The sequence below is a fragment of the Paracoccus liaowanqingii genome, from assembly GCF_004683865.2.
Classification (GTDB): Bacteria; Pseudomonadota; Alphaproteobacteria; order Rhodobacterales; family Rhodobacteraceae; genus Paracoccus; species Paracoccus liaowanqingii.
The window spans coordinates 837,844-894,228 of sequence record NZ_CP038439.1 but is presented as its reverse complement, the minus strand read 5'-3'; the positions used below and the strand labels follow the sequence as shown (position 1 = coordinate 894,228).

The following is a 56,385-nucleotide window of genomic DNA, read 5'->3' as shown; positions in this document are numbered from 1 at the left end:
GGCGCGCGCGAGACCTACGAGGACGCCGAGGCCAAGATGCTGGAGGCCCAGATGCGCGTGCAGGAGCTGCAGGAACAGATGGGCGTGCTGGATCCCCTGGCCGAAAGCGGCGTGGTCATGGGCCAGGTCTCGGCACTTGAGGCGCAGCTGACTGAGAAGCAGCTGGAACTGGGGCAGCTGCTGGCCAACCCCTCGCCGGTGCAGAGCCGCGTCACCGCCGTGCGCGGCGACATCGAGCGGCTGCGCGAGATCATCGCCGAAACCCGCCTGGACCTGACGACGGGCAGCGACTCGCGCCGCTCGCTGGCCGCCATCGGCGCCGAGATGCGCGTGGCCGAGGCCAACCTGCTGACCCGGCAGGAGATGCTGGCCGCCGCCGCCGGCCAGATGGAGGCCGCCCGGATCGAGGCGAACAAGCAGGTCCGCTACCTGTCGCTGTCCATCGCCCCGATCCCGCCGGACGAGGCGACCTATCCCAAGGCCTTCCAGAACACGCTGGTGGCCTTCCTTGTCTTCGCGGGCATCTATCTGATGCTGTCGCTGACGGCCTCGATCCTGCGCGAGCAGGTGTCGACATGACCGCCGCCCGCCACGTCCCGATTGGCGCGGTCACCTGCGGCAACGACCTGCCGCTGACCGTCATCGCCGGCCCCTGCCAGCTGGAGAGCCTGGACCACGCGATGATGATCGCGGAAACCATGGCAAAGGTCTGCGCCGATGCCGGGGCGTCCTTCGTCTTCAAGGCCAGCTTCGACAAGGCAAACCGCACCTCGCTGTCGGGCAAGCGGGGCCTGGGCATCGACGAGGGCCTGCAGATCCTGGCCACCGTCCGCGAGCGGCTTGGCTGTCCGGTGCTGACCGACATCCATGATGCCGAGCAGGCGGTGCGCGCGGCCGAGGTGGTGGATGTCATCCAGATCCCGGCCTTCCTCTGCCGCCAGACCGACCTGCTGCTGACGGCGGGCCGCACCGGCGCGGTCGTGAACATCAAGAAGGGCCAGTTCCTGGCCCCCTGGGACATGCCCAACGTGGCGCAGAAGGTCGCCTCGACCGGGAACGAGAACATCCTGCTGACCGAGCGGGGGGCCAGCTTCGGCTACAACACGCTGGTGGCCGACATGCGGTCGCTGCCGATCATGGCGCGCACCGGCTATCCGGTGATCATGGACGCCACCCATTCGGTCCAGCAGCCGGGCGGTCAGGGCGGCAGCTCGGGCGGGCAGCGCGAATTCGCGCCGGTCATGGCGCGGGCCGCCGTGGCGCTTGGCGTGGCCGGCGTCTTTATCGAGACGCACGAGGATCCCGACCGTGCCCCCTCGGACGGGCCGAACATGATCCCGCTGGACCGGATGGCGGCGCTGGTCGCCTCGCTGATGGCCTTCGACCGTCTGGCAAAGGCCGACCCGCTGCCCGCATGATCCGCGCGCTTCTGATCCTGTGCCTGCTGGCAGTGGCGGCCCCCGCCGGTGCCCAGGCCCCCGAGGCGCATTCGCCCCAGACCCCGGTGGGCGCGATCTCGACCCGCGACGACCGGGCCACCGATCTGGCGATCCTCACCCGCATCTCCAGCATCCTGGCGCAGGTGCCGCAGTTCGACGGCGTGCGCGTGCAGGTCGATGCGGGCATCGTCACCTTGGACGGCGAGGTGGCCGAACAGCAGACCGTCGACCGGCTGCAGGCGCTGCTGGCCCGCGTCGAGGGCGTCGTCGCGATCGAGAACGGGGTGATCCTGTCCACCGACCTTGGCACGCGGCTGGAGACGGTGCGCGACCGCGCCCAATCGCGCCTGACGCAGCTGGTCGCGGGCCTGCCCTTCATGGCGCTTGGGCTGGGGGTGGGCGCGCTGATCGTCCTGGCCGGGGGCTGGCTGTCGCGGCGCCAGCGCACCCTGTCGGGCATCGCCCCCAATCCCTTCATCGCGGGCTTTCTGGCGCAGACGATCCGGCTGGTGGCCTGGATCGTGGCGCTGGTCGTGGCGCTGGACCTGATGGGCGCGCGGGCGCTGCTGGGCACGCTGCTGGGGGCGGCGGGCATCTTCGGCCTGTCGCTGTCCTTCGCGGCGCGCGACACGATCGAGGGGGTGGTGGCGACCATGCTGCTGTCGCTGCGCCAGCCCTTCAACCCCAACGACCTGATCGAGGTGAACGGGCTGCGCGGCCGGGTGATCCGCCTGACCAGCCGGGGCACGACGCTGCTGACGCTGGACGGCAACCACATCCGCATCCCGAACCAGATCATCTACAAGGCCGTGCTGACCAACTATACCCGCAACCCCGAACGCCGCTTCATGGTCGATCTGACCATCGACCCGACCGCCGATCTGGGCCGGGCGCGCGACGTGGTGCTGAAGTCGCTCAAAGGCATGACCTTCGTCCTCGATCGCCCAGAGCCGGTGGCTTGGCTGGATGCCAGCGGCCCCGAGCATGTGGTGATCCGCGCCGGGGGCTGGGTGTCGCAGGACGGCACCGATTTCGACCTGGCGCGGGGCGAGGCGTTCCGGCTGATGCGCCATGCGCTGGATGCCAAGGGCTATCTGCTGCCCGAGCCCGTCCACCGCATCCGCATCGAGGACAGCCAAGCCGAACAGTCCCGCCCGGCCCCGGCCCGGCCCGCCGACAGCCGCCTGTCCGACGCCGCCTCGGACGCGGCCTTCGAGGAGATGGTCGAACGCGGGCGCATCGATGACGGGCGCGACCTGCTCAGCCCCACCCCGCGCAGCTAGAACGCGGGGCCAAGGGCACGGCGTCTAGGGCGCCCGGGCGGCGGCATCCGCCGAGGCCCAGGCCCATTGGAAATTGTAGCCGCCCAGCCAGCCGGTCACATCCACGCATTCGCCGATGAAGGACAGCCCCGGCACCTCGCGCGCCTGCAGCGTCTTCGCGTCCAGATCGCGCGTGTCCACGCCGCCCAGGGTCACCTCGGCGGTGCGATAGCCCTCGGTCCCCACGGGGCGCACCTGCCAGCGGTTCACGCGCGCGCCAAGCGCCTCCAGCCGGGCATTGGGCTGGTCGGCCAGCCGGGCCTGCGCCAGCCCCGCCTCGGCCACCACCGCCTGCGCCAGGCGCTCGGGCAGCAGCTGCGCCAGCACGGTGGCGACCTGCGCCTTACCGCGGCTGCCGCGCGCGGCCTTGAGGTCGGCGGCGATGTCGCGCCCGGGGGCCAGGTCGATGGTCAGCACCTCTCCGGCCCGCCAGAAGCTGGAGATCTGCAGGATCGCCGGACCGCTGAGGCCCCGATGCGTGAACAGCAGCGCGTCGTGGAAGCCGCCGCCGCCATGCGCGATCCGCGCCTCGACCGACAGGCCCGCCAAGGGACGGCACAGCGCCAGGTCCTGCTCGGCGAAGGTCAGGGGCACCAGCGCCGGGCGCGTCTCGACCATCCGCAGGCCGAATTGCGCGGCCAGGTCATAGGCGAGCCCGGTCGCCCCGATCTTGGGGATCGACTTGCCCCCGGTGGCCACCACCACCCGCGGCGCGGCGATCGCCCCGCCCGGGGTCTTGATGACGAAGCTCTCGGCCTGCCGGTCCACCCGTTCGATTGCAGTGCCAAGGCGCAGCTCGGCGCCGCGCATCCGGTCCAGCAGCATGTCGGTGATCTGCGTGGCCTTGCCGTCGCAGAACAGCTGGCCCTGCGTCTTCTCGTGCCAGGTGATCCCGGCGCGGTCGACCAGATCGACGAAGGCGCCCGGCGCATAGCGCGCCAGCGCGCTGGCCGCGAAGCGCGGGTTGCCCGACAGGAAGCGGTCCGGCCCGGTGGCGAGGTTGGTGAAGTTGCACCGCCCCCCGCCCGAGATCCGGATCTTTTCCGCCGGCACCCGCGCATGGTCCAGCACCAGCACACGCCGCCCCTGCGCCAGGGCCGATCCCGCGCAGAACAACCCGGCCGCCCCGGCCCCCAGAATGACAAGATCCGCATGTTCCATGGGGGCGGGATAGCGAAGCGCGCCGCCCAGGGCAAGATTTCTGCATTTTCCGCCTTGCACCCGTCTGCACCCTTGGGTAATCACCCCCACAGTTGGGGCGTGGCCAAGTGGTAAGGCATCGGTTTTTGGTACCGTGTACCGTAGGTTCGAATCCTACCGCCCCAGCCAATTTCTTCCAGAGCATTGATCCGGAACGCCAATCGCTCTTTCGGGGCAATTGGTGCATATGTCGCCCTGCTGCGACATATCGGCGATGCCCGGAACTGCGGGATCGCGGCCCGGCTTGGGTCTGGACAGCGCGGCGCACTGCCGGACCAGCTGCCCGAGGACCGGAGGAAAGAATGTTCGACATCCATACCGAAGCCTATCTTCGCCGTACCCAAGCCGTCGCCCGACCTGCGCAAAGCGACCACAGGCTGCCCGTGGCCATCGCCAGCGGCATGGCGCCGTGCCTTGCGCTGCTGCTGGCCCTGACCTGACGTAAGCTGACCTGACCTGACCGGCATCGACCGGGCGCCGTGACACGAAAAAGGGCGGACCGTGCGGTCCGCCCTTTGGCATTGTCAGCCGTGACCGGCGGCCTTATGGGCACCTCGAAGAATTGCCTGACCCGTCTTGCTGCGGTATGAGTGAGGGTGATCGGCGGCTTGGATTTTGACGATGGCGCAGTTGGGATTCTTTGATCTTTTGGACCGCTACGCGAGCCTGGACGCCAAGAGGGACCCACTGGTCGAGATCGACGTTGTCGTGCCGTGGGATGAGTTCCGCCCGACGCTGGAGCGTGTCTGGCGCAAGCCGGATGCAGAGCGCAAGTCACGTGCCGGGCGCAAACCCATGGATGCCGTGCTGATGTTCAAGACACTGGTGCTGGGCGCGCTTTACAACCTGTCCGACGACCAGATCGAGTATCAGGTGCGCGACCGTCTGTCGGCCAGGACGGTTTCTGGGCCTGGAGCTCGAGGACCGGGTGCCCGATGCCAAGACGGTCTGGCTCTATCGCGAGGCGTTGGCGCAGGCAGGCCTGGTGGAGACGCTGTTCAAGCAGTTCGACAGCTATCTGGCGCGACAGGGTTACATCGCGCGGGGCGGGCAGATCCTCGATGCCTCTATTGTCCCGGTGCCGCGCAACCATAATGCGCGTGATGAAAACAAGGCGATCAAGAACGGTGAGGTGCCCGAAGACTGGGCCGACAAGCCCGCCAAGCGGTCACAGAAGGACGTTGATGCGCGTTGGACCAAGAAGCACGGGAAATCCCATTACGGCTACAAGAACCATGTGAACATGGACAGCAAGCACAAGCTGGTGCGGCGTTACCATGTCAGCGATGCGGCCCTGCACGATAGCCAGGCGGTGGACCACCTGCTGATGCGGGGCAATACCGGCGCGGGGGTCTGGGCTGATCCCGCCTATCGGTCCGAGGAGATGGAGGCCAGGCTGCGCGCCTTGAAGCTGAAGAGCCACATCCACCGCAAGGGCATGCGCGGCAAGCCGTTGACCGAACAGGCTAAGGGGAGCAATCGGACCAAATCCTCGGTGCGTGCGCGGGTCGAGCATATCTTTGGCGCGCAAGCCAACGACATGGGCGGCACGCTGGTGCGCACGATCGGCATGGTGCGGGCAAAGGCCAAGATCGGGATGAAGAACATGGCTTACAACATGCGGCGCCTTGGTCAGCTGCGCCGCCTGAACCCGTGCCCGGCCTGACCCCGGGGCACGGCAATCAGGCCAAGAGGCAGGAAACGCCGCGCGTGGCAGGCGCAGCACCGAAGACCACACAGCACGCAAGGACGCCGACGGGTGACATCATCCCTGCCTCAAGCCGCCCAACCTGTTATTCGAGGCCGGAAAGCGCAAAAATCGAGGTGCCCTTTAGTCTGCCTGACCGCGCGACAGGGTGGCGGGCGTCACCATCTTGCGCTGCCACAAGAACAGCCCCACGGCGACCGACAGGCCGATGATGTCGCTGACCCAGCCCACCGAGATCATCGACAGCGCCGCGCCGATCAGCACGATCCGCATCACCACCCCGGCATGGCCGAAGAAGTAGCCGATGACCCCCGCCGACAGCAGGAACATCCCCAGAAGCGCCGTCGCGGTGGCATGGATGATGTCCACCGTCTCGCCCTGCATCAGCAGCTCGTGCGAGCCGAAGAACATGAAGGGCACGATGAAGGCGGCCAGGCCCAGCTTGAAGGCCTCGACGCTGGTCTTCATCGGGTCCGACCCCGACAGAGCCGCCCCCGCATAGGCGGCCAGCGCCACCGGCGGCGTGATGGCCGACATCACCGCATAGTAGAAGACGAAGAAATGCGCGACCAGCACCGGCACCCCGAGCGAGATCAGCCCCGGGGCCACGACCGCCGCCGCCACCGCATAGGCCGCCGTGGTGGGCATGCCCATGCCGAGGATGATCGAGATGCACATGGCGAAGAACATCGCCAGGTACTGGTTCTGGTCCGCGATGGTCAGCAGCAGCGACGAGAAGCGCGCGCCCACCCCGGTCAGGGCGATGACGCCCACGATGATGCCCGCCGCCGCACAGACGGCGACCAGCTGGATGGACATCTTGGCGCCCATCTCCAGCGCCTGGAAGATGCGCTTGGGGCCCATGCGGTGCGGCGTCAGCCAGCTGACCATCATCGCCGAGACCATGCCCATCGCACCCGCCCGGATCACCGAATAGCCCGCGAACAGGGTGTAGATCAGGATGATGATCGGCAGGAACAGGTAGACCTGCTTGATCAGGTCGCCAAAGCGGGGCAGTTCGGACCGGGGCAGGCCCTTCATGTCCAGCTTGAGCGCTTGCAGGTCGACCATGAAATAGACCGACACGAAGTACAGAAGCGCCGGGATGATCGCGGCCACGACGATGTCGGTATAGGGGATGCCCGTCACCTCGGCCATGATGAAGGCGCCCGCGCCCATGATCGGCGGCAGGATCTGCCCGCCCGACGATGCCGTGGCCTCGATCGCGGCCGAGGATTTGGGCGAATAGCCCACTTTCTTCATCAGCGGGATGGTCAGCGACCCGGTGGAGACGACATTGCCCGCCGAGGTGCCGTTGATCATGCCCATCAGGCCCGAGGCAAAGACCGCCACCTTGGCAGGTCCCCCCCGCGCCTGACCGGCGCAGGCAAAGGCGAAGTTGACGAAATAGTCGCCCACCTTCGACGCCTGCAGGAAGGCCGCGAAGACGATGAACAGGATGATATAGGTCGAGCTGACCGCGATCGGATCGCCCAGCACGCCCTGGTCGGTGAAGATGTAGGTGAAGAACCGCGTGGCGGTGTAGCCGCGATGGTTCAGGAAGCCCGGCAGCCACGGCCCGAGGAAGCTGTAGGCGATGAAGACGCCGACGATCACCACCAGCGCCAGGCCCGTCAGGCGGCGCGTCAGCTCCAGGATCAGCAGGATGCCGGTCAGCGCGGCCCACAGGTCGCCCGGCTGCGCCATGCCCGTGCCGGCCCGCATCCTGAGCGCGCCCACCACGAACAGGATGTAGCCCAGCACCGCGATGGCCGAGAGGCACAAGAGCAGGTCGGCGGGATAGATCCGCGCCCGGTCGCGCGACGAATGGCGCCAGGCGGCGACGATGGCGGCCACCGTGCCGATGACCAGAGGCAAGCCGTAGGTGCGGAACCCGAAGGCCGGCGGCAGCGCCACGCCCGCCAGCCACCAGGCGCCCCAGGCATAGGCGATGATGACGAAGCCGTAGCCGATGCCGATCGCGGCCACCCCCAGCAGCGCCAGCTCGGCCGGGCCGCGCCGTTCCTCGGCCGGGGCATCGCTGGTCTGGCTGAGCGCCGAATAGGTCAGGAAGCCGATCACCAGACCCCCGCAGAGGTGGATCATCCGATAAGCCCAGGTTTCAAGCGGATAGAGGACCATGACCACCAGGTGAAAGATGGTGTAGGCGGCGCAGAGGACCGCGATCAGCAGCCCGGTGCGGGCGCGGGGATCGCGCTGGTTGGAGGCCATCGGTTCGTCGTCGACGCCTTGCGCCAGGACGGGGCCGGTGCCTGCCGCGGATGCAGCATCAACAGACATGGGGAATTCTCCGTCGGCGGGGCTGGCGCTGCCGAAGGACAGGCGCCCGGGTCGACCGTGAGGGGACAGGGAAAAGGGGTCCGGGGGCCGCGCGGGGCCCCCGGGGATCGCGGATCAGCCGCGCAGGTCGGCGGGGATCTCGATGCCCGCCTCGTCGAAATAGCGCAGGGCGCCGGGATGGTAGGGCAGGAAGGTGTTCTTGTCGGCGTTCTCCGGGATGGTCTCGGCCGAGGTGGCGTGGATGGTCATCATCGCCTCGTTGTTCTCCATCACCATCTTGGTGATCTCGTAGGCGAGGCTTTCGGGCATGTCCTGATGCGCGACCGCAAAGTTCCACATGGCGACGGTGCCGTGGCCCTCGGGGAAGCCCTGATACATGCCGCCCGGCACCTCGAAGGCCGCCACTTCGGGCATCGCCTCCAGGATCTGGGCGCGCTGTTCCTCGGTGAAGCCGAAGATGTTGACGGGGTTTTCCGCCGCGATCTGCGCGAAGGCCGAGATCGGCACGCCCGCCGCGAAGGCGAAAGCGTCGATCAGGCCGTCCTTGACCTGGCCCGTCGCGTCATTGGCGCCCGAATAGCTGATCGTCGCCTCGATCCCCAGGGTCTCGAAGAAGCGCGGCCAGTAGGTCGCCGCCGTGCCGCCCGCCGGGCCGACCGAGACGCGCTTGCCGGCCATGTCGGTCACGTCCGCGATGCCCGAGGATTGCAGCGCGACCGCCTCGAACGGGGTCTGGTACATCGGGAACAGCGCGCGCAGCGCGGCATGCTCGACGCCCGGCGCCAGTTCGCTGTTGCCGGTCCAGGCCTCGTAGGCGGGGCCCATGGTGACGAGGCCCACCTGGTGGTCGCCGGTCTCGACCAGGGTGGCGTTCTGCACCGGGCCGCCGGTGACCTCGGCCGAGGCGTTCACGCCCAGGTTCTGGTTGATCAGGCCGGCAAGGCCGGTGCCGTAGATGAAATAGGTGCCGCCCTGGCTGGCGGTGCCGATGGTTAGGCTGGACGGCCAGTCGGCGCGGTCCTCTTGCGCAAGGGCGGGGGTCAGGGTGAAGGCGGTGGCGGCCGCGACGGTGGCGACGGTCAGGAAACGCATCGAAATCCTCCCAGATTTGAGCCGGCGCCGCAGGGTCCGGGACCCCGGGCTGCCGGATGGCGTGCCTTGTCCTTAGGCGCCGCCATGCTTGCCGCGCAATGCCGCCATGCACCTCGCGCGCCGGAAAAACGCGTCGGCCGCGGTCGGATGGGTGGATTCGGTAACATCGGCGGAATGGGATGGGTGGATTTCCGCCCATCACGGGTCGGCCTCGTCCCCCGCATCGCTGTAGAGCGACTTGTCGATCCGGTATTTCTGCATCTTTTCATAGAGCGACTTCCGCGACAGGCCCAGCTGTTCGTAGACGGGCTTCAGCCGCCCGCCCTGCGCGGCCAGCGTCGCCACGATCACGTCGCGCTCGAACCCCGCGACCCGGTGGGCCAGGCGCATCTGGTCGGGGCCGCGATCCTCGGCGGGTTGCAGGGCGATGCCAAGCGCGTGGCGGTCGGCGGCGTTGCGCAATTCGCGCACATTTCCGGGCCATGCGCGCTCCACGATTTCGGCCAGAAGCTGCGGGGGGATGGCCACGGCGGCGCGGCGGTGGCGGGCGGCGGCCTCCTGCACCAGCTTGATGAACAGCAGCTGGATGTCCTCGCGCCGCGCCGACAGGGGCGGCACGGTCAGCGTCACCACGTTCAGCCGATAGAGAAGGTCGGCCCGGAACCGGCCCGCCGCCACCTCGTCCTCCAGCGGCTGGCGCGAGGTCGCGAGGAACCGCACGTCCAGCACCCGGTCCTCGTTCGACCCGAGCGGCGAGATCACCCGGTCCTGCACCACGCGCAAGAGCTTGCCCTGCACGTCCCAGGGCATGGACCCGATCTCGTCCAGAAGGATGGTGCCGCCGCGGGCATGTTCGAACTTGCCATAGCGGGGGCGCAGCGCGCCGGGAAAGGCGCCCGCCTCGTGGCCGAACAGTTCCGATTCGATCAGGGCGGCGGGCAGGGCCGCGCAGTCGATGGCGACGAAGGGACGGCGCGCGCGGGGCGACAGGTCGTGCAGCGCGCGGGCCACGATCTCCTTGCCGGTGCCGGTCTCGCCCACGATCAGCACGTCGGCTTCGGTCGGGCCGATGGTGCGCAGACGGCGGCGCAGGTCGATCATCACGTTCGACCGCCCGACCAGCCGCGTCTCCAGATCGTCGGCCTGCCCCGCCGCCGCCCGCAGCACGCGGTTTTCCAGCACGATCCGGCGATACTCCATCGCGCGGGCGGCGATCTCGGCCAGCTGCTGCCCGTCGAAGGGCTTTTCGACGAAGTCATAGGCGCCCTGCCGCATGGCGCGCACCGCCAGCTGGATGTCGCCATGCCCGGTCACCAGGATCACCGGGATGTCGGCGTCGATCTCGTGGATGCGGCTCATCAGGGTCATGCCGTCCATGCCGGGCATCCGGATGTCGGTCACGACGATCCCGTCGAAGCCGAAGCCCACCCGTTCCAGCGCGGACTGGGCATCCGCCATGTCGTCGACCTCGAACCCCTCCAGATCCAGCCCCTGCGCGGTCGACAGGCGCATGTCGGCCTCGTCGTCGACCAGCACGATCCGCCCCGCGCTCATGACGACACCTCGGCGCGCGGCAGGTCGATCTGGAAGGCCGCGCCCCCGGGCTGGCGCAGCAGGCGCAGCTCGCCGCCGAAATCCTTGACGATGTTGAACGAGATCGACAGCCCCAGCCCCAGCCCGGCCCCCACCCCCTTGGTCGAGAAGAACGGATCGAAGATCCGGTCGTCCAGCCCCTCGGGGATGCCCGGCCCATTGTCCGAGACGGTCAGCACGACCCGCCCCGGCCCGGCCTCGGCGCGCAGGCGGATGACGGCGTCCTCCTGCCCCTCCAGCGCATCCAGCGCGTTGGACAGCAGGTTGACGATCACCTGCTGGAACCGCACCGGGCCCGCCCGCACCAGCAGGGGGCCGGGCGGCAGGTCGACGTCCAGCGTCACCGGGCGCTTGCCGATGCGCCAGGCGATCACCTCCAGCGCGTCGCGCAGCACATCGTGCAGGTCCACGTCGGACAGGGCGGCATTGGGCTTGCGGGCGAAGTTGCGCAGGGTGCGGCCGATCTCGGTCATGCGGTCGGTCAGGGACAGGATGCGGGTGACGTTCTGGCGCGCGTCCGGCACCCGGTCGCGGTCCAGATAGGTCAGCGCATTGGCCGCGAAGTTGCGCACCGCCCCCAAGGGCTGGCTGAGTTCGTGCGACAGCGCCGCCGACATCTGGCCGAGCGCCGCCAGCTTGGCCGATTGCACCAGATGGCGCTGCGTGCGGCGCAGCTCGGCCTCGGTCGCGCGGCGTTCCTCGACCTCGGCGCCAAGGCGGGCGTTGACCTCGGCCAGTTCGGCGGTGCGGGCGGCGACGCGCCCCTCCAGCTGGGCCTGCGCCTCGGCCTGGATCGACAGGCGTTCGCGCAGACGCGCCCGGCGCTGCGCCCAGGCCATCAGCCCCGCAGGACCCGCCCAGAGGATCAGCATTCCCGCGACCGAGGCCATCAGCGCCTGCCGCCGCGCGGGCGCCGTGTCCAGCAGCACCTGCACCGTCCAGCCCGCCTCGGGCATCGCCTCGGCCACGGTCACGAACTCGCGCCGCGCACCGGGGCGGTCCAGACGCAGCATCCGGTGCCCGCCCACCTCGCCCGCCGGCTGCAGGGGCAGCATGTCCAGCGGCTCGTCGTCATAGCGGCGGGTCGCGGCGATGCGGGCGCGGGCCGCGTCCGTCAGCGGCGCCAGGGACCGGAACTGCCAGTCGCGACGGCTGGCCAGAAAGACGATCCCCTCGCTGTCGGTCACGATCATCTCGTATTCGGCGGCCCGCCAGCTGTCCTCGATGGCGTCCACGTCGACCTTCAGCGCCAGCACGCCCAGCACCCGCCCCCGGTCCCGCACCGCCGCCCCGAAGTAGTAGCCCCGCTTGCCCGAGGTGGTGCCAAGCGCGAAGAACCGCCCCTGCCCGCCCGCCAGCGCATCCGCGAAATAGGGCCGGTAATCAAACACCTCGCCCACGAAGCTGAGCGACTGGTCGAAATTGCTGGCCGCCACCGTGCGCCCGTCCGGCGTCATGATATAGGCGTCCGACAGGCCCATCAGCTGGGCCACATGGCGCAGATACAGGTTGGCGGCGGCGATGTCGGCGCGGCCCGGATCGGGGCGCAGCGCCGCCGTCAGGACGGGCGCGCGCGACATCAGGTCGGGCAGGCGTTCGTGGCGCGCAAGCTCGCCGCGCAGGCCCGAGACGGCGAGGCGCAGGATGTTCTCGCCCTGCGGGACCGTGGCGATGATCGACCGCGTGGCCAGCCAGCCATTCGCCTGCACCAGCATCGCCCATCCGATGACCGCCAGGAAGGCGATGGCCGCCGCCCGCCGCCGGTGCCGCGCCAAGGGCCTGCCGAAGCCCGCGGCCCAGGGGCGCTGCCGCAGGTCGCGGTCCGTGCCCCGCCGGGGGCCGATCGACTCTGTCGCCTGCTCCACGCGGGGCCTCCTGTCCTGCCGGTCGGCATCTTCCCCCGGTGCGGGCGCCGGGGCAAGCCCGCCCGTGCCTCTTGCCGCAGCGGGGCGGGCATGGGACTGATTGGCGGGACCGGGGGACCGAAGGGGGCAAGACCATGAGCGAGAAGACGGATCTGCCGCAGCTGGCAGCGCGGTTGCGGGATCTGGCACGGGGCCCCGCGCGGCGGATGGTGGCGCTGGCCGGCCCCCCGGGCGCGGGCAAGAGCCACGTGACCGAGGCGCTGCTGCGCGAGGTTCCAGGCGCGGCGCTGCTGCCGATGGACGGCTATCACCTGGATGACGGGCTTCTGTCGGCGCGGGGCGATCTGGCGCGCAAGGGGGCGCCGCAGACCTTCGATCTGGACGGCTTCGCCGCGATGCTGAACCGGCTGGCGCGCGACGACGGCCGCACCGTGCTGGTCCCCGTCTTCGACCGCAACCTTGAGATCAGCCGCGCCGCCGCGCGCGAGATCCCCCCGCAGGCGCGGCTGATCCTGGTCGAGGGGAACTATCTTCTGCTGGACCGCCCCGGCTGGCGCGATCTGGCGCCGCATTTCGCGCTGACGGTCATGCTGCAGGTCGCCCGCCCGGTGCTGGAGGCGCGGCTGACCGCCCGCTGGCGCGCCCTGCCCGCCGATCAGGCGCAGGCCAAGGTGATGCAGAACGACCTGCCCAATGTCGATCTGGTGCTGGGCGCCAGCCGCGCGGCCGACCTGATCCTGCCCAACGGCTAGGCCGCCTTGCGGCGCCGCGCGATCTCGTAGGCGATGGCGCCGATGACGGTGGCGACGATGATGATCAGCGCCAGCGCGTTCACCGCCGGCGTCAGGCCGGTGCGGACCTTGGTGGCGATGAAGACGGTCAGGGGCGTCTCGAACCCGCGCACGAAGAGGGTCGTGTTGTAGTTCTCGATCGATTGCAGCACCGCAAGGCCGCCAGATGCCAGCAGCGCGGGGCGCAGAAAGGGCAGCAGCACCCGGCGGAACACCATCATGCGCGAGGCGCCCAGGCCCAGGGCGGCCTCCTCCTGCGTGCGGTCGAAGCGTTGCAGCCGCGCCATCACCATCAGCATCACATAGCTGATGATGAAGGTCGATTGCGCCAGCACGATCAGGAAGATCCCGCCGCCCACGCCCAGCTGCCGCCACAGGATCAGGGTGGAAATGCCGATCACCACCCCCGGCGTCAGCAGCGGCGAGACCATGACCGCATAAGCCACGCCGCGCGCCCGGGCATGCAGCGAGGTCAGGACCAGCGCCGCCGCCGTGCCCACCGGCACCACGATCGCCACCACCGCCACCGCGATCAGCACCGAGGTCCACAGCGACCGCCACATGGCTGCGTCCGCCCACATGGCCGAGAACCATTCCAGCGTGGTGCCCTGCCACGGGATCACGGTCGGAAAGCGGCTTTCGTTGAAGGCCGCCGCCCCCATGATGACCAGCGGCGCGAACAGGTACAGCACGAAGACGCCCAGATAGAGGGCCATCATCGCGCGCAGGATGCTTTCGGCCCTCATTTCGCCACATCCGTCAGGTTGACACGCACCAGCTTCAGCGTGACCAGCACGACGGCCAGGCACAGGACCAGCAGCACCAGCGCATAGGCCGCGCCGCGGTTCCAGTCGCCGCCCTCGAAGAACCAGTTGTAGATGATCTCGGTGAACCAGCGGCTGCCGGGGCTGCCCAGCAGCGCGGGCGCGACATAGGATCCCGCCGCCAGCATGAAGGTGAAGACGAAGCCCGTGGCGATGCCCGCCTTCGCATGGGGGATCACCACCCGGGCATGGATGCGCCAGGTGGGCGCGCCCAGGTCGCGCGCGGCCTCGATCTGCGCCTTCTCCAGGCTTTCGATGGCATTGTAGATCGGCAGCAGCATGAACAGGATATAGGCATAGACCATCGCCGCCAGCACGCCGCCGTCGCCCTGCCAGCGGATCGGCGCGTCGATCAGGCCGATGTTCATCAGCACGGCGTTCAGCGGGCCGCGATAGGCCAGGATGATGAACCAGGCCAGCGTGCGCAGCACCTCGTTGATGAAGAAGGGGATGATGATCAGCAGCATCGCCACCGCCAGCTGCCCCGTCGTGGCGCGCTGCGCCAGCCAGAAGGCGATGGGATAGCAGACGAGGAAGGTCACCCCGGCCACCAGCGCGCTGGCCCAGATGGTCTTGAAGAAGATCGCCCGGTGCGTCGGCTCTCCGGCCAGATAGAGGATGTTGGACAGCGAGTAGACATCGTCCGGCCCGCCGAGCGCCTGCGGCGGCAGGTTCGGGCGCAGGGCATAGTCGATCATCATCAGGTTCGGGGCCAGCACCATGCCCGCCAGCCAGAAGACCACCAGCGTCACGAAGATCGTCGACAGCCCCGGCCCGAAGCGGTTCTTCAGGTCACCCATCGCCCAGCACCACCGCATGCCCGGGCGCAAAGCCGAAGGTGGCGCGGCTGCCGGGTTCGGGCGCCTCGGCCAGACGGGTGCTGGGGACCGAAGCCGCCAGCGCCTCGCCGCCGTCGAAGCGGCCGTGGACGAGGGCGAAGGAGCCCTCGAAATCCACCCGCTCGATCCCGGCGGTCAGGCTGTTTTCCGTGCCGCCGGGCATCAGCGCCTCGGGGCGGATATAGATGGTGCCGGGCTGGCCCGGCAGCGCGCCCTGCCCCGCGCGCCCGGTCAGGGACCCGAGCGCCGTGTCGATGCGCGCATGGCCGTCCTGCACCTGGGCGATGCGGCCCGGGATGGCGTTCGTCTCGCCCACGAAGCGGGCGACGAAGGGGGTGGCGGGGTTGTCGTAGAGCGCGCGCGGGCTGGCGACCTGCTGCAGCAGCCCGTTCGACATGACGGCCACGCGGTCGGACATGGCCAGCGCCTCGGACTGGTCGTGGGTGATGTAGATGAAGGTGACGCCGGTGCGCTTCTGCAGGGCGCGCAGCTCGGCCCGCATGTGCTGGCGCAGCTTCAGGTCCAGCGCCGATAGGGGCTCGTCCAGCAGCAGGACGCCGGGTTCCACCGCCAGCGCGCGGGCGATGGCCACGCGCTGGCGCTGGCCGCCCGACAATTCGCCCGGCATCCGGTCGCCATAGCCCTCCAGCGCGATCAAGCGCAGCAGGTCGTCGGCCTTGGCGCGGCGTTCGGGGCGCGACATGCCCCGCGCCTCGAGGCCGAAGGCGATGTTGTCGCGCACCGACATCAGCGGGAACAGCGCCAGCGACTGGAAGATCATCGCGGTCGGGCGCTGGTCGGGGCCCAGGCCCGCCATGTCCCGCTCGCCGATCAGCACGTGACCCTCGGTCGGTTCGATGAAGCCCGCGATCATGCGCAGGATCGTGGTCTTGCCGCAACCCGAGGGGCCGAGGATCGAGAAGAACTCTCCGGCCGCGACCTTGAAGGTCACGTCGCTGACGGCGCGGGTGGTGCCGAAGGTCATGCCGATCCCGGCCAGTTCCACGGAATGGGACATCGTCTCTCCAAAGACAAGGGGGCGCCCGTCGGGGGCGCCCCGCCAAGGGGTCAGGCCGACAGGAAGCGGTCCTGATATTCGTTGCGCTTGGTCACATACCAGCTTTCCTGGATCGGCCACCACCACAGCTTGTCCAGGGCATCCTCCGGATAGGCGGCGGCGAAGAAGGCCCGCGCCTCGTCCGAGATCAGCTGGTCCGACCCCACCGCGGTCGAGTTGATCGAGGTCGCGTTGGTGTACATCGCGCCCGCCTCGGGGGTCAGGAACCAGTTGATGAAGGCATAGGCCTCGTCCAGGTTCTCGGCGCCCGTGGGGATCGACAGGCCCTCCATCCAGGCCAGCGCGCCCTCGCGCGGCGCGATGAAGCCGATGGGCAGCCCCTCGCGCGCCAGCGTCGCTGCGGTCGAATCCCAGGTCTGGCCGACATTGGCTCCATTGACGCGGAAGGCGCCCTGCGCCTCGTTCTCGTTGTTCCAGAACTGGATGACGTTGCCCTTGCGTTCGACGGCCTCGGCCAGGATCACGTCGAAGATCTCGGTCTGCGCCTCGGGCGAGGTGAAGGCGTCCAGCAGCGGGCGCGGCAGACGGCCCTCGGCCTCCAGCCACAGGCCTAGGCCGATCAGCGCGGAATGGGCGCGCACGGTGGCCTGCGCCCCGTCATTCCAGATGTCGCCATAGGAGGCCGTGCCATAGTCCAGCGGGCGCTGGTCGCGGTCGAAGGCCACCGCCTCGGTGCCCCAGTCGGTCGGCACCTGATAGCGGGCCCCGTCCACCACGGCGCCCAGGTTGACCGAGTTCTCCCACGCGCTCGGCAGCACGCGGGCGACCTCGACGCGGGCCTCGTCGATGGGCTGGACCAGCCCGAACTCGACATAGTTCGGCACGCGGTCCACGGTCGGCCAGATCAGGTCGAAGCCCGCGCCGTTGTTGGCGCGCAGCTGGTTGAGCAGCTCGTCATTGGTGCCGTAGGGGGTGAAGTTCGGGGTGATCCCGGTGGCCTCGGTGAAGGCGGCCAGGATCTCGTCGTTCAGGTAACCGGCCCAGGCAAAGATGTTCACCGTGCCCGCACCCTGCGCCATCGCGCGCCGGGCGAGGTAGGGCGAGGCCAGCGTCACCCCGGCGGTGGCCGCAGCCCCGCGCAGCAGGCCGCGTCGGTCGATCCGTGTCATCTTGGTGATCCTCCATGTTCATGTCGTCAGCCGCAATCCGGTAACCGATTGCCGTGTCAGTGAAATGACAGCGCCGCCGGTGCGGTCCCGCGCGGCAGGTTAGACCGCAGGGGCGATTTCGCAAAGTCTCTTTCTGGCCGGTCCCGTCCCGGGCGGCGCGCCCGACATGCCAAGGGCCGCCCCGGTCGGGACGGCCCTGCTTCAGGATGCGCGGATCGGGGATCAGCGCGCGGTTTCGCGCAGGACCTCGCCCTCGGGGTCCAGTTCCAGCGTGACCGCCTCGCCCTGCGGGTTGGTGGCGTCCAGCATCACGCGGGGGCCGTGCTGACGCAACAGGCCGAAGGCCGAATATCCGGCCTGGGTCAGGCTGGCATTCACGGCCACCGTGTCGAACTCCAGCGCCGGCGCCTGACCGCGCGCGTCGCCGCGGGGGCCGTCGCCGCGCATCATGTCACCCCGGGGACCGTCACCGCGCGGGCCGCGGTCGTGATCGCCGCGCCCGTGATCGCCCCGCTCGTGGCGCGGGCCGCGCCCCTCGCGATTACCGTCGCGCTCTCCATCGCGGGCAAAGCGCAGCACGTTGCCCGCCTCGTCGAACTGCGCGCGCATGTCCTCGCCCTGGGCATCCTCGCCCTTGACCTCGAAGCGTCCGTATTCCGCCTTGATCTCCTCGATCATCCCGAACTGCGAGATGATCTCGTTGGAGCGGACGGCCTGCGGCAGGATCGTGTCGATCATCGCCTGCGGCATGGCCATGTCGTCGGTCTCGATCTCGATCAGGCTGTTGTCGGGGGCGAACTTGACCTCGACCTCATCGCCCGCCTCGCTGTGGCCCTTGATCTCCAGATGGCGGGGGTGGGTCTTGATCTCCTCGAAGGTGGCGAACAGCGACAGCGCCTCGTGGCCGCGCAGCGCGGCCGGCAAGGCGGCATCGACGACCGGGGCGGGCAGGATGCCGTCATCGGCCTCGACCTTGATCAGGTTGCCGGCCATGTCGAACTCGGCCTCGATCTCGGTGCCGTCGGGCAGGGTGCCCTCGTATTCGCGCTGGCCGTCGCGCTTGGTCTCGACGCTGACGCGGCCCAGGTCCAGACCCTGCAGCAGGGCGGGCAGCTCTACGCCGCCGGTCGTCGAGGCAGTGGCGGGCGCCGGGGGGGCGGTCTGGGCGACCACGGGAGCCGTGCCTGTGACAAGGGCGATCAGCGCGGCGGTCGAGGCGAGATGGGTGAGGGTCATGGGGTCTTCTCCTGTAACGTTCTGGCGTGGCCGTCGATGGTGGCCCGCGACGAATCACATCTACCCCAAGGCGCCCGAACGAAGCGCCAATGCGGCATTTGGTTTTCATTGGGGTTGGCATGGCCATAATGCCCCCATGAGACGCCCCGCCCCCCTTGCGATTCTGATGGTCCTGCTGCTGGCCCCGCCCGTGGCGGCGCAGCCCGCGCCGCCGCCCGATGCGGTCGACCCTTGGGCCACCAGCTTTCGCCCCATGCCCTTCCACCAGATCGCCGAGGCCGTCACCACCCGCTATGCCGGGCGGCTGCTGGCCGCCGAGACCCGGCCCCCCTCGCCGCAGGAACGCGCGATGGGCGCCGAGCTGGTCTATGAATTTCGCCTGCTGACGTCCGAGCGCAATCGCCTCAACATCCGCGTCGATGCCCGCACGGGGCGGTTCCTGGAGGTGGCCGGGCGCGGCCAGCTGCAGGCCCGCCGCCCTGCCCCGTCCCAACCCCAGGACTGACCCCATGCGCGCCTTGATCGTCGAGGACGACCCCCTTCTGGCCGACCAGCTGTCCCAGGCCATGATCCAGGCCGGCTTCGTGACCGACCATGCCGCCGACGGCACCCAAGGAGAGTTTCTGGGCGCCACCGAAAGCTATGACGTGGCGATCCTGGATCTGGGCCTGCCCGGCCTGTCGGGGATCGAGGTGCTGACCCGCTGGCGCGATCAGGGCATCGCCCTGCCGGTGCTGATCCTGACCGCGCGGGGCGACTGGACCGACAAGGTGGCGGGCTTTCGCGCGGGCGCCGACGACTATGCCGTCAAGCCCTTCCGCCTGGACGAGGTCGTGCTGCGGGCCCAGACCCTGATCCGCCGCGCGGCGGGCCATGCGCGACCCCAGATCCAGGCGGGGCGGCTGCAGCTGGACGGGCAGCTGGGCGTCATCACCCGCGACGGCGTGGCGCTGAAGCTGACCGGTTTCGAATCGCGCATCCTGACCTATCTGATCCATCACCAGGACCGCGTGGTCAGCCGGACCGAGCTGTCCGAGCACCTCTACGAGGCCGAGACCGACCGCGACTTCAAGTCGATCGAGGTCGTCATCGGCCGCCTGCGCCGCAAGGTCGGCGAGGGCGTGATCGAGACCCGGCGCGGCGAGGGCTATGTCCTGAGGGTCGCGTGACGCGGTCCATCCGGGGCCGGCTGCTGCTGCTGGCGGCGGTCTGGCTGTCGGCGGCGCTGCTGGCGGCCTTCCTGCTGATCGCGCATCTGCTGAAGGATTTCGTGACCGACCGCTTCGATGCGGAAACGCTGGCCATCGCCGACAGCCTGATCGGCCAGCTGGAGGTCGAGGGCGACGACGATCGCATTGAGCTGGACGACACGCCGCTGGACGTGCGCTTCACCCTCCCGCTGTCGGGCTGGTACTGGCAGGTGGCGGCGGACGGGGCGGCGGTGGCGCGGTCGGGATCGCTGCTGGACGGGCAGCTGTCGGGGCCGGGGGGCGATCTGACCGGCGCTGCGGGCCGCGACACCGACGGCGCGGGCCTGCGCGTGCTGCGGCGCGAGCTGACCATCCCCGACAGCGACGCCCTGGTCGCCGTCACCGTCACCGCCCCCCTGTCCGAGATCGAGGCGAGCCTGGCGCAGATCATCCGCCCTCTGGCCGTGGCGCTGGCGGTTCTGGGGCTGGGGCTGGCGGCTGCCAGCGTCATCCAGGTGACGATGGGGCTGCGCAGCCTCGACCGGCTGCGCGCCGATCTGGCGCGGGTGCGCGCGGGGGGCGTCGACCGGCTGGCCCGCCCCGACGTGTCCGAACTGCGCCCCCTGACCGACGAGATCAACGCGGCGCTGGACCAGAACGCCACCCTGCTGGCCCGCTCGCGCCAGCATCTGGGCAATCTGGCCCATTCGCTGAAGACGCCCCTGTCGGCCTTGTCCAACGAATTGCCCTCGGATCATGCGGGTCAGGCGCTGATCACCCGCATGGACCGGCTGATCGGCTGGCACCTGCGCCGCGCGCGTCAGGCCGGGCCCCGCCTGCTGGGTCAGCGGACCCCCATCGCCCCGGTGATCGACGATATCCTTCTGGTCCTGCGCTGGCCCCTCTCCGACAAGGGCATGCAGGTCGAGGTCCACTGCCCCCCGGACGCCGCCTTCCCCGGCGAACGTCAGGATCTGGAGGAGATGATCGGCAACCTCTCCGAGAATTCCGTGAAATGGGGCCGCACCCGCCTGCGCCTGACCGTGACGCCGTCCCCTGACCGCCTGATCCTGCGCATTGACGATGACGGCCCGGGCCTGGATGCGACGCAGGCCCCCCGCGCGCTGATCCGGGGCGCCCGGCTGGACGAGCTGGGCCCCCCCGGCGCCGGGCTGGGACTGGCCATCGTGGCCGATCTGGCCGCGTTGCATGGCGGCGAGTTGCGTCTGGAACGCTCGGATCTGGGCGGTCTGGCGGCGATCCTCGATCTGCCTGCCTGAAATTTCCGCAAAGCTTCGCGGCCCATATTTTACCATTTGATAAAAAAACGGACCTGTGCCAGCCTGAAACGACCAACAGGTGAGCCAGGAGACGGAAATGTCCCAAGCGATACAGACCCCCCCACGATTGACCCCGGGCGTCGTTCCGGGCCGACTGACCCCAGACCAGCTGGCGGAGAATTTCGTCGATGTCGCCCCGCCGCTGGACCGCCACGAGGCGCGCATCGCCGCCGACCGCTGCTATTTCTGCCATGACGCACCCTGCATCACGGCCTGTCCCACCAGCATCGACATCCCGCTGTTCATCCGCCAGATCTCGACCGGCACGCCGGACGCGGCGGCGATGACCATTTTTCACGCCAACATCCTGGGCGGCATGTGCGCCCGCGTCTGCCCGACCGAGCAGCTCTGCGAAGGCGCCTGCGTGCGGATGGAGGCCGAGGGCCAGCCCGTCGAGATCGGCGCCCTGCAGCGCTATGCCACCGACGGGCTGATGGCCCAGGATGCGCATCCCTTCAAGCGCGCTGTCGCTACCGGCAAGCGCGTGGCGGTCGTGGGCGCAGGCCCCGCCGGTCTGGCCGCCGCCCATCGGCTGGCCGCCAAGGGCCACGAGGTCACCATCTTCGAGGCCCGTCCCAAGCCCGGCGGGCTGAACGAATACGGCATCGCCAGCTACAAGGCCGTGGACGGCTTCGCCCAGGCCGAGGTTGACTGGCTGATGGGCATCGGCGGCATCACCCTGCGCCACGATCAGTCCCTGGGCCGCGACATCACGCTGGAGGCGCTGCAGGCGGACTACGACGCGGTGTTCCTCGGGATGGGTCTGGGCGGCGTGAACGCCCTGCGCGCGACGGGCGAGGACCGGACCCATGTCCTGGACGCGGTCAGCTTCATCCGCGACCTGCGGCAGGCCTCGGATCTGGGCACCCTGCCGGTGGGCCGCGACGTGGTGGTGATCGGCGGCGGCATGACGGCCGTGGACGCCGCCGTGCAGGCCCGGCTGCTGGGCGCGGAAAACGTCAGCATCGTCTATCGCCGGGGTCAGGACCGCATGGGCGCCAGCCGTCATGAGCAGGACCACGCCACCGCCAGCGGCGTGCGCCTCATCTGCAACGCCGCCCCCGTCGCCGTCCACGGCAACGGCGCCGTGACCGAGGTCGAGTTCGCCTATAGCGTCGACGGCCCCGGGGGCCTGACCCTGACCGAGGACCGCTTCCGCCTGAAGGCCGATCAGGTCTTCCGCGCCATCGGCCAGCGGCTGGACGGCGCGCCCGAGGGGCTGGCGCTGGAGGGCGGCAAGATCGCCGTCACCGGGCCGGGCCGCACCAGCCTCGACGGGGTCTGGGCGGGCGGCGATTGCGCGGCGGGCGGGGACGACCTGACCGTCACCGCCGTGGCCGAAGGCCGCGACGCGGCAGAAGACATCGACGCCCGGCTGACCGGACGTCCCGTCGAAATCCCCGGCTGAGGACGCACCCCATGGCAGACCTGCGCAGCACTTTCATCGGCATCAAGTCCCCCAACCCCTTCTGGCTGGCCTCGGCCCCCCCAACGGATAAGGAATACAACGTCCGCCGCGCCTTTCAGGCCGGATGGGGCGGCGTCGTGTGGAAGACCTTGGGCTCCGAAGGCCCCCCCGTCGTCAACGTCAACGGCCCCCGCTATGGCGTGATCCATGGCCCCGACCGGCGCGTCTTGGGCATCAACAATATCGAGCTGATCACCGACCGCCCGCTGGAGGTGAACCTGCGCGAGATCAAGTCGGTCAAACGCGACTATCCCGACCGCGCGCTGATCATCAGCCTGATGGTGCCCTGCGACGAGGACAGCTGGCGCGACATCCTGGCCCGCATCGAGGACACCGAGGCCGACGGGGTCGAGCTGAACTTCGGCTGCCCGCACGGCATGGCCGAACGCGGCATGGGATCGGCCGTGGGCCAGGTGCCGGAATATATCGAGATGGTCACGCGGTGGGTGAAGACGCACTCGCGCATGCCCTGCATCGTCAAGCTGACCCCGAACATCAGCGACGTGAGGAAACCTGCCGAGGCCGCCAAGCGCGGCGGCGCGGATGCGGTCAGCCTGATCAACACGATCAACTCGATCACCTCGGTCGATCTGGACCTGTTCGCGCCGCAGCCCACCATCGACGGCAAGGGCAGCCATGGTGGCTATTGCGGCCCGGCGGTCAAGCCCATCGCGCTGAACATGGTGGCCGAGATCGCGCGCCACCCCGAGACGGCGGGCCTGCCCATCAGCGGCATCGGCGGCATCACCACCTGGCGCGACGCTGCCGAGTTCATGGCCCTTGGCGCGGGCAACGTTCAGGTCTGCACGGCGGCGATGACCTATGGCTTCAAGGTCGTGCAGGAGATGATCACCGGCCTGCACGACTATCTGGACAGCCACGAGATGGAACTGTCGGACCTGATCGGCCGCGCCACCCCCAATGTCACCGACTGGCAGCACCTGAACCTGAACTATGTCACCAAGGCGGTGATCGACCAGGACGCCTGCATCAGCTGCGGCCGCTGCTATGCCGCCTGCGAGGACACGAGCCACCAAGCCATCGCCATGAAGCCGGGCCGGGTCTTCGAGGTGATCGAGGAGGAATGCGTGGCCTGCAACCTCTGCGTCGATGTGTGCCCGGTCGAGGACTGCATCACCATGCGCGAGCTGGAACTGGGCGAGATCGACAAGCGCACCGGACAGGCCCGCGCGGGCTATGCCAACTGGACCCAGCATCCGAACAACCCGATGGCACGGGCGGCGGAATAGGCGATGCTCTTGCGTCCCGCCATGCCGGGGGGCCAGCCCCCCGGACCCCCCGGGATATTTTCACCAAGATGAAAGAGTGAAACGCGCCGCTTTCATCTTGGCTTAAATATCCACTCTTTGCTCACAACGCGTAGATCCGCCCGAATTTCTCCTCGAGGTAATCCAGAAGCGGCTCCGGGCCGACGGGGCCGCCCGAGGCGGTCTCGATGACCTCGGTCGGGGTCATCAGGCCGCCATGGCGCTGCAGGTTCTCGCGCAGCCATTCCGTGCCGGGGGTGGCGTCGCCGCGGGCGAGCGCCTCGTCCAGGTCGGGCAAGTCGGCGCGCAAAGCCTGGTTGAGGCAGCCCGCATAGACATTGCCAAGCGCATAGGTCGGGAAATAGCCGAAGAGGCCCACCGCCCAGTGCACGTCCTGCAGCAGGCCGTTCGCGGGACGGTCCACCGCCACGCCGAAATCCTTCAGGAAGCGCGCGTTCCAGGCCTCGACCAGATCGCGCGTGTCGAGGCGGCCCGAGATCAGGTCGCGCTCCAGATCGAAGCGCAGCATGACGTGCAGGTTGTACTGCACCTCGTCGGATTCGGTGCGGATATAGCCCGGGGTCACGCGGTTCACGGTGGCATAGAAGGCGTCCGGGTCGGTGATGTTCAGCCCGTCGAAGGCCTCGGACATCCGCTCGAACAGCCAGCCGGTGAAGGCGCGGCCCCGGCCCATCTGGTTCTCGTAGATGCGGCTCTGGCTTTCGTGGACCCCCATCGACACGCCGCGCCCCAGGGGCGTGAAGGCATAGTCGGGGTCGATGCCCAGCTCGTAGCTGGAATGGCCGACCTCGTGGATCGTCGAATAGATGCAGTTGAAGGGATCGGTCTCGACCACCCGCGTGGTGATGCGGCTGTCCTGCCAGCGGCCCGAGCTGAAGGGATGCACGGCCAGATCGATCCGCCCCCGCGTCCAGTCATAGCCGAAGGCCGTGGCGCAGCTGCGCGCCAAACGCAGCTGGGTTTCCTGCGGGAAATGCCCCGACAGCGGCTGCGGCTGTCGATCCGCCCCCAGCACGTCGTCGCGCAGCGTCACCAGACGCGGGCGCATCGCATCGAAGAGCGAGGCCAGGCGCGCGCCGGTCATGCCGGGCTCGTAATCCTCCAAGAGCGCATCGTACAGATCGCCGCCATCGGCCAGGGCGGCGGCTTCCTCGCGCTTCAGCATCAGGACCTGATCAAGGGTCGGCAGGAAATCCTCGGGCGCGTCCTTGGCGCGGGCCTCGGCCCAGATGCCTTGCGCCAGCGAGGTCAGCCGCGCCAGTTCGGAGGCCAGACGCGCGGGCACGCGGCTGGTGCGGGCGAAGTCGCGGGCGATCAGGTCGACGGCGCGGCGGTCGGCATCGGTCTGCGGATCGGCATCGTCCAGCCATTCGCCCAAGCGCGGATCGGTGCGGCGTTCGTGCAGCACCTCCTCCATGGCGCCCATCTCCTCGGCGCGCTGTTCGGTGGCGCCGCGCGGCATCACCGTCTCCTGGTCCCAGCCAAGGCGCTCGGCCACCGACGACAGGGCTTCGGTCTGGCGCTGAAAGGCCAGCAGGTCGGTCAGGGCGCTCATCGGGTCACTCCTCGGATCGAGGTTTCATGGGGATAGCGGGCGTGATGGCGGGCCCGCAGCAGGCAGGCGAACAGGATCACCGCGCCCAGCTGGTGCGTCAACGCCAGATGCAAGGGCGAGGCATGGATCACGTTGGCGATGCCCAAGGCGATCTGCACCGCCATGGCGGCGATCATCACCGTGAAAGCCTGCCGCGTGACCGGATGGGGCGAGCGGCGCGCGCGCAGCCAGACCACCACCGCGAAGGCCGCCAGCAGATAGCCGGTCATGCGGTGGATGAACTGCACCAGCGCCGGGTTCTCGAAGAAGTTGCGCCAGCCCATCGTGCCGTCCCAGATGGCGGCGGGGATCCATTCGCCGCCCATCGTGGGCCAGCCGGTATAGGTGCGGCCCGCGTCGATGCCCGCGACCAGCGCGCCCAGCAGGATCTGCAGGAAGGTCAGGTGCATGAGGCCCGTGGACATGGAGAACAGCTTGGCCTCGCCCGCGCGACGGGAGCGCATCAGCTCGGCCTCGGACCGCGACAGGTGCAGCACGTACCAGGTGATCAACCCGAGGATCACGAAGGCGATGCCCAGATGGGTGGCAAGGCGATAGGAGGCCACGCGGACCATCCCCTCGGTCAGGCCGGAACTGACCATCCACCAGCCGATCGCGCCCTGCAGCCCGCCCAGTGCACCAAGGCCCAGCAGGCGCGGCGTCCAGCCGGCGGGGATGCGGGACGTGGCCCAGAAGAAGGCAAAGCCAAGCGCCCAGACCAGCCCGACCGCGCGGCCCAGCAGCCGGTGGCCCCATTCCCACCAGTAGATGTACTGGAACTCGGACAGGGACATGCCGCGGTTGACCTCGAGATATTGCGGGATCTGGCGATAGGCATCGAATTCGCGTTGCCAGTCGGCGGCGCTCAGGGGCGGGATCGTGCCGGTGACGGGCGCCCATTCGGTGATCGACAGGCCCGATCCGGTCAGGCGCGTGGCGCCGCCCACCACGATCATCGCCAGCACCATCGCGAACAGCACCATCAGCCAGGCCCGGATCGCGCGGCGCGCGCCCTTGGGCCGGGCGTCGATCATGCCGGTGGTCTGGACGGGGCGGCTGGTGGCTGTGGGGTCCGAGACGTCCTGAAACACGGGGCGCTTGGCCATCGGGTTCTCCTTGTTGGCAGCGTAGGTCGGGGCGGTCAGCGGCGGGTCAGCTGGCGCAGGATACCGTGCAGGATGCGCACGTCCCCCTGCGTCAGCGCCAGACGCGACCACATGTTGCGCAGGTTCAGCCGCATCGAGGCGGCCTTCGTTTCGGGAAAGAAGAACCCCGCCTGCGTCAGCTGGTCGTCATAGTGATCGCCCAGACGCTCGATCTCGATGCGGTCGGCGGGGGTCTCGGCGATGCCGCGGCGCAGATGGGGGGCGGGCTCGGGCGGCAGGATGTCGCGGCCGTATTCGTATCCCATCAGCAGCACCGCCTGCGCGAGGTTCAGGGACGGAAAGTCGGGGTTCACCGGCACCGTCACGATGGCGCTGGCGCGGGCGATGTCGTCATTCTCCAGCCCCGTGCGTTCGGGGCCGAAGATGATGGCGCTGCGGCCCTCGCGCGCACGGGCATCGCGCATGGCGGCCTCGGGCGTCAGGACGGGCTTGGTCAGCTCGCGCCCCCGGGCGGTGGTGGCATAGGCGTATTCGATGCCCTCCATCGCGTCGGCCAACGTCGGATAGACCCGGGCATGATCCAGCACGCGGCCCGCGGCGCCCGAGGCCATGGCGACCGCCTTGGGGTTGGGCCAGCCGTCGCGGGGATCGACCAGCCGCATCTCGGTCAGGCCGAAATTCAGCATGGCGCGGGCGGCGGCGCCGATATTCTCGCCCATCTGCGGACGGACCAGAATGATGACGGGGGATCGTTCGATTTGCATGGTCCGGCATCTAGTGCGTCTGGCGGCGACGGGCAAGCTGCGCTATCTGCGACATGAAGGAGATCCTGCATGAGTGACGACACGCCACAACTGTATCTGATGACGCCCGCCGGGGCGCAGGCCTCGGCCCTGGGTCCGCTGCTGGCCGAGGTGATGGACCGCATCGCCCCCGCCTGCCTGCGCATCCGCGGCGGCGCCGAAGAGGACGAGCTGGGCCGTCTGGCCGATCTGGCGCGCGAGATCGGGCATGCCCGCGACGTGGCCGTGGTGATCGACGACCATGTCAAACTGGCGCTGCGGCATGGCCTTGACGGCGTGCATCTGACCGACGGGGCGCGCAGCGTGCGCTATGCCCGCAAGGAACTGGGCGATGACGCCATCGTCGGCGCCTTCTGCGGCAATTCGCGCCACGAGGGGCTGTCGGCGGCCGAACACGGCGCCGATTACGTGGCCTTCGGTCCCATCACCGAAAGCGCGCTCTACAAGGGCGAGCCGGTCGAGCTGGAGCTGTTCCAGTGGTGGTCCGAGATGATCGAGGTGCCGGTCGTGGCCGAGGGTGCGATCACCCGCGACCTGATCGCGCAGCTGTCGCCGATGACCGATTTCATCGCGCTTGGCGCAGAGATCTGGACGCAGGACGATCCGGTCGCGGCCCTCGTCCAGCTGTGGACCTGAGCTAGATCATCACCGGCGTCCGGTCGCCCACAGTAAACCGCCGCAGCACCGCCGGATAAAGGCGATGCTCCTGCACCAGCACCCTTGCGGCCAGCGCATCGGCATCGTCGCCGGGCAGGACCGCCACCCGCGCCTGACCCAGCAGCGGCCCGGCATCCAGTTCCGGCGTGACCAGATGCACGGTGCAGCCCGCCTGCGCATCGCCCGCCGCGATCGCCCGGGCATGGGTGTGCAGGCCGGGATATTTCGGCAGCAACGAGGGATGGATATTGATCATCCGCCCTGCAAAGCGCTGCACGAAACCCGGCGTCAGGATGCGCATGAAGCCCGCCAGGCAGATGATGTCGGGCCGCGCCGCCAGCAGCGGCTGCAGCAGGGCCGCCTCGAACCCCTCGCGGTCGCGGGGGAAGTCGCGGTGATCGACGGCCGCCGTGGGCACGCCCAGTTCGGCTGCCCGCACCAGTCCCCCGGCCCCGGGATCGTTCGAGGCGACCAGCACCGGACGCGCCGGATGATCGCCCGTCATGTCCTCAACCAGCCGGACCATGTTCGATCCGCCGCCCGAGATCAGGATCGCGACGCGTGTCACGCAAGCGTGCCGGAATAGCGGATGCCCGCGCCTTCCGTGACGGTACCCATGCGATGCACGGTTTCGCCCTGCCCTGCCAACTGATCGGCCAGCGTGTCGGCCCGGTCGGCGGCCACGACCAGGATCATGCCGATGCCGCTGTTGAAGGTCTTGAGCATCTCGTCCTGCGCGATTCCGCCCGCATCGGCCAGCCAGCCGAAGACCGGCGGCAGCGGCCATGCGGTCAGGTCGATATCCGCCCCCAGATCCTTGGGCAGGACGCGGGGCAGGTTCTCGGTCAGCCCGCCGCCGGTGATATGGGCCAGCGCATGCACGCCCCCCGCCCGGATCGCCGCCAGCGCGGGCTTGACGTAGAGCCGCGTGGGGGTCAGCAGCGCCTCGCCCAAGGTGGTGTCGGCAAAGGGCGCGGGGTCCGCCCAGGCAAGTCCCGCATGCTCGGCCACCTTGCGCACCAGCGAATAGCCGTTGGAATGCACCCCGTCAGATGCCAGCCCCAGCAGCACATCGCCCGCCGCCACGCCCGAGGGCAGCGCCGTGCCGCGCTGCATCGCGCCCACGGCAAAGCCCGCCAGATCGAAATCGCCGTCGTGATACATGCCCGGCATCTCGGCCGTCTCTCCGCCGATCAGGGCGCAGCCTGCCGCCTGACAGCCGCGCGCGATCCCCTCGACCACCCGGGCGCCCTCGTCGATCGACAGCTTGCCGGTGGCGAAATAGTCGAGGAAGAACAAGGGTTCCGCACCTTGGCAGACCAGATCGTTCACGCACATGGCGACCAGATCCTGCCCCAGCCCGTCCAGATGCCCGGTGTCGATGCCGATGCGCAGCTTGGTGCCCACCCCGTCGGTGGCCGCGACCAGCACCGGATCGTCATAGCCCGCGGCCTTCAGATCGAACAGCGCGCCAAAGCCGCCAAGCGCATCCATGACGCCCGGCCGCGCGGTGGCGGCGGCGGCGGGCTTGATGCGCTCGACCAGAGCGTTGCCCGCGTCGATGTCGACGCCCGCGTCGCGATAGCTGATCCCGTTCTTCGTCATGGCGGCCCCCGGCTGATGTCGGCCCCCCGATAGCCGAACCCCGCCCCCGGGGCAACGCCCAAGCTTGACCTGCGCGCGGGCTGAGGTTAGGCAGATCCCCGCTGCGGGGGCCTGTAGCTCAACTGGTCAGAGCAGGGCGCTCATAACGCCTTGGTTGCGGGTTCAAGTCCTGCCGGGCCTACCAACCCCCCTTTCGAGTCCTTGGCTTCACGTGTTGATAGTCCGACTTGCGGATTCTCCAGGCGCTAGATGCAGCGAAAGGCGCCGTTTCCCGTTTGAGGGATGGTCATGACGCTTGCGGGACCCGCGAGGGCCTCATCGACCCTCCGCGCCCCGCTCCGGCAGCCCGCTCCAAAGTAAACGCACTGCCTGCTGGACGTCTCATACCAGAAGTCCCGCTGCCAGACCGATGCCCAGGCCAAAGGTCACCCCGACCGAGATGCCCCTGAAGAACAGGCAGCAGGGGCAGGAGGTGTGAAGATAGTCCTTGAAGCGAGAGGTCCAGTGCTCCGGGGTGTCGCACCAGGAAGGAAGAAAGAGCCGGCTTCCCCAGGCCATGGAATTGGAAAGCCAGTTGTCTTCCCAATCCCCCGTGCCGCCGTCGAGTTCTTCGGCTTCGGGCTCTTGCGCGGTGTCCGGGGTTTCCGGTCGGAACCGGAACGGATTGATGGCCATCGGTTACCTCACTGCCTGAACGCATGGCAAAGGTCCTGCCGGGCGCTCGAGGACGAGGCGACGGGTCTTCGCGGCATTCTTGCCGTCCCGACGCGCGGGCACCCTGGCACCGTCCGCGGCCTCTCGCTGCCCGACGAGGGCAGCGGCCGTGAGGGAGGGAGGGGCCGAAGCCATGGCTTCGCCTATCATCAGATTTCGGCAGGTCATCGGATTTCTCCTCACGATGGGGCGCGGTGAACCTGACGTGGCCGCGGATGTTCCCGCCGGGACCCACATGGAATGCCCAGGATGCTGATGTGCTGCATTCCCTTGCATCGACGGAGCGCCATTGCCGACCGTCCGGGACGGTTTCACAATCAAATGGGCTTTCCCGCCCCCGACGACCCGCCAGCATGCGGGACCGCCGGGGGCGGGGCCACAAGGGCACGCCCGGGACCGGACGCCTGTGGCACCACTCCGTGCACCGGGATCCGGGGCGGCCTAGATCCTGCCCTCCTCGACCGCGTGGCAGGCGGCGGCCTGCGCGCCGCGACGGGTCAGGCGGGGAACCTCGATCCGGCAGCGGTCATTGGCGAAGGGACAGCGTGGATGGAAGGGGCAGCCGGGGGGCGGGTCGATCGGCGAGGGGATCTCGCCCTCGACCTTCTTGCGGCGGCGGCCGGTCATCTCGATGTCGGGCACGGCGTCCAGCAGCATCCGCGTATAGGGATGCTGGGGCGTGGCGAACAGCGCCTCGGCCCCGCCCACCTCGGCCAGGCGGCCCAGATAGAGGACGCCGATCTCGGTCGCCATGTGCCGCACGACCTGCAGGTTGTGCGAGATGAAGACATAGGTCAGCCCGAATTCATCCTGCAGGTCCTTCATCAGGTTCAGGATCTGCGCCTGCACCGACACGTCCAGCGCCGAGGTCGGCTCGTCGCAGACGATGAATTCGGGATTGGCAGCCAAGGCGCGCGCGATGGCGATGCGCTGGCGCTGCCCACCCGAGAACTGGTGCGGGAACTTCAGCCCGTCCTCGGGCGAGAGGCCGACCAAGGTCAGCAATTCGCCCACGCGCATCCGGCGGGCGCGGTCGTTCATCGAGCGTTCGAACACGCGCAGCGGCTCGGCGATGATGTCGGTCACGCGCCAGCGCGGGTTCAGGCTGGCCAGCGGGTCCTGAAAGATCATCTGGAACCGGCGCCGCAGACGCCGCGCCTCGGCACCCTTCAACCCGTGCGCCAGCGAGGTGCCATCGAAGACGATCTCGCCCTCGGTGGGCTCCAGCAGGCCCACGATCAGCCGGGCGATCGTGGATTTGCCCGATCCGCTCTCGCCGACTAGTGCGAAGGTCTGGCCATTGGCCACGGTGAAGCTGACATCCTTGACGGCGTTCACATAGGTCTTGTCCAGCCCTTCCAGCTTGCGGTTGAGCCAGGGGGCCGAGACGTCGAAGCGCCGCGACAGGTGGCGGACGTCCAGAAGGGTGTCGCTCATGCTTCGGTGACCTCGGGATAGAGCCAGCAGGCCGCGCGCCGGCCGGGCTCGATCTCGGACGCGGCGGGGCGGTGGGTGCGGCATTTCTCAAAGACCTGCGGGCAGCGCGGATTGAAGGCGCAGCCCTGCGGGATCGCGTTCAGGCGCGGCATCGCGCCGGGGATATGGACCAGCCGGTCCAGGTTCTCGCCCAGCTTGGGGATCGCGCCCATCAGGCCCTGCGAATAGGGGTGCTTGGCGTCCTTGATGACGGAGGCGACGGGGCCGATCTCGGCCAGCCGGCCCGCATACATCACCGCCACGCGGTCGGCGGTTTCGGCGATCACGCCCATGTCATGGGTCACCAGCATGATGGCCGCGCCCCGTTCGGCGCAGATCTCTTTCATAACGTCGATGATCTGGGCCTGCACGGACACGTCCAGCGCGGTCGTCGGCTCGTCCGCGATGACCACCTCGGGATCGGCGCACAGCGCCAGCGCGATAACCACGCGCTGGCGCATCCCGCCCGAGAACTGGTGCGGATAGTCGTCGATCCGGCGGGCCGCATCGGGGATGCCCACGTCGTCCAGCAGCCTGACCGCGCGTTTACGGGCCTCGGCCTGCGACAGCGGCAGGTGGGTGCGGATCGTCTCGATCAGCTGGCGCGAGATGCGATAGAGCGGATTGAGCGAGGTCAGCGGGTCTTGAAAGATCATGGCGATCCGGCGGCCGCGGATCTTGCGCATCTGATCGGGGGGCAGGTTGTCGATGCGCCTGTCGCCCAGCCAGATCTCGCCCTGGGCGATGCGGCCGGGCGGGTCGATCAGGCCGATGATCGCGGCCCCGGTCATCGACTTGCCCGCGCCGCTTTCGCCGACCACGCCCAGCACCTCGCCGGGCATGATGTCGAAGGTGATGTCCTGCACGGCGGTCAGGATGCCGTGTCGCGTCGGAAATTCGACCGTCAGGTTGCGGACGGAGAGAACGGGTTGTGTCATCTTTTCCTCAGCGCAGCTTGGGGTTCAGCGCGTCGCGCAGCCAGTCGCCCAGCAGGTTCACCGACAGGGCCAGCAGGATCAGCGTCACCGCCGGGAACAGCAGGATCCACCACTCGCCCGAGAACAGGAACTGTTGCCCGATCCGGATCAGCGTGCCAAGCGAGGGCTGGGTCGGGGGCACGCCCACGCCCAGGAAGGACAGCGTCGCCTCCTCGATGATCGCCAGGGCCAGGCCGATCGTGCCGATCACCAGGACCGGGCCCAGCACGTTGGGCAGGACGTGGCGCAGCAGGATCAGGAAGGGATGCACGCCCATGATCTGCGCGGCCGAGACATAATCCTTCTGCCGCTCGACCATCGTGGCGCCGCGCACGGTGCGGGCGAACTGCGCCCAGTTCGACAGGCCGATCGCGACGATCAGGACCCAGATCGCCATGCTCTCCTGCTGGTTGGCGGGGATCACGCCGCGCGCGATGCCGAAGATCAAGAGCGCGATGAGGATGCCGGGGAAGGACAGCTGGATGTCGGCGATGCGCATGATGATGCCGTCGATCATGCCGCCATTGTAGCCCGCCACCAGCCCCAGAGACACGCCGAGCGTGATCGCGAAGGCCGTGGCCATGGCGCCGACGAACAGGCTGATGCGGCTGCCGTACATGATGGATGACAGCATGTCCCGGCCCTGGTTGTCGGTGCCCAGGGGATAGCTGTTTCCGGTGAACTGGTTTTCCGTCATCGGCGGGGTGAAGCCGTCCATCAGGTTCAGGCTGGCCGGGTCGAACGGGTTGTGGGGCGCGATTAAGGGGGCCAGGATCGCCATCAGGATCAGCGCCAGCGCCACCACCGTCGCCACGATCGTGACGGGCGAGCGGCGCCAGGAATAGAAGATGTCGCTGTCCAGCGCCGCTTTCAGCCTGCCTTGGGGCTTGGGCGGCACGATGGGGGCCGCATTGCCTTGGGTGGGGTTTTTCATGGGTTACTTTCCGCTTCCGCCGCCATCCACGCGCAGGCGCGGGTCCACGACGTAATAAAGGATATCGACGATCAGGTTGATCAGCACGAAGACCAGCGCGATGAACATCAGATAGGCCGCCATCACGGGCACGTCGACGACCTGCACCGAGACGATGAACAGCGATCCGACGCCCGGCCACTGAAAGACCGTCTCGGTCACGATGGCGAAGGCGATCACGGATCCCAGCTGAAGCCCGGTGATGGTCAGGACCGGCACCAGCGTGTTCTTCAGCGCATGGCCGAAATGAACCGCCCGCTGCGACAGCCCGCGCGCGCGGGCAAAGCGGATGTATTCGGTGCGCAGGACCTCCAGCATCTCAGCGCGCACAAGGCGCATGATCAGCGTCAGCTGGAACAGCGACAGCGTGATCGCGGGCAGCACCAGGGATCGCAGCCCGCTTTCGGTCAGCAGACCGGTGCGCCAGCCGCCCAGATCGACGGTGTCGCCGCGCCCGAAGGAGGGGAACCAGCCCAGCTCGACCGCGAAGATGTAGATCAGCCCGATCCCGATCAGGAAGGTGGGCAGCGAGACGCCGATCAGCGAAATGGCCATGATGAGGCCGGTGGCGAAGCCGCGCGGCTTCAGGGCGGTGAAGACCCCCAGCACCAGCCCGAAGACCAGCGCGATGGTGGCCGAGGCGAAGGCCAGTTCCAGCGTGGCGGGAAGGCGGGACAGGATCAGTTCCGTCACCGGCTGCTGCAGGCGGTACGAGATCCCGAACTCTCCCTGCAGGGCGTTGCCGATGAAGCGCAGGAACTGCAGGATGACCGGGTCGTTCAGGCCCAGCCTGTCGCGCATGATCTCCTGATCGGCCAGACGCGTCTCGACCCCGACCATGCTGGCGATGGGGTCGCCCACATAGCGGAAGACGACGAACGCGATCAGCGCCACGAACAGCATGACCAGCACCGATTGGGCCAGACGCCGGATGATGAAGGCCAACATGATGCGCCTTGTCCTTTCGAATGGGAAACCGCCGCGCCGGGGCGAACCCGAACGCGGCGGTCTGTCACGTCGTCACGTCACTCGGCGAAGGTCAGCGAGGTCAGCAGCGGCTGGTTCTCGGGGTGCACGGGCAGCGTGATGTCGTCGCGCATCGCATACGCCAGCACCTGATTGTGGATCGGCAGCAGCACGCGCTCCGCCTTCACCTCGGCCCAGATCTCGGCCACGGTGGCGTCGCGGACCTCCATGTCGGTCTCGGTGCCCAAGGACTGGATCTTGGCGTCCAGCTCGGGGTTCGAATAGAGGCCGCCATTGTAGGCGCCGTAGCTGCCTTCCTTGGTATGGACCAGGTCGTTGAAGACATAGGCCGAATCGAAGGTCGGAACGCCCCAGCCCAGCAGGTAGAAATCGGTCTGGTTGTTGGTGACCAGCGGCGAGTGCTGCGCGACCGGGCGCGAGGCCAGCGTCACGGTGATGCCGATGCGGCCCAGCATGCCGACGACGGCCTGGCTGATCGCCTCGTCGTTCACATAGCGGTTGTTCGGCGTGTCCAGCGTGACGGTGAAGCCGTCCTCGTATCCGGCCTCGGCCATCAGTTCCTGCGCGCGCTCGAGGTTGACGGCGGGATAGGCGTCCAGCTCCTCGGTCCAGCCGGCGACGAAGGGCGGGTTCGCGACGCCCGTGGGGATCGCCTGACCGCGCATCACCACCTGCGCGATGGCATCGCGGTCCACGGCCAGCTCCATCGCCTCGCGCACGAGGGGATCGTTGAAGGGGTTGGCGTCGGTGACGTTGGACGAGGCCAGCGGCTCCTCGTCGAAGCGATAGCCGAAATAGATCACCCGGTTTTCCGGCCCGGTCTCGATCTTGATGCCGCCGGTGCCCTGCAGCCGGTCGATGTCCTGCACGGGCACGTCCTGCACCAGATCGACCTCGCCCGACAGCAGCGCCGCGATCCGGGTCGCGTTGTCGGCGATGGGCAGATAGATGATCTCGGTCACGGCCGGCGTGTCCTCGGCCCAGTGGGTCTCGTTGATCGTCAGGACCGAGCGGACATCCACCTCGCGCGACTGCAGGACATAGGGGCCGGTGCCGTTGGTGTTGCGGACGGCAAAGTTGTCCTCGCCCGCGGCATAGTCCTGCACCTCGACCACGTCGTTGGCCTCGGACCAGTCCTTGTCCATGATGAAGGTATTCGTGAGGTTGTTGGGATAGAGCGGCGAGGGGCCGGTGGTCTGGACCTCGACGGTATAGTCGTCGATCGCGCGAACCTCGGCCACGTCGACATGCAGCTGGCGCATGTTCGAGGCCTCGGACCGGGCGCGGTCCAGCGAGAAGACGACGTCCTCGGCGGTGAACGCGGCGCCGTCATGGAAGGTGACGCCCTCGCGCAGGCGGAACACCCACACGGTCGGATCGCCCTCCTTGAGGGACCATTCGGTCGCCAGCCGCGGCTGCAGCGTGCCCTCGTCGTCGCGGTCGACGAGCGTCTCGTAGATGTGGTGCGCGAAGTTGTGGGTCACGCCCTGGTTCTGCGAATGCGGATCCAGCGTCAGCGCATCCGAGGCCCGGGCCCACCGGATCGTCTCGGCCGAGGCGGCCCCCGCGATCATCGTCGAGGACAGCAGCGCAAGCCCGAGGTGTGTCATCACCTTCTTCATGGTCTTCTCCCTGGTTCTGGAACAGGCCGCCTCTGGGACGACCGCTTGCAGCAGACAACCCGTTTCAGCGTCCCGATACAATTGCAATCTAGGTGATCGGGCAGATCCGAAGCGTCCCGTCCACGGGTCGCGTCGGCTGCGGAGGCCGGATCGCGGCCCGGATCAGGTGCCCGTCTTTTCCGATGGTAGACCGGCGAGGCCGCAGGCCTGCCCTCGGCACGAGCACGCCGTGCGGCTGTCCCAGCTGCCCCCGCCGGTCGCCGGTCGCTTGCCAGGGTCACCCGGACCGGTGGCGTTCCTGTGGCGCGATGGCGACGGCTCACCGGCAAGTCCAGCGCAGGCTTGAGCAAGAGACGGTCATTGAGCAAGACCGGCCGCGTCCGGCGTCGACGAAAGCCCGCGCCAAGGCGCGGGCTTTGTCATGCAGTGGTCGTAAGGCCTTCAGGTCAGACCAGCTGCTTGCGATGCTGGATGTGGCGGGACACCAGCTTGCGCGCCATCCGGCCCGAGGGCAGCATGCGCGCGCCCTGCGGCGCATAGTCCTTGTCAGCAAGATGGGGGAACAGGGCGAAGATCTCCGCGCGCGCCGCGCGACCGACCGACTTCAGGGCCTGCGGACCGGTGAACATCGACTCGGTTTCCGCTCCGTTCGCGATCACCACTTGATGCTGATCGAACATGAAGTGGACATACACCACGCTGGCCAGGTCGGTGGCGATGTCGATCCCGTCGAGCTGAAGCAGCTGCTTTGCCGCGACAAGGACCTCGTTCGTGCCGAACATCTTTTGCGCCACGGCCGAACGCACCAGAACCCTGTGCTGGGGCGAGACGACCAGATCGGAACTGGGCAGCCCCGACCCCAAGGCGCCGGCCGCGATGCGGATGGGACGCAGGCCAGGATACTCGGCAAGCGTCGCGGCGCTGACAGCGCGGGACCCGATCCACGAGATCGGAGCGTCCCCGTTGTCCTTCGTGCAGACAAGGTCGCCCGCCTTCAGGTTCTCTACCGCCTGGTAGCCCCCGGGGGTCAGGATCATCGATCCCGTCGCAAAGCAGACCAGCGCGTTGATATCATCGCCCGGGACGGTGAGATTGACATCGGTATTGACGTCGACAGACGTGGCCACGGTGTTCAGCAGGTTCTGCGTGAGCGAGCCAGTGTCGTCGATCAGGTCATCCAGCAGGCCACCAACCCCAGGCACCCCAGAGATCGCTTCGTTGAGGTTTGCCAGCGTGGTGCCTTCCGGCAAAGGCAGGGGAAGGCCAGACAAAGAAACGCTTCCCGTCACGCCCAGACTGTTTGCGTCAAGCGCTTGTTCGGTGATCGCGTAGATCTTGCCATCTGCCTGAAAATAGTCTGCAGACACGCCATTGAGGGTGAGATTGACTCTCAGTAACTCAATACCGGAGATTGGCAGCGGGTCGGTGCCGATCGAGAGGGAACCATTTCCAAAGGTGCCGCTTCCGACGAAGGTTCCGGGAAAGGGAGTGTCGACCGGCTGCCCATTAACCTGCTCGGTAAAGACGGGCGCGATGAAATCACCGGGGGCCGTCTGGTTGGGCGTGGAGTCCTTGAGCACGTTGTAGTCGTCGAACTGACGGGATTCTCCGAAAGAGTTGAGCACTCCGGTTTCGGGGAAGGTCACGACAGGGGTGTCGGCTTCCACTGAAATAGTGGCGCCTTGGAGTTCTGTCAAAAAGGGCATAGCGCGTCCTCATTTTCGCCGACGCACGTCGCCTTCCAGCGCGTACGAAAGCAGGCGTGAACATGTGACCGGTCGATGCCGACAAGCGGAGGATCTACCGATGGGACCGAAATAACCTCAACCTGAGGTTGCCTCTTGGATACCTCTCCAGGTTGATTCGAACAAGACAGTTCAACTTGATAAATGTCTGCGGGCCGGTGGCGCGCGATGGAACGAAAACCTGCAAGGGTTTCGTTTTACAATGTTTTCCCGACATCCGGAGAACCTGCTTCCCTTCCGCCTGAACCACGCCGGGTTTGCCGGCATTTGCCTCCAGGCTGGCCGAACCCGGGATGCACGTTCCGCCGGCGATCATGTTGTCAGTACGCTAAACAGCGCCCTGCCCATCTCGGTAAAGGCGCCGACCGGCTGTTTCTCCTTGTCCTGCAGCACAGAGAAAACCGTCAGCCGCCTAGCGGCCCGGTGCGGGAGTCCAGATGGCACGCCAGAGGCTGTGGGGCGATGGAGCGCCAAGCGCGCGGATCACTACCCTTTTGGCAAATGGTTTCCGGCAGATCGCGTGCAGGCTGGTCACAGCCGCTGCCTCGACCAGCGGTCGATGCGCTGCCACGGTTGGGGCGATGGCGCGCCAGGCATGCAGCTGGTTCCGGGCGAAAGTCCCGCAGCCGATCAGGCGCGCCTCAAGGTGTCACGCCCCCGCCCCGGCCTGCAACGCCACGCGGGCCTGCAACGCCACGCGGGCCTGCAGCTTTTGCTGCGCCTGATCGACCACCACCGCGGCGATGATCACCAGGCCCTTGATGACCGTCTGCCAGAACGACGACACGCCCATCATCACCAGCCCGTCCGACAGCACGCCGATCACGAAGGCGCCCACGATCGTGCCGCCGATCCGGCCGCGTCCGCCGGACATCGATGTGCCGCCCAGGACCGCCGCCGCGATCGCGTTCAGCTCGAACGACTGGCCCGTGGCAGGATGCGCCGCCACCAGCTGCGAGCTGATGATCAGCCCGACCAGCGCCGCGCACAACCCGCTGAACATGTAGACGAACAGCTTGATCCGGTCGACCTTGACGCCCGAGAGGGCCGCGCCGCGCTCGTTGCCGCCGACGGCGTAGATATAGCGCCCCAGGGGCGTGCGCCCGGCGATGTAGGCGGCCAGCATGGCCACCGCGATCAGCATCCAGATGGTGACGGGCAGCCCCGCCCAGGTCCCTGCCCCGATCAGCCGAAACGTGTCCGACCCGTAGTCCGCCGATCCCGTCAGGTTCGGAAAGGTCCGCCCGTCGGAGAACGGCATCGCCGCCCCGCGGCAGATGTAGAGCGTCCCCAGGGTGGCGATGAAGGGCGCGACGTTCAGCCGGGTGATCAGGACCCCGTTCACCGCGCCGATGGCCACCCCCACCGCCATGACGATCAGGCAGATCTCGACCGTGTTGAAGTGCATCGTCCAGCCGAGCCCCACGTCGATCCCGTTCAGGATCAGGTATCCGGCGGCCATGCCGCACAGCCCCACGATGGAACCGACCGACAGGTCGATCCCGCCCGAGATGATGACGAACGTCATGCCGATCGCCAGAAACGCGTTCAACGCCACATGCTTGGACATGATGACCATGTTGGCGGTGGAGAAGAAGTTCGGGGCCGCGACGGCGAAGAAGGCGAAGACCAGGATCAGCGCGATGAAGGTACGCGCCTTCAGCGCCACCAGCAGCATCTGGGTGGTCTGCGGCGGGCGGCGCGGGGCGGTTGCGATCTCGCTCATGCGGCGGGTTCCCTGAGGCTGTGACCCTTGGCCGAGGCGGCGACGAGGGCGGTTTCGGTGGCGTCGCGGCGGTCGAAGCGGCCCGTGACACGGCCGTTCGACATGACGACGATGCGGTCCGACAGGGCCATCAGCTCTTCCAGATCCGACGTGACGAAGACGATCCCCAAGCCCTGCGCCGCCAGCTCGCGCATTGTGCGGAACACCTCGGCCTTGGCGCCGATGTCGATGCCGCGCGACGGCTCGTCCATCAGAAGGACCTTGGGCCGGGTCATCAGCGCCTTGCCGATCACGACCTTCTGCTGGTTGCCGCCCGACAGCGACGAGACCGGGTTGTCCATCGAGGCGATCTTGACGACCAGCCGCTTGATGAACGCGCCCACGCGGCGCCGTTCCGCACCCAGGTTCATGTGCACGCCGGCCGTCGTGACCTGTCCCAGGCTGGACAGCGTCATGTTCTCGCGGATCGACAGGATCTGGACCAGACCGTCGTTCTTGCGGTCCTCGGGGATCAGGGCGATCCCTTGGGCGATGCGCCCCGCGATGCTGCGCGCGGTCAGCGGGCGGCCTTGGATGAACAGGCGCCCGGTCGCATGACGGTGCCGCCCGATGACGCATTCCAGAAACTCGCTGCGCCCCGCGCCCATCAGGCCGTAGACGCCCAGGATCTCGCCCTCGCGCACCGAGAGGCTGACATGATCAACGGCCATGCCGCCCGGGCGGGTCAGGCAGACATCCTCGGCGCGAAAGACCTCGGGCCCGAAGGGGTGGTCGGTGGCCTTGGCATAGTCCTTGCTGGCTCCACCGATCATGGCGCGCACGATCCAGTCCAGATCGACGCCCTGCATCGACCGCGCCCCGGTGATGCGCCCCTCGCGCAGGACGGTGATGTGGTCGCCGATCCGCAGCAGTTCCCCCAGCCGGTGCGAGATGTAGACGATGCCCACGCCCTGGCGGCGCAGGTCGCCGATGACGCGGAACAGGATCTCGACCTCGGTGGCCGACAGCGCACTGGTCGGTTCGTCCAGGATCAGGATGCGGGCGTCGCGGGCGAGGCTCTTGGCGATCTCGACGATCTGCTGCTGGCCCACGCGCAGATCGCCCAGCAGGGTGTCGGGGTGGATGTCCTGTTCCAGCCGCGCCATCAGCGCCCGCGTGCGCGCCCGCTGTTCGCCACGGTCGATGTCGATGCCCGCGCGGGTGCATTCCCGGCCCATGAAGATGTTCTCGGCCACGGTCAGGTTGGGAAACAGGTTCAGTTCCTGGAACACGATGCCGATGCCGTGGCGGCGGGCCGCATCGGGACTGTCAAGCCGCACCGGATGGCCGTCGATCAGGATCTGGCCCTCGGTCAGGTGCTCGACCCCGGCGATGACCTTCATCATCGTCGATTTCCCGGTGCCGGTCTCGCCGACCAGCACGTTGACGGCGCCCAGATGCAAGTCGAAATCCACGCCCTGCAGCGCCTTGGTGCCGGGATAGACCTTGGTGCCGCCACGGATCTGCAGACCCACGGTCATGGCGCGGCCAGGGCGGTCGGCACCACGACCCAAGCGGCGTCGGCGGCGGGCAGGGTCATCGCGCCCCGGACGGACAGGCGCTGCCCGGTCAGATCGCCCTCGGGCAGGGTCAGCCGCCGATGGGCCTGATCGTTCAGGGCGCGGGCCAGCTTGGCGAATTCGATCTGGTCGCGGAATTCGGTGAAGACCAGGAAGTCCAGCGCGTCGCGCAGCGCGGTGCCCCGGATGACCGGGCCCAGTTGCACGGTCAGGTCCCCCTGCCCGTCCGCATCGGTATCCAGCATCACCTTGGCGGCGCGGGAGTCGCGATCGGCCTCCACCACCACGCCCTCGGCCTGCAGGATGAAGTTCCACGGGCTGCCTTCGGATGCCGGGCGGATCCCATGGGCGGTGCCCGCCGCGTCCAGTCCCTGCGCAAGCGCGGCGCGCAGATCGGGGGCGGTGACGGCGCGGTCCTGAACATAGGCCGGCAGTTCCTCGTCGAAGATCTGCGTGGCCCGCCCCGCCATGTGCTGGTCGTCGGCCATCGGCACCTCGGCGGATGCGGGGTCGGGGTTCGCCACGATCTTGCAGCCGGGCAGCAGGACAAGCGCGCCGACCCTGAGGACGGTCCATGCAGGAGTCATCGGCGGATCCTATGGGGATGGGGCGGGTCCGGCGCGCGACCGGACCCGCGGGGCCTCATTCGGCCAGCGCGAAGGTTTCCAGCTGATCGGCATTGTCTGCGGTGATCAGGACGCAATCCATCAGCTACTTCTCGTCCAGGCCCGTCGTGCCGGTGCGCAGAGACGCGTCGGCCTGCTCGACCGCCAGCTGCGCCTGGCGGAAGGCCGGCTGCAGCACCGTCGCCTTGATGCCCCCCGCCTTGATGGAGTCGCGCACGTCGTTCGAGCCGTCGAAGCCCACCACGATCACGTCGGTCCGCCCCGCCGCCTCCAGCGCGGCCCAGGCTCCCATCGCCATCGTGTCGTTGCCCGAGATCACGCCCTTGATGTCGGGATGGGCCTGCAGCATCGTCTCCATCACCGTGAAGGCCTCGGTCTGCGACCAGTTGGCAGTCTGCTGGGCGACCATCTCCAGATCCGGATACTGGTCGATGATGTCGTGATAGCCCGACGACCGGATGCCGGCGTTGGTGTCGGCCTCGCGGCCCAGCAGTTCGGCATACTGCCCTTCCTCGCCCATCAGGCGGACGAACTCCTCGGCCCCCAGCTGCGCGCCCTGATAGTTGTTGGACACGATCTGGCTGACGGCGATGCCGCTTTCCTTAATCTCGCGGTCGATCAGGAAGGACGGAATGCCCGCATCCTTGGCCGATTGAACGGCGGCGACCGTGGCGTCGGCCCCGGCATTGTCCAGGATGATCGCCTTGGCCCCACGGGCGATGGCGGTGTTGAACAGCTATGATGAGATGGTCTTATGTGATTCTGTGGATGCTGGCCTCGATCTCGTCCCATTCGAGGACGCGTTTCCAGTCGTCGCGCATCAGCATCGGCTTGCCGAACTCGATGGCCTTGTTGCAGGCGTCCGAGAAGGCGCCCTGGCGTTCCTCGAAGATCACCGCGCCCAGGATGTTCATGTGGCCCAGCAGGAAGTCGCGGGCGCAGTCGTGGCTGACGCCGCTGCGGGCCACGCATTCGTCCATCGCCTCGCGCATCACCGACAGCAGGGACGCGCAGACGGTTTCCGACAGGCCCGGCTCCAGCATGGCCATCTGCCGCACGGTGGCGCGGTGGCTGCGGGCGACCGGGGCATAGATGGCCCGCGCGATGCGGTCGCCCAGGGCATAGTGATCCTCGGGGCCCTGCATCAGCGCGTTCACGACGCCCTGCTGCGCCGCGACGCCGCCGAAATGGTCGGCCCGGCCCTCGGGCGTGGATTCGTCGTTGAAGATCGGCGGGTGGCAGGGATGGGTGACGAAATAGGTCACGTCCGCGCGGTCGGGCAGATGGCCTGCGAAAGGCGCGGCGGCGTCCAGCACGACGACCATGGTGCCCGGCGCCAGCGTCGGCACGATCTGGGCGGCCACCGCGCGGATCACCGTGTCGGGCACGGCCAGGATGACCACCCCTGCCCCCTGCAGCGCCGCGTCGCGGTCGATGCAGTCGATGCCGAGCTCGGCCTTGAGGCGCGCGCGCCCGGCCTCGCCGATCTCGACATGGGCCACCTCGAAGTCGGAGCGGGCCAGGTTGGTCGCCAGCCGCACCCCCATCTTGCCCCCTGCCCCCAGCAGCGCCACCTTGGTCATCCGTCCCCCCGCCGCGCCGGAATCAACTTGCCTAACTGGTATGATGACATGATAAACACAAGGCCATGTCAAGCGCGGAGGAGGGGGCGGATGACGGATCGCCGGAACGGGCTGCGCATCGCCTGGCTGGGGGACGACTTCACCGGCTCGGCGGCGGTGATGGAGGTGCTGGCCTTCGCGGGCCTGCCCTCGGTCCTGTTCACCCAAGTCCCCGGGCCGGACCTGCGGGCGCGCTTCGCCGATGTCGCGGGCTTGGGGATCGCCACCACGGCGCGGGCCGAGGGGCCGGACTGGATGGCCGCGCATCTGCCCGGGCTGTTTCGCGCGCTGGACGCGCTGGACCCGGCGCTGATCCATTACAAGATCTGCTCGACCTTCGATTCCGCGCCGCATGCGGGCTCGATCGGGGCGGCGATCGCGGCGGGGCTGGCGGTGCGCCCCGCAAAGGCGGTGGCCCTGCTGACCGCGGCGCCCGCGATGCGGCGCTATCAGGCCTTCGGGCATCTGTTCGCGGGCGCGCCGGGCGGGGTGTTCCGGCTGGACCGACATCCGGTGATGGCCCACCACCCGGTCACGCCGATGGCTGAATCGGACCTGCTGGCGCATCTAGCGGCGCAGACCGACCTGCCCGGCGCGCTGATCGACCTGGAGGCGCTGGCCACGGATCCCCAGGCCCGGCTGGAGGCCGCGCTGGCGGACGGCGCGCGCATCCTGTCGATCGACAGCATGGAGCCCGGCAGCGAGGCCGCGGCGGGCGCGCTGATCTGGCACAACCGTGCCCGGATGGGGCTGGTCGCGGGCAGCCAGGGCGTCGAATACGCGTTGGTGCGGCACTGGCAGCGGACGGGCCAGATCCCGGCCGCCCCGCCGCCCGGATCGGCGGGGGCGGTGGACCGCATCGCGGTGGTGTCGGGCTCGGTCTCGCCGGTGACGGCGGCGCAGCTGGACTGGGCGGGGGGCCGGGGCTTCTCGCTGCTGCCCTTCGACGCCCGCACGGCCTGCGGCAGCGAGGCCGCGCTGGAGGCCGAGGTCGCGCGCCTGACCCGCGCCGGGCTGGCGGCGGCCGAGGCGGGGCAGAGCCCGCTGATCCATTCCGCCGCCGGGCATCGGGGCGACCAGGTGGCGGCGTTCCGCCATGCGCTGGCCGCCAGCGGCATGGCGCCCGACGTCGCGAACCGCCGCATCGGCGAGGCCCTGGGCCGGATCCTGGACCGGGTGCTGCGCGGGTCGCACATCCGGCGGGCGGTGATCTCGGGCGGGGACACCTCGGGGCATGCGATGCGGCAGTTGGGGCTGCAGGCGCTGACGGCGCTGGCCCCCACGATCCCGGGCGCGGCCCTGTGCCGGGCCTTTGGCGACGGCCCGCATGACGGGCTGGAGATCGCCTTGAAGGGCGGCCAGATGGGGTCGCAGGATTATTTCGGCTGGATCCGCGACGGCGGCGGCCCCCGCAGAGGAACCCCGGCATGAGCCAATCGATGATCCGCGTCACCTACCGCATCGAGACCCCCGGCGATCCGCGAGCCCTTGCCGCCAAGATCGCCGCCGACCAGTCCACCGGCACCTTCACCGAGCTGCCCGGAGAGACGGACGCCCTGCGCGCCCGCCATGCCGCCCGGGTCGAGGCGGTGACGATGCTGGAGCCCCTGCCCGCCCCCTCGCTGCCCGAGACGCAGGGCCATCCCGGCCCCTTCCGCCGCGCCAAGGCGGTGATCGCCTATCCGCTGGACAGCATCGGCACCGACCTGGCGGCGCTGATGACGGTGACGCTTGGCGGGGTCTTCGCGGCGCGCGGGCTGACCGGCATCCGCATCCTGGACCTGGACCTGCCGTCCGACTTCGCCTGCCATCCGGGGCCGCAGTTCGGGATCGAAGGCTCGCGCCGCCTGACAGGGGTGGCCGAGGGTCCGATCATCGCCTCGATCATCAAGCCGTCGCTTGGGCTGATCCCGGAGGAGACGGCAGGGGTCGTGCGGACGCTCTGCGACGCGGGCGTCGACTTCATCAAGGACGACGAGAAGATGATGAACCCCGCCTATGCGCCGCTCGACGCGCGGGTCGCGGCGATCATGCCGGTGATCCGCGACCACGAACAAAGGACGGGCAAGCGGGTGATGTATGCCTTTGGCATCTCGGCCGCCGATCCCGACGTGATGATGCGCCACCACGATCATGTTGTGGCTCAGGGCGGCACCGCGGCGGTGATCAACATCAACTCGATCGGGGCGGGAGGGATGGCCTTCCTGCGCAAGCGGTCGGCCTTGTGCCTGCACGCCCATCGCAACGGGTGGGACCTGCTGACCCGGCATCCGGGCTTCGGCTACGATTTCCGCCCCTATCAGAAGATCTGGCGCCTGCTGGGCGTGGACCAGTTCCAGATCAACGGCATCGCCGCGAAATACTGGGAGGGCGACGACAGCTTCGTGCGCTCGTTTGCCGACGTGACGACGCCGATCTTCTCGGAGGCCGACCGGGCGCTGCCGGTGGTCTGCTCGGGCCAATGGGGCGGGCAGGCCTTCGAGACCTGGCGCCGCACGGGGCAGACGCTGGACCTGATGTATCTGGGCGGCGGCGGCATCCACGGCCATCCCGGCGGCCCCGCCGCAGGGGTCCGCGCCATCCGCGCCGCATGGGCGGCGGCCAGCGAGGGCCTCACCCCCGATCAGGCCACCGCCCGGGATCCGGATCTGAAGGCGGCCTATGACCTGTGGGGCGGCTGAAACCTTGCTCCCGCTGGACAGCGTCGCGCGTTTCGAGGACTGTCAGGCGACCATGCGTGACATCAACATCAAGGCCATCGAGTGTTTCGAGACCGTCGCCCGGCAAGGGTCCGTCGGCGGGGCGGCGACGGAGCTGGGGGTGACGCCCTCGGCGGTCAGCCAGCAGATCCGCCTGCTGGAGGCGCAGTTCGGCGTCCGCCTGTTCCGGCGAGAGCGGCGCAAGCTGATCCTGACCCATGACGGCGACATCCTGTTCCAGACGGCCACCCATGCCTTCGGCTCGATCCGCAACGCCCGCAGCGCCATCATCCGGCAGCGCGACCTGCGCAACCTGATCCTGCGCGTCAGCCCCAGCTTCGGCGTGCGCTGGCTGGGGCCGCGCATCGGCGCCTTCCTGACCGCCAATCCGGAATGGGCGATCCGGGTCGACGCCACGCAGGACTTCACCTCGTTCGAGACCGAGATCGCGGATTTCGACCTGCGCTATGGACACGGGCAATGGGCGGGGCTGTCGGTCATGGGGGTGATGCACGATCTGGTCATGCCGATGTGCAGCCCCGACTATCGCGACCGGCTGCAGGGGATCTCGGACGACCCGGCCGAACAGCTGCGCCACGCGGTGCTGATCGACAGCGTCAAGACGATGTTCCGGTGGGACCTGTGGCTGTCGCTGAACGGGGTGGACCTGCCCGACCTGACCTATCCGATGGCCTTCGACCGATCCTCGATGTCGCTGGAGCTGGCGCGGCAGGGCATGGGCGTGGCGCTGGACAGCGTGAACCTGTGCCTGGCCGATGTGCAGCGCGGCGATCTGGTGCCCCTGTCGTTGGACTTTCCGGTGATCGACTTTCCCGCCTACTGGATGGTCTGCCCGTCGCGCCACCTGAACCGGCGGATCGTGGCGCGGTTCGCCGACTGGATCGCGGCGGCGGCCGAGGTCCACGAGGCCGAGGCAAGGGCCTGCCTGACGCAGCTGGGATGCCGCTTCAGGCAGGCCGAGCCCCCGGGCGCCGCTCAGTAGATGGTCAGCGCCGGCACATACGAGATCAGCATCAGCACGAACAGCGCCACCAGATAGAAGGGCACCAGCGCGCGCACGGTCTCTCCGATCCCCACCTTGGCGATGCCCGCCGAGATGAACAGCGTCGTGCCCACAGGCGGGGTGTAGAGCCCGATCGACAGGTTGACGACCATCATCAGGCCCAGCTGCACCGGGTCCATCCCGATCGCCTGCCCGATGCCCACGAACAGCGGCCCCAGCAGCAGGACCGCCGCCGGCAGGTCCAGGAACGCCCCCACGACCAGCATCACCAGGTTCAGCGCCAGGATGATCATCCACGGCTCGGACAGGGTGCCCGTGACCCACAGGGCCAGGTTCTGGGGCACCTGTTCGGCCGTCAGCAGCCACTGGATGGTGGAGGACGCCATGATGATCAGCATCACCGCGCCGGTCATCATCGCCGTTTCCACCGAGGCGTTCCACGCGCCGCGCCATGTCAGGTCGCGATAGATCAGCCCGCAGACGACCAGCGCATAGGCCACGGCCATGACGCTGACCTCGGTCGGGGTGGCCACGCCGAAGCGCAGCGTGCCGATGATGAAGACCGGCATCAGCAGCGCGGGAATGGCCATCAGCAACTGGCTGCGGAAGGCGCGGAACCCGCCGGGCAGCGGCGAGCGGGGCAGATCCTTGCGCCGCGCGACCCACCAGACGCAGGCGAACATGCCCAGTCCCAGCATCACGCCGGGCAGGATGCCCGCCACGAACAGGTCGATGATCGACACGTTCGCCACCAGCCCGTACAGGATCAGCGGGATCGAGGGCGGGATCAGCACCGAGATGGTCGAGGACGAGGCATTGACCGCCGCCGCGAAGCCGCCGGGATAGCCCGCCTTCTTCTGCACAGGGATCAGCGCGTTGCCCATCGCGGTGGCATCCGCCACGGCCGACCCCGACACGCCCCCGAACATCACCGAGCCGATGACCGAGACCTGCCCCAGCCCGCCCCGCAGGTTGCCCACGAAGAGCCGCGCGATATTGACCAAGTATTCGCCGAAACGTCCCTGCATCATCAGGCTGCCCGCCAGGATGAAGAACGGCACCGCCAGCATCGGGAAACTTTGCGTCGGCGAATAGAGGCGCTGCGCGATGACGGCCATCGGCCGCCCCTCCATCCACAGCGCGAAGGCGGTGCCGCCCAGCATGGCATGCGCCACCGGCACGGCCAGCGCCATCAGCGCGAAGAAGACGGCGATCATTGTGCTTGTCATGATGGTTCCCCCCTCAGCTCAGGCTGTTCGAGGCGGGATCGCGGTCCCAGGTCTGGCCGCCCCAGATCACCCGCAGGATGTCGATGCCCGCCAGCAGCGCCATGCCGCCGAAGGCATAGACGAGACTGGCATAGCCCCAGACCTGCGTGATCCCCAAGGTGGACAGGCGCTGGTATTGCGAGGCGACCAGGATCGGCCGGCTGCTGACCAGCACCGAGACCGAGATGATCACGATCAGCGCCTGCACGACGATCAGCAGGATCTGCGCGCCCCGCTCGCCCAGCATGCCGGGCAGCAGGGTGATGGCGATGTTGGCGCCGTTGGCCGCCGCGATCACGACGCCGCCCGCCACCAGCCAGGGCATCAGCAGCGCATGGATCTCGTAGGCCCAGGGAATGCCCCCCGCGAAGAAGTACCGCAGGATGACATTGACCAGCAGCGCCACGAACATGAAGGCCAGGCAGGACACGGCGATGACCTTGCCGCTGGCCTCGACGGCGCTGGCCACGCCGCCTGCGGCCCGCAGGACCGGGGGGGACGCGCCCCCCGGCCCCGGTTGCGGGGATTGCGGCTCCATCACTGGCCCGCCGCTTCGCGCAGGGCCGCGACCAGCTCGGGATAGCTGGCCGCATAGCTGTCATAGACCGAGGCGGTGGCGGCGATATAGGCGTCGCGATCGGCCTCGACGATGGTCACGCCCTCCGCCTCCATCGTGGCGCGCAGGGATTGCTCGGCCTCCAGCGACAGCTGGCGCTGCGTCTCGCCCGCCAGGCGCGTGGCCTCCAGCGCGCAGGTCTGCGTGGCCTCGTCCAGGCTCATCCACCAGCCCAGGCCGGCGACGACCGGGGTGGATTCGTACTTGTGCCCGGTCAGGGTGATGAACTTGGTGATGTCGTGGATCTGCGAGGAATAGATGTTCGTCAGCGGGTTCTCCTGCCCGTCGAAGACCCCCGATTGCAGCGCGGTCGGCAGTTCCGAGAAGGCCAGCGGCGCGGGCGAGGCGCCAAGCGCGCTGAAGATGTCTATGGTCATCTGGTCGGGGGGCGTGCGGATGTTCATGCCGGCCAGATCGGCGGGATCCTCGACGGTCTTGGTCATGTGGCTGACATGGCGGATGCCGTTGTCCCAGAAGCCCAGGATCTTCAGCCCCGCGTTCTGCGCGGCCGCGTCCAGCGTCTGGCCGACCTCGCCGTCCATCACCTCCCACGCGGTGGGCAGGTCGGGGAACAGGAAGGGCAGGCCCAGCAGCCCGATCTCGGGGACGATCTGGGACATGGCGCCCTGGCTGTTGGCGGTCACCTGGATGATGCCCGCGCTGGCCGAGGTCAGCATCTCGACATCGTCACCCATCGTGGCGGCGCCCGCCACGTTGACGGTGGTGCCTGGGGCGCAGGCGGCGAAGGCCTCGGCCCATGCGGTGGCCGCCACGTCGCGGGGATTGCCCGGCGCGGCGCCGTGGGCAAGGATCACCTGCTGGGCGCCGGCGGTGCCCGCCAGGGCCACGGACAGGGTCAGTGCGGTCAGGATTGTCTTGGTCATCGGTAGGTCCTCCCATTTGATGCATGTGTCACCCGCCGGCCCCTCCATTGGCCAGCGGCTTCGTTCTCAGTGGATCAGCGAGCCGCCGTTCACGTCGACCTCGGTGCCGGTGCAATAGGCCGACAGGTCGGAGGCCAGGAACAGCGCGCAGCCCGCGACATCCCTGGCCTCGCCCGCCCGGCCCATCGGGATGCCGGTCAGGATCGTCTCCATCATCTCGGGCGTCAGCTTGCCCGCGGTGATGTCGGTGGCGATGAAGCCGGGGCAGATCGCGTTGATGCGGATCTGGTCGGGCGCGAATTCCCGCGCCATCGCCTTGGTCAGGCCCAGCACGCCCGCCTTGGCCGCCGAGTAATGCGGCCCGCCGAAGATGCCGCCGCCGCGCTGCGCGCTGACCGAGGACATGTTGACGATGCTGCCCCCGCCCGCCTTCTGCATGACCGGCACCACGGCCTGCGTCATGTAGAGCGTGCCGCGCAGGTTCACGTCCAGCACCGCGTCGTAATGCGCCGCCTCGATCTGCAGCGATTTCAGCGGCTGCGTGATGCCCGCGTTGTTCACCAGGATGTCGATCCGGTCCCAGGCCAGCGTCAGCCGCTCGATGACGGCCTGACAGGCCGCCTTGTCTGTCACGTCGCAGGCCAGGCCCAGATGGCCCGCGCCCAGATCATCGGCCGCGGCCTGCGCCGCACCCTCGTTCAGGTCCAGGATCGCCACCGTCGCGCCGTGATCGGCGAACAGCTGCGCCGTGGCCTTGCCCAGGCCCCGGGCCGAGGCGGCGCCGGTGATGATCGCGTATTTTCCGTCCAGAAGTCCCATGAGTGTCTCCTCCCTTTCTGGCTTACAGCCAGCCCTTGATCTGTTCGGCCACCCGGTCGACGGACAGCCCGTACATGTCGTGCAAGGTCGGCAGCGCGCCGGCCTCGAGAAATTCGTCCGGCAGGCCGATCATCCGGAACTGCGGAGCGACGCCCTCCAGCATCAGCGTGGTGGCCACGGCCTCGCCCAGGCCGCCGATCACCGTGTGGTTCTCGGCGGTGACGACCAGACGGCCGCCCTTGCGCGCCTCGGCCAGGATCGTGGCGCGGTCCAGCGGCTTGATCGTCGGGACGTGCAGCACGGCCACCCCGATCCCGTCCGCCTCCAGCCGGACGGCGGCATCCAGCGCCCGCATCGTCATGATCCCGGTCGAGACGACCAGCACGTCGCCCCCCTCGCGGATCATCTGCGCGCGGCCCAGCTCGAACCTGTAGTCGGGCTTGTGGCGCCGCAGCACGTCGGGGACCTTGCCGCGCAGAAGCCGCGCATAGACCGGGCCGGGATGGGCCGCCATCGCCGGGACCATGCCTTGGATATCGGCCGCGTCGCAGGGATCGATGATCGTCATGTTGGGCAACCCGCGAAAGATCGCCAGATCCTCGGTCGCCTGATGGCTGGGGCCGTAGCCGGTGGTCAGGCCCGGCAGCGCGCAGCAGATCTTGACCGGCAGGTTCTCCTCGGCGATGGCCATGGCGATGAAGTCATAGGCGCGCCTGCTGGCAAAGACCGCATAGGTCGTGGCGAAGGGCAGGAACCCCTCGCGCGCCATCCCGGCAGCGGCAGACATCAGCAGCTGCTCGGCCATGCCCATCTGGTAGAACCGTTCCGGCATCGCCTGCGCCAGGATGTGCATGTCGGTATACTTGGCCAGATCGGCGGACAGGCCGACCACCCGGTCATCGGATTTCGCCAGCTCGACCAGCGCCTGCCCAAAGGGGGCGGCGACGGCGTCATAGCCTTCGGCGGCCAGCGAGGCGATCATCGCGGACGTGGCGGCCCGGGGGCCCTCGGGGGCGTGGCGGGCCTCGTACTTGCGGGCCTGGCTTGCATGGGTCATTGCGGTTGTCCTTCGTCCAGGATGGCCAGCGCGCGGTCCCATTCCTCGGCCTCGACGCGCACGAAGTGGTTGACTTCGCGGGCCTCCAGGAACGGCACGCCCTTGCACATGGTGGTGTCGAAGACGATCACCCGGGGCTGGGGGCCGTCATGGTTGCGCGCCGCGTCGAAGGCATCGCGCACCGCCTCGATGTCGTTGCCGTCCACCCGCTGCGTGTGCCAGCCGAAGGCGCGCCACTTGTCGGCGACGGGTTCGGCGGACAGGACCTGCGTGGAGGGGCCGTCGGCCTGCTGGTCGTTGAAATCGACGATGCAGATCAGGTTCGACAGGCTCTGCGCGCCCGCCGACATCGCGGCCTCCCAGGTGGAGCCCTCGCCCAGTTCGCCATCCGACATCAGGTTGATGACGAAGGCGGGGTTCTTCTTGTGGCGCAGGCCCATGGCCATGCCGACCGCGATCCCCAGCCCGTGGCCCAAGGATCCGCCGGTGATCTCCATCCCCGGCGTATAGGAGGCCATGCCCGACATGGGCATGCGGCTGTCATCCATGCCGTAGGTTTGGATCTCCTCCTCGGGCAGGATCCCGGCCTCGATCAGCACCGCATAGAGCGCGATGGCGTAATGGCCGATGGACAGCAGGAACCGGTCGCGCCCCTCCCATTCGGGATCCTCGGGGCGGTATTCCATCGTGTGGAAATAGGCCACCGCCAAGACGTCCGCGATGCCCAGAGCCTGGCCGATATAGCCCTGCCCCTGCACCTGTCCCATGCGCAAGGCGTGGCGGCGGATCGCCCAGGCCCGGCGGGCCAGCGAGATGTTCGACCCGTGAAGGGGCCGGTCTGTCGCGTTCATGTCATCCTCCCTGCGGGTCCTCCGACCCAAGGGAAAGGTAACCGAACGGGACCGCTTCGTATCGACGGTAAAATTGACGGTTTGCGTAGATAAACTACATTGATCGAGCGGGTCCAACGGTCGAAGCTGGGTGGCACCTTGGGAGGGGATCATCATGAAGCTTGGGCTGGGCAGTTATGCCTTCCGGTGGAACATCGGCATCGGGGATCAGCATCCGCCGCGCCCGATGACCGCCTTTGACCTGCTGGACGAGGCGCATTCGCGCGGCCTTGGCGTCGTGCAATATGCCGACAACCTGCCCCTGGACCGCCTCTCGGACGACGAGCATCATCGTCTGGCCCGGATCGCCGCCGATCGCGGCATGACGCTGGAACTGGGCACGCAGTCCTTCGATGCCGACCAGGTGGCGCGCTATCTGGTCATCGGCCGGCGTATCGGCGCCTGCATCCTGCGCGTGGCGCTGGACGAGGCCGACGCGCGGATGCCGGTCGCGGATCTGGCCCAACAGCTGCGGCCCCTGCTGCAGGATGCCCGGGATGCCGGCATCCGCATCGCCATCGAGAACCACTTCAACTACCCCTCGCCGCGCATGGTCGAATTGCTGGAGACCGTGGACGACCCGCAGCTTGGCGTCTGCCTCGATGTCGCGAATTCGATCTGCGCCGGCGAATGGACCGAGGAGACGGTAGGCCTCTTGGCCCCCTGGACGATCAACCTGCACCTCAAGGACTATGTGATCACGCCAGACCCCCATGGCGTGGGCTTCCGCATCCAGGGCGTGCCCCTCGGACAGGGCCGGGCGCCGCTGGATTGGGTCCTGACGCAACTGGGGCATTGCCCCCCCGAGACAAGCTGCATCCTGGAACACTGGCTGCCCCTGGGCGGCGACCCGCAGGCCGCGCGGGCGCAGGAGCGGCCGTGGCTGGACCAGACCGTCGCCCATGCCCGCCGCATCGTCACCTGAGGAGGGATCATGAACGACCACCCCACCAAGCGGCTGCTGAACGCGCCCGCGGACATCGTCACCGAGGCCCTGGCCGGCATGATCGCCGCGCATCCCGATCTTCTGGCGCTGGAGGGGCCGACGGGCCGCGCCGTGGTGGCCGTCGACGGCCCGCGCGACGGCAAGGTCGGCATTGTCATCGGAGGCGGATCCGGGCACGAGCCGGCCTTCGCGGGCTATGTCGGCCGAGGGCTGGCCGATGCCGCCGCGGTGGGCAACGTCTTTGCCTCGCCCGGACCGCAGCAGATCCTGGATGCGGCCCGCGCGGTCGAAGGGGGCACGGGGGTCCTCTTTCTCTACGGCAACTACACCTGCGACGTGATGAACTTCGACATGGCGGTCGAGGCGTGCGCGGCCGAAGGCATCCCGGCCAGGTCGCTTGCGGTGACCGACGACGTGGCCTCTGCCCCGCGCGACCGCGCGGGTGACCGACGTGGGATCGCCGGGGACTTCTTCGTCTTCAAGATCGCGGGCGCCGCGGCCGACGCCGGTCGTGATCTTGAGGAATGCCTGGCTGCCGCGCGCGCCGCAAATGCAGCAACGCGGACCATGGGCGTGGCCCTGACCCCCTGCGCGATGCCCCAGACCGGTCAGGCGCACTTCGCCATCGCGCCGGACAGCATGGAGATCGGGATGGGCATTCACGGCGAGCCCGGCATGCGATCCGCGCCCCTCGGTCGGGCCGACGACCTTGCGGATGAACTGATCGAAACGATCCTCGACGATCTCGACGCACGGCGGAATGACCGGGTGGCGGTGCTGGTCAACGGCCTGGGCGCGACGGGCCAGCTGGAGCTGTACATCCTGAACCGCCGTGTCGCGCAGGTGCTGGCGGATCGCGGCATCACCGTGCACCGGACCTGGGTCGGGGAATACTGCACGTCGCTGGACATGGCGGGGGCCTCGGTCACGCTGATGCGGCTGGACGATGATCTGGCAGCATTGCTGGACCGCCCCTGCCGGACGGTTGCGTTGACAGTCGGTGAGACACCCACCCCAGTCGCCCGGCGCCGCGACCGTCCGGCCCGTGGCCCTGCCCCCACCGCAAAGCGGAAGGTGCAGGGCCGGTCAACGCTCGCCACCGACGGCACGGTGACGCCGCAGGTCTTCCGCGCGATGATGGGGGGCGCCGCACAGGCGATCAGCGATCAGCGCGACTGGCTGTCCCGGCTGGACGGAGTCATCGGTGACGGCGATCACGGCATCACCATGGAGATCGGCTGGACCGCCATCACCCGCGTTCTCGACGAGGCACCTGCCGACGCGACGATCACCGACCTCTGCGACCGCATGTCAACGGCGTTTCTCGATGCGGTCGGCGCCTCGACAGGCCCGCTTTATGCCAGCGCCTTTGCGGCGGCGGGTGCGGCCGTTTCCGACCGGTTGAACCTCGACGGTCCCGCGATGGCGGCCTGGATCAGGGGGATGTGCGACGGCATCGTGTCGCGCGGCGGGGCGGCCTTGGGCGACAAGACGATGATCGACGCCTGGTTGCCTGCCGCCGATGCCGCCTCGGCGCACGATGCCGATCCCGTATCGGCGCTGAAGGCGGCCGCAAATGCTGCTGCAGGGGGCCGCGACCGCACCGCGCAGATGGAAAGTCGGCGTGGGCGTTCTGCCAAACTGGGAGCGAGGTCGCTTGGCCATATCGATCCGGGGGCGGCATCGGCCTGCCTCATCCTGGAGTCCATGAAACAGTATCTCGGATAGGTGAGCAAAGCGTCCGCCACTCACATAGGTGGCGGACGCATGATCTTGCGGCAGTGGCCGCCAGATCAGACGCTGCGGGCCTGTGCCTCGTGCCGGCCTTCTGCGAATTCCTCGATCAGCTTGGCGCAGAACGCCGGAAGGTCGTCGGGGGTGCGGCTGGTCACCAGACCGCTGTCCGTCATGACCTCCTTGTCCACCCAGGTTGCCCCGGCATTGGTGATGTCGGTCCTGAGGCTCGGATAGGACGTGATCGTGCGACCCGTGAGGACGCCGGCTTCGATCAGCACCCACGGGGCATGGCAGATGGCGCCGACCGGTTTTCCCTGGGCGAAGAAGTCGCGGACGAATGCGACGATTGCCTCGTCGCCGCGCAAGGTATCCGCGCCGACCGTACCGCCGGGAATGACCAATCCGTGAAAGTCGTCGGCCGAGACGGAGCCGACCGCACTGTCTATCTCGTGGTCGGATCCGGGATCGAGATCGCCGTTTACGGTCTGGGCCGTGCCGGTCTGCGTGCTGATGACCCAGACCGTCGCACCCGCATCCCGCAAGGCTGCCAGGGGCTTGGCAAATTCGGGCTCTTCGGTGCCGCGGGGCGACACGAGGAGGGCGATGGTCTTTCCAGTGAGCGTCATGGAGCGTTCCTTTGGGGATATGAATGCGGTTGGGCGCGGGGGTGTCTCCCCTGCCTTGGCTGCAGGAACGTCGGCGACGGGGGGCATGGTTCCGGGCATCGGACAGGCTGCCAGCCGTCGGAACCTGCGATGTCAGCAACCGTTGGGGACCAAGCGCAAGCGCAACCAAAGGACATGATCATGACCGACGCCCCGAAAATTCCGGCGCAGCATCAGGGCGCGATGCCCGCTGACGAGCACAAGATGGATCCCGCCCCCGATTACATGCCCCGCCATCCCGGTGTCGGCAAGCTGAAGGGCAAGGTGGCGCTGATCACCGGCGGTGACAGCGGCATCGGGCGTG

Annotated in this window: 51 protein-coding genes, 2 tRNA genes and 1 pseudogene (2 of these 54 cut by a window edge); 20 read left to right on the top strand and 34 right to left on the bottom strand. The window is 68.5% G+C overall.

All coding sequences use genetic code 11. The features are described from left to right. The 3 genes in view from E4191_RS04265 to E4191_RS04255 are tightly spaced (each overlapping or abutting the next) and all read left to right on the top strand, a layout consistent with a single transcriptional unit that may run on beyond the window. Positions 1-579: the 3' end of a capsule biosynthesis protein gene (locus E4191_RS04265; RefSeq protein WP_135312299.1), read on the top strand. The gene continues 1,221 nt to the left of window position 1, outside the view; only the last 579 of its 1,800 coding nucleotides appear in the window; its start codon lies beyond the left edge, outside the window; the stop codon is at positions 577-579. Further along, positions 576-1,418 (top strand): 3-deoxy-8-phosphooctulonate synthase, encoded by an 843-nt coding sequence (gene kdsA / locus E4191_RS04260; RefSeq protein ID WP_135312298.1) that lies wholly within the window; start codon positions 576-578, stop codon positions 1,416-1,418. Before E4191_RS04265 ends, kdsA begins: the two co-directional genes overlap by 4 nt. Further along, on the top strand, positions 1,415-2,722 hold the full coding sequence (locus E4191_RS04255; protein WP_135312297.1) for a mechanosensitive ion channel family protein: 1,308 nt from the start codon (positions 1,415-1,417) through the stop codon (positions 2,720-2,722). The genes kdsA and E4191_RS04255 overlap by 4 nt, the downstream gene beginning before the upstream one ends. Before the next feature lie 24 nt (positions 2,723-2,746). Here the strand turns inward: E4191_RS04255 and E4191_RS04250 are convergent, their stop codons facing one another. Continuing rightward, positions 2,747-3,922, bottom strand: coding sequence for a BaiN/RdsA family NAD(P)/FAD-dependent oxidoreductase (locus E4191_RS04250; RefSeq protein WP_135312296.1), 1,176 nt, complete (start codon positions 3,920-3,922; stop codon positions 2,747-2,749). A 93-nt stretch (positions 3,923-4,015) separates the two neighbouring features. Between E4191_RS04250 and E4191_RS04245 the strand changes: the two genes are divergently transcribed. From E4191_RS04245 to E4191_RS04240, 3 genes and pseudogenes are all read left to right on the top strand, one after another. Continuing rightward, positions 4,016-4,090 (top strand) — tRNA-Gln (locus E4191_RS04245). Positions 4,091-4,263: 173 nt separating this feature from the next. After that, positions 4,264-4,401 (top strand): hypothetical protein, encoded by a 138-nt coding sequence (locus E4191_RS23635; RefSeq protein WP_176562626.1) that lies wholly within the window; start codon positions 4,264-4,266, stop codon positions 4,399-4,401. Positions 4,402-4,582: 181 nt separating this feature from the next. Beyond that, positions 4,583-5,627, top strand: a pseudogene (locus E4191_RS04240) (IS5 family transposase). Positions 5,628-5,792: 165 nt separating this feature from the next. Here E4191_RS04240 and E4191_RS04235 read toward each other — a convergent pair. The 4 genes from E4191_RS04235 to E4191_RS04220 all read right to left on the bottom strand — a co-directional run bounded on the left by E4191_RS04235 (position 5,793) and on the right by E4191_RS04220 (position 12,520). Beyond that, on the bottom strand, positions 5,793-7,970 hold the full coding sequence (locus tag E4191_RS04235) for a TRAP transporter permease (protein ID WP_135312295.1): 2,178 nt from the start codon (positions 7,968-7,970) through the stop codon (positions 5,793-5,795). A 114-nt stretch (positions 7,971-8,084) separates the two neighbouring features. Next, positions 8,085-9,062, bottom strand: coding sequence for a TAXI family TRAP transporter solute-binding subunit (locus E4191_RS04230; protein ID WP_135312294.1), 978 nt, complete (start codon positions 9,060-9,062; stop codon positions 8,085-8,087). Between the two features lie 198 nt (positions 9,063-9,260). Then, the gene (locus E4191_RS04225) at positions 9,261-10,616 is read right to left on the bottom strand and encodes a sigma-54-dependent transcriptional regulator (RefSeq protein WP_135312293.1); all 1,356 of its coding nucleotides are present in this window, start codon (positions 10,614-10,616) and stop codon (positions 9,261-9,263) included. After that, positions 10,613-12,520: a sensor histidine kinase gene (locus tag E4191_RS04220; protein WP_228461530.1), complete on the bottom strand. Its 1,908-nt coding sequence runs from the start codon at positions 12,518-12,520 to the stop codon at positions 10,613-10,615. Before E4191_RS04220 ends, E4191_RS04225 begins: the two co-directional genes overlap by 4 nt. Before the next feature lie 134 nt (positions 12,521-12,654). Between E4191_RS04220 and E4191_RS04215 the strand changes: the two genes are divergently transcribed. Continuing rightward, complete coding sequence (locus E4191_RS04215; RefSeq protein ID WP_135312292.1) at positions 12,655-13,272, top strand: nucleoside/nucleotide kinase family protein; 618 nt, start codon at positions 12,655-12,657, stop codon at positions 13,270-13,272. Here E4191_RS04215 and E4191_RS04210 read toward each other — a convergent pair. The 5 genes from E4191_RS04210 to E4191_RS04190 form a co-directional block, all read right to left on the bottom strand. Then, a complete protein-coding gene (locus tag E4191_RS04210; protein WP_135312291.1) occupies positions 13,269-14,057 on the bottom strand; it encodes an ABC transporter permease in 789 nt (262 codons plus the stop codon). The genes E4191_RS04215 and E4191_RS04210 overlap by 4 nt on opposite strands. Continuing rightward, on the bottom strand, positions 14,054-14,935 hold the full coding sequence (locus E4191_RS04205) for an ABC transporter permease (protein ID WP_135312290.1): 882 nt from the start codon (positions 14,933-14,935) through the stop codon (positions 14,054-14,056). Before E4191_RS04205 ends, E4191_RS04210 begins: the two co-directional genes overlap by 4 nt. Continuing rightward, positions 14,928-15,992: an ABC transporter ATP-binding protein gene (locus E4191_RS04200; protein WP_135312289.1), complete on the bottom strand. Its 1,065-nt coding sequence runs from the start codon at positions 15,990-15,992 to the stop codon at positions 14,928-14,930. The genes E4191_RS04205 and E4191_RS04200 overlap by 8 nt, the downstream gene beginning before the upstream one ends. 50 nt (positions 15,993-16,042) lie before the next feature. Then, the gene (locus tag E4191_RS04195; protein WP_135312288.1) at positions 16,043-17,161 is read right to left on the bottom strand and encodes an extracellular solute-binding protein; all 1,119 of its coding nucleotides are present in this window, start codon (positions 17,159-17,161) and stop codon (positions 16,043-16,045) included. Between the two features lie 222 nt (positions 17,162-17,383). Continuing rightward, positions 17,384-18,397 carry a hypothetical protein gene (locus tag E4191_RS04190; protein WP_135312287.1) on the bottom strand — a complete coding sequence of 338 codons (1,014 nt, stop codon included), beginning with the start codon at positions 18,395-18,397 and terminating at the stop codon, positions 17,384-17,386. A gap of 136 nt (positions 18,398-18,533) precedes the next feature. On the opposite strand from E4191_RS04190, the gene E4191_RS04185 reads away from it, so the two are divergent. The 5 genes from E4191_RS04185 to preA all read left to right on the top strand — a co-directional run bounded on the left by E4191_RS04185 (position 18,534) and on the right by preA (position 23,645). Continuing rightward, complete coding sequence (locus E4191_RS04185) at positions 18,534-18,902, top strand: PepSY domain-containing protein (RefSeq protein WP_135312286.1); 369 nt, start codon at positions 18,534-18,536, stop codon at positions 18,900-18,902. 4 nt (positions 18,903-18,906) lie between these two features. Then, entirely contained in the window at positions 18,907-19,566 is a 660-nt protein-coding gene (locus tag E4191_RS04180; RefSeq protein ID WP_135312285.1) for a response regulator transcription factor, read from the top strand. Continuing rightward, positions 19,563-20,867: a sensor histidine kinase gene (locus E4191_RS04175; protein ID WP_135312284.1), complete on the top strand. Its 1,305-nt coding sequence runs from the start codon at positions 19,563-19,565 to the stop codon at positions 20,865-20,867. Before E4191_RS04180 ends, E4191_RS04175 begins: the two co-directional genes overlap by 4 nt. Before the next feature lie 97 nt (positions 20,868-20,964). Further along, the gene (locus tag E4191_RS04170; RefSeq protein WP_135312283.1) at positions 20,965-22,335 is read left to right on the top strand and encodes an NAD(P)-dependent oxidoreductase; all 1,371 of its coding nucleotides are present in this window, start codon (positions 20,965-20,967) and stop codon (positions 22,333-22,335) included. Positions 22,336-22,346: 11 nt separating this feature from the next. After that, positions 22,347-23,645 carry an NAD-dependent dihydropyrimidine dehydrogenase subunit PreA gene (gene preA / locus E4191_RS04165; protein ID WP_135312282.1) on the top strand — a complete coding sequence of 433 codons (1,299 nt, stop codon included), beginning with the start codon at positions 22,347-22,349 and terminating at the stop codon, positions 23,643-23,645. Between the two features lie 121 nt (positions 23,646-23,766). Here the strand turns inward: preA and E4191_RS04160 are convergent, their stop codons facing one another. Genes E4191_RS04160 through E4191_RS04150 form a run of 3 tightly spaced genes read right to left on the bottom strand, consistent with a single transcriptional unit; the run spans position 23,767 to position 27,148 of the window. Continuing rightward, entirely contained in the window at positions 23,767-25,239 is a 1,473-nt protein-coding gene (locus E4191_RS04160; RefSeq protein WP_135312281.1) for a carboxypeptidase M32, read from the bottom strand. Then, the gene (ctaA, locus tag E4191_RS04155) at positions 25,236-26,384 is read right to left on the bottom strand and encodes a heme A synthase (RefSeq protein WP_135312280.1); all 1,149 of its coding nucleotides are present in this window, start codon (positions 26,382-26,384) and stop codon (positions 25,236-25,238) included. Before ctaA ends, E4191_RS04160 begins: the two co-directional genes overlap by 4 nt. A 35-nt stretch (positions 26,385-26,419) precedes the next feature. After that, positions 26,420-27,148, bottom strand: a complete 729-nt coding sequence (locus E4191_RS04150) for an RNA methyltransferase (protein WP_135312279.1) — start codon at positions 27,146-27,148, stop codon at positions 26,420-26,422. 69 nt (positions 27,149-27,217) lie between these two features. On the opposite strand from E4191_RS04150, the gene E4191_RS04145 reads away from it, so the two are divergent. Continuing rightward, complete coding sequence (locus E4191_RS04145) at positions 27,218-27,823, top strand: thiamine phosphate synthase (RefSeq protein ID WP_135312278.1); 606 nt, start codon at positions 27,218-27,220, stop codon at positions 27,821-27,823. Position 27,824: 1 nt separating this feature from the next. On the opposite strand, the gene purN is transcribed toward E4191_RS04145, so the two are convergent. Further along, positions 27,825-28,412: a phosphoribosylglycinamide formyltransferase gene (gene purN, locus E4191_RS04140; RefSeq protein WP_135312277.1), complete on the bottom strand. Its 588-nt coding sequence runs from the start codon at positions 28,410-28,412 to the stop codon at positions 27,825-27,827. Next, on the bottom strand, positions 28,409-29,449 hold the full coding sequence (gene purM, locus E4191_RS04135) for a phosphoribosylformylglycinamidine cyclo-ligase (RefSeq protein ID WP_135312276.1): 1,041 nt from the start codon (positions 29,447-29,449) through the stop codon (positions 28,409-28,411). Before purM ends, purN begins: the two co-directional genes overlap by 4 nt. A 107-nt stretch (positions 29,450-29,556) precedes the next feature. Between purM and E4191_RS04130 the strand changes: the two genes are divergently transcribed. Then, positions 29,557-29,633, top strand: a tRNA-Ile gene (locus tag E4191_RS04130). 197 nt (positions 29,634-29,830) lie between these two features. Here the strand turns inward: E4191_RS04130 and E4191_RS04125 are convergent. The 12 genes from E4191_RS04125 to E4191_RS04070 all read right to left on the bottom strand — a co-directional run bounded on the left by E4191_RS04125 (position 29,831) and on the right by E4191_RS04070 (position 43,437). Continuing rightward, positions 29,831-30,124, bottom strand: a complete 294-nt coding sequence (locus E4191_RS04125; RefSeq protein WP_135312275.1) for a hypothetical protein — start codon at positions 30,122-30,124, stop codon at positions 29,831-29,833. Between the two features lie 480 nt (positions 30,125-30,604). Next, the gene (locus tag E4191_RS04120; protein WP_135312274.1) at positions 30,605-31,600 is read right to left on the bottom strand and encodes an ABC transporter ATP-binding protein; all 996 of its coding nucleotides are present in this window, start codon (positions 31,598-31,600) and stop codon (positions 30,605-30,607) included. Beyond that, positions 31,597-32,577, bottom strand: coding sequence for an ABC transporter ATP-binding protein (locus E4191_RS04115; protein WP_135312273.1), 981 nt, complete (start codon positions 32,575-32,577; stop codon positions 31,597-31,599). The genes E4191_RS04120 and E4191_RS04115 overlap by 4 nt, the downstream gene beginning before the upstream one ends. 7 nt (positions 32,578-32,584) lie before the next feature. Further along, positions 32,585-33,550 (bottom strand): ABC transporter permease, encoded by a 966-nt coding sequence (locus E4191_RS04110; protein WP_135312272.1) that lies wholly within the window; start codon positions 33,548-33,550, stop codon positions 32,585-32,587. A 3-nt stretch (positions 33,551-33,553) separates the two neighbouring features. After that, positions 33,554-34,537 (bottom strand): ABC transporter permease, encoded by a 984-nt coding sequence (locus tag E4191_RS04105; RefSeq protein ID WP_135312271.1) that lies wholly within the window; start codon positions 34,535-34,537, stop codon positions 33,554-33,556. A gap of 77 nt (positions 34,538-34,614) precedes the next feature. Beyond that, positions 34,615-36,198, bottom strand: coding sequence for an ABC transporter substrate-binding protein (locus E4191_RS04100; protein WP_135312270.1), 1,584 nt, complete (start codon positions 36,196-36,198; stop codon positions 34,615-34,617). A gap of 446 nt (positions 36,199-36,644) precedes the next feature. Next, a complete protein-coding gene (locus E4191_RS04095) occupies positions 36,645-37,904 on the bottom strand; it encodes a Hint domain-containing protein (RefSeq protein WP_135312269.1) in 1,260 nt (419 codons plus the stop codon). Positions 37,905-38,592: 688 nt separating this feature from the next. Then, positions 38,593-39,669 (bottom strand): ABC transporter permease, encoded by a 1,077-nt coding sequence (locus E4191_RS04090; RefSeq protein WP_135312268.1) that lies wholly within the window; start codon positions 39,667-39,669, stop codon positions 38,593-38,595. Continuing rightward, positions 39,666-41,189: a sugar ABC transporter ATP-binding protein gene (locus E4191_RS04085; protein ID WP_135312267.1), complete on the bottom strand. Its 1,524-nt coding sequence runs from the start codon at positions 41,187-41,189 to the stop codon at positions 39,666-39,668. The genes E4191_RS04090 and E4191_RS04085 overlap by 4 nt, the downstream gene beginning before the upstream one ends. Continuing rightward, positions 41,186-41,815 carry a DUF2291 family protein gene (locus E4191_RS04080; protein WP_135312266.1) on the bottom strand — a complete coding sequence of 210 codons (630 nt, stop codon included), beginning with the start codon at positions 41,813-41,815 and terminating at the stop codon, positions 41,186-41,188. Before E4191_RS04080 ends, E4191_RS04085 begins: the two co-directional genes overlap by 4 nt. Before the next feature lie 124 nt (positions 41,816-41,939). Then, a complete protein-coding gene (locus E4191_RS04075) occupies positions 41,940-42,575 on the bottom strand; it encodes a D-ribose ABC transporter substrate-binding protein (protein ID WP_228461670.1) in 636 nt (211 codons plus the stop codon). Positions 42,576-42,606: 31 nt separating this feature from the next. Continuing rightward, complete coding sequence (locus E4191_RS04070; protein WP_135312265.1) at positions 42,607-43,437, bottom strand: phosphogluconate dehydrogenase C-terminal domain-containing protein; 831 nt, start codon at positions 43,435-43,437, stop codon at positions 42,607-42,609. Between the two features lie 90 nt (positions 43,438-43,527). On the opposite strand from E4191_RS04070, the gene E4191_RS04065 reads away from it, so the two are divergent. From E4191_RS04065 to E4191_RS04055, 3 genes are read left to right on the top strand one after another with little or no spacing between them, the layout of a single operon-like run. Continuing rightward, positions 43,528-44,907, top strand: a complete 1,380-nt coding sequence (locus tag E4191_RS04065; RefSeq protein WP_135312264.1) for a four-carbon acid sugar kinase family protein — start codon at positions 43,528-43,530, stop codon at positions 44,905-44,907. Next, positions 44,904-46,157, top strand: coding sequence for a 3-oxo-isoapionate-4-phosphate decarboxylase OiaX (gene oiaX, locus E4191_RS04060; RefSeq protein ID WP_228461528.1), 1,254 nt, complete (start codon positions 44,904-44,906; stop codon positions 46,155-46,157). The genes E4191_RS04065 and oiaX overlap by 4 nt, the downstream gene beginning before the upstream one ends. A 52-nt stretch (positions 46,158-46,209) precedes the next feature. After that, a complete protein-coding gene (locus E4191_RS04055; protein WP_135312263.1) occupies positions 46,210-47,178 on the top strand; it encodes a LysR family transcriptional regulator in 969 nt (322 codons plus the stop codon). Here the strand turns inward: E4191_RS04055 and E4191_RS04050 are convergent. The 6 genes from E4191_RS04050 to E4191_RS04025 form a co-directional block, all read right to left on the bottom strand. Further along, positions 47,172-48,428: a TRAP transporter large permease gene (locus E4191_RS04050; protein ID WP_135312262.1), complete on the bottom strand. Its 1,257-nt coding sequence runs from the start codon at positions 48,426-48,428 to the stop codon at positions 47,172-47,174. The genes E4191_RS04055 and E4191_RS04050 overlap by 7 nt on opposite strands. Positions 48,429-48,441: 13 nt before the next feature. Then, on the bottom strand, positions 48,442-49,005 hold the full coding sequence (locus E4191_RS04045; protein WP_135312261.1) for a TRAP transporter small permease: 564 nt from the start codon (positions 49,003-49,005) through the stop codon (positions 48,442-48,444). Continuing rightward, the gene (locus tag E4191_RS04040; RefSeq protein ID WP_135312260.1) at positions 49,005-49,967 is read right to left on the bottom strand and encodes a TRAP transporter substrate-binding protein; all 963 of its coding nucleotides are present in this window, start codon (positions 49,965-49,967) and stop codon (positions 49,005-49,007) included. The genes E4191_RS04045 and E4191_RS04040 overlap by 1 nt, the downstream gene beginning before the upstream one ends. A gap of 66 nt (positions 49,968-50,033) precedes the next feature. Continuing rightward, complete coding sequence (locus E4191_RS04035; protein ID WP_135312259.1) at positions 50,034-50,786, bottom strand: SDR family NAD(P)-dependent oxidoreductase; 753 nt, start codon at positions 50,784-50,786, stop codon at positions 50,034-50,036. 22 nt (positions 50,787-50,808) lie between these two features. Beyond that, the gene (locus E4191_RS04030; protein WP_135312258.1) at positions 50,809-51,843 is read right to left on the bottom strand and encodes a transketolase family protein; all 1,035 of its coding nucleotides are present in this window, start codon (positions 51,841-51,843) and stop codon (positions 50,809-50,811) included. Continuing rightward, positions 51,840-52,694 carry a transketolase gene (locus E4191_RS04025; protein WP_135312257.1) on the bottom strand — a complete coding sequence of 285 codons (855 nt, stop codon included), beginning with the start codon at positions 52,692-52,694 and terminating at the stop codon, positions 51,840-51,842. The genes E4191_RS04030 and E4191_RS04025 overlap by 4 nt, the downstream gene beginning before the upstream one ends. A gap of 154 nt (positions 52,695-52,848) precedes the next feature. Between E4191_RS04025 and E4191_RS04020 the strand changes: the two genes are divergently transcribed. Then, positions 52,849-53,658, top strand: coding sequence for a sugar phosphate isomerase/epimerase family protein (locus E4191_RS04020; RefSeq protein WP_135312256.1), 810 nt, complete (start codon positions 52,849-52,851; stop codon positions 53,656-53,658). A 9-nt stretch (positions 53,659-53,667) separates the two neighbouring features. Next, positions 53,668-55,407: a dihydroxyacetone kinase subunit DhaL gene (gene dhaL, locus E4191_RS04015; protein WP_135312255.1), complete on the top strand. Its 1,740-nt coding sequence runs from the start codon at positions 53,668-53,670 to the stop codon at positions 55,405-55,407. A 65-nt stretch (positions 55,408-55,472) separates the two neighbouring features. On the opposite strand, the gene E4191_RS04010 is transcribed toward dhaL, so the two are convergent. Beyond that, the gene (locus tag E4191_RS04010; RefSeq protein WP_135312254.1) at positions 55,473-56,042 is read right to left on the bottom strand and encodes a type 1 glutamine amidotransferase domain-containing protein; all 570 of its coding nucleotides are present in this window, start codon (positions 56,040-56,042) and stop codon (positions 55,473-55,475) included. Positions 56,043-56,222: 180 nt separating this feature from the next. Here E4191_RS04010 and E4191_RS04005 point away from each other — a divergent pair, with 180 nt between their 5' ends. Beyond that, positions 56,223-56,385: the start of a glucose 1-dehydrogenase gene (locus E4191_RS04005; protein WP_135312253.1), read on the top strand. The gene runs 692 nt beyond the window's last position; the window shows 163 of its 855 coding nt (coding positions 1-163); it begins with the start codon at positions 56,223-56,225; its stop codon lies off the right edge, out of view.

Excerpts from the sequence above, each read along its gene's own strand:
- kdsA (WP_135312298.1), top strand. The coding sequence starts at position 576 with ATGACCGCCGCCCGCCACGTCCCGATTGGCGCGGTCACCTGCGGCAAC.
- E4191_RS04255 (WP_135312297.1), top strand. The coding sequence starts at position 1,415 with ATGATCCGCGCGCTTCTGATCCTGTGCCTGCTGGCAGTGGCGGCCCCC.
- E4191_RS04250 (WP_135312296.1), bottom strand. The coding sequence starts at position 3,922 with ATGGAACATGCGGATCTTGTCATTCTGGGGGCCGGGGCGGCCGGGTTG.
- E4191_RS23635 (WP_176562626.1), top strand. The coding sequence starts at position 4,264 with ATGTTCGACATCCATACCGAAGCCTATCTTCGCCGTACCCAAGCCGTC.
- E4191_RS04235 (WP_135312295.1), bottom strand. The coding sequence starts at position 7,970 with ATGTCTGTTGATGCTGCATCCGCGGCAGGCACCGGCCCCGTCCTGGCG.
- E4191_RS04230 (WP_135312294.1), bottom strand. The coding sequence starts at position 9,062 with ATGCGTTTCCTGACCGTCGCCACCGTCGCGGCCGCCACCGCCTTCACC.
- E4191_RS04225 (WP_135312293.1), bottom strand. The coding sequence starts at position 10,616 with ATGAGCGCGGGGCGGATCGTGCTGGTCGACGACGAGGCCGACATGCGC.
- E4191_RS04215 (WP_135312292.1), top strand. The coding sequence starts at position 12,655 with ATGAGCGAGAAGACGGATCTGCCGCAGCTGGCAGCGCGGTTGCGGGAT.
- E4191_RS04210 (WP_135312291.1), bottom strand. The coding sequence starts at position 14,057 with ATGAGGGCCGAAAGCATCCTGCGCGCGATGATGGCCCTCTATCTGGGC.
- E4191_RS04205 (WP_135312290.1), bottom strand. The coding sequence starts at position 14,935 with ATGGGTGACCTGAAGAACCGCTTCGGGCCGGGGCTGTCGACGATCTTC.
- E4191_RS04200 (WP_135312289.1), bottom strand. The coding sequence starts at position 15,992 with ATGTCCCATTCCGTGGAACTGGCCGGGATCGGCATGACCTTCGGCACC.
- E4191_RS04195 (WP_135312288.1), bottom strand. The coding sequence starts at position 17,161 with ATGACACGGATCGACCGACGCGGCCTGCTGCGCGGGGCTGCGGCCACC.
- E4191_RS04190 (WP_135312287.1), bottom strand. The coding sequence starts at position 18,397 with ATGACCCTCACCCATCTCGCCTCGACCGCCGCGCTGATCGCCCTTGTC.
- E4191_RS04185 (WP_135312286.1), top strand. The coding sequence starts at position 18,534 with ATGAGACGCCCCGCCCCCCTTGCGATTCTGATGGTCCTGCTGCTGGCC.
- E4191_RS04180 (WP_135312285.1), top strand. The coding sequence starts at position 18,907 with ATGCGCGCCTTGATCGTCGAGGACGACCCCCTTCTGGCCGACCAGCTG.
- E4191_RS04170 (WP_135312283.1), top strand. The coding sequence starts at position 20,965 with ATGTCCCAAGCGATACAGACCCCCCCACGATTGACCCCGGGCGTCGTT.
- preA (WP_135312282.1), top strand. The coding sequence starts at position 22,347 with ATGGCAGACCTGCGCAGCACTTTCATCGGCATCAAGTCCCCCAACCCC.
- E4191_RS04160 (WP_135312281.1), bottom strand. The coding sequence starts at position 25,239 with ATGAGCGCCCTGACCGACCTGCTGGCCTTTCAGCGCCAGACCGAAGCC.
- ctaA (WP_135312280.1), bottom strand. The coding sequence starts at position 26,384 with ATGGCCAAGCGCCCCGTGTTTCAGGACGTCTCGGACCCCACAGCCACC.
- E4191_RS04150 (WP_135312279.1), bottom strand. The coding sequence starts at position 27,148 with ATGCAAATCGAACGATCCCCCGTCATCATTCTGGTCCGTCCGCAGATG.
- E4191_RS04145 (WP_135312278.1), top strand. The coding sequence starts at position 27,218 with ATGAGTGACGACACGCCACAACTGTATCTGATGACGCCCGCCGGGGCG.
- purM (WP_135312276.1), bottom strand. The coding sequence starts at position 29,449 with ATGACGAAGAACGGGATCAGCTATCGCGACGCGGGCGTCGACATCGAC.
- E4191_RS04125 (WP_135312275.1), bottom strand. The coding sequence starts at position 30,124 with ATGGCCATCAATCCGTTCCGGTTCCGACCGGAAACCCCGGACACCGCG.
- E4191_RS04120 (WP_135312274.1), bottom strand. The coding sequence starts at position 31,600 with ATGAGCGACACCCTTCTGGACGTCCGCCACCTGTCGCGGCGCTTCGAC.
- E4191_RS04115 (WP_135312273.1), bottom strand. The coding sequence starts at position 32,577 with ATGACACAACCCGTTCTCTCCGTCCGCAACCTGACGGTCGAATTTCCG.
- E4191_RS04110 (WP_135312272.1), bottom strand. The coding sequence starts at position 33,550 with ATGAAAAACCCCACCCAAGGCAATGCGGCCCCCATCGTGCCGCCCAAG.
- E4191_RS04105 (WP_135312271.1), bottom strand. The coding sequence starts at position 34,537 with ATGTTGGCCTTCATCATCCGGCGTCTGGCCCAATCGGTGCTGGTCATG.
- E4191_RS04100 (WP_135312270.1), bottom strand. The coding sequence starts at position 36,198 with ATGAAGAAGGTGATGACACACCTCGGGCTTGCGCTGCTGTCCTCGACG.
- E4191_RS04095 (WP_135312269.1), bottom strand. The coding sequence starts at position 37,904 with ATGCCCTTTTTGACAGAACTCCAAGGCGCCACTATTTCAGTGGAAGCC.
- E4191_RS04090 (WP_135312268.1), bottom strand. The coding sequence starts at position 39,669 with ATGAGCGAGATCGCAACCGCCCCGCGCCGCCCGCCGCAGACCACCCAG.
- E4191_RS04085 (WP_135312267.1), bottom strand. The coding sequence starts at position 41,189 with ATGACCGTGGGTCTGCAGATCCGTGGCGGCACCAAGGTCTATCCCGGC.
- E4191_RS04080 (WP_135312266.1), bottom strand. The coding sequence starts at position 41,815 with ATGACTCCTGCATGGACCGTCCTCAGGGTCGGCGCGCTTGTCCTGCTG.
- E4191_RS04070 (WP_135312265.1), bottom strand. The coding sequence starts at position 43,437 with ATGACCAAGGTGGCGCTGCTGGGGGCAGGGGGCAAGATGGGGGTGCGG.
- E4191_RS04065 (WP_135312264.1), top strand. The coding sequence starts at position 43,528 with ATGACGGATCGCCGGAACGGGCTGCGCATCGCCTGGCTGGGGGACGAC.
- oiaX (WP_228461528.1), top strand. The coding sequence starts at position 44,904 with ATGAGCCAATCGATGATCCGCGTCACCTACCGCATCGAGACCCCCGGC.
- E4191_RS04055 (WP_135312263.1), top strand. The coding sequence starts at position 46,210 with ATGCGTGACATCAACATCAAGGCCATCGAGTGTTTCGAGACCGTCGCC.
- E4191_RS04050 (WP_135312262.1), bottom strand. The coding sequence starts at position 48,428 with ATGACAAGCACAATGATCGCCGTCTTCTTCGCGCTGATGGCGCTGGCC.
- E4191_RS04045 (WP_135312261.1), bottom strand. The coding sequence starts at position 49,005 with ATGGAGCCGCAATCCCCGCAACCGGGGCCGGGGGGCGCGTCCCCCCCG.
- E4191_RS04040 (WP_135312260.1), bottom strand. The coding sequence starts at position 49,967 with ATGACCAAGACAATCCTGACCGCACTGACCCTGTCCGTGGCCCTGGCG.
- E4191_RS04035 (WP_135312259.1), bottom strand. The coding sequence starts at position 50,786 with ATGGGACTTCTGGACGGAAAATACGCGATCATCACCGGCGCCGCCTCG.
- E4191_RS04030 (WP_135312258.1), bottom strand. The coding sequence starts at position 51,843 with ATGACCCATGCAAGCCAGGCCCGCAAGTACGAGGCCCGCCACGCCCCC.
- E4191_RS04025 (WP_135312257.1), bottom strand. The coding sequence starts at position 52,694 with ATGAACGCGACAGACCGGCCCCTTCACGGGTCGAACATCTCGCTGGCC.
- E4191_RS04020 (WP_135312256.1), top strand. The coding sequence starts at position 52,849 with ATGAAGCTTGGGCTGGGCAGTTATGCCTTCCGGTGGAACATCGGCATC.
- dhaL (WP_135312255.1), top strand. The coding sequence starts at position 53,668 with ATGAACGACCACCCCACCAAGCGGCTGCTGAACGCGCCCGCGGACATC.
- E4191_RS04010 (WP_135312254.1), bottom strand. The coding sequence starts at position 56,042 with ATGACGCTCACTGGAAAGACCATCGCCCTCCTCGTGTCGCCCCGCGGC.